This is a genomic window from Janthinobacterium sp. LPB2021202312-11-4 (assembly GCF_037049705.1).
GTDB lineage: Bacteria > Pseudomonadota > Gammaproteobacteria > Pseudomonadales > Pseudomonadaceae > Aquipseudomonas.
The window spans coordinates 1-57671 of record NZ_JBAGKV010000020.1; the positions used below are offsets into that span (position 1 = coordinate 1).

The window sequence follows — 57671 nt, forward strand, 5'->3', positions numbered from 1 at the left end:
AGTTAAAACATGATCCAACCTATATCCGTTACGCAAAATCTGAAAGAGTATGAGAGCGGGATCAACTGTCGAACGACTGCTTCTGGCCCAGAGTGTGTAAAACGTATTCGCGCTGAAACGGGCCATGAAAATCATCGGCAGCACAGTCTTGATTAAAGCGGTAACGGCGTAAAAACCAGTCTTTTTACCCCATTCAAAGGGCCTTAAGAAGTTGCTGAACGGTTTTAACTGTTCGTGAAGACATCACGAACTTGATCAGTCTGCGAAACGTAAGCACGGTCTCCTAGCGTTGATATAGAAAATCTAATCTGACGTTTTTACACACTCTCGGCCGAAAACCACCATTCCGCAGCGAACATTCAAGCTGGGCGCCCGCCATCCGAAAGGAAGACTGATTTACACCGCGCTTCTGCCGCAACTCGCCCTGCTCGGCGCTGTTCCTGACGCTGGAATGGGTCACCATCAGCGCCTACGCCTACATGGGTCTGCACATGCGCCGCTGGTTCGCCGAACCGCGAGGCAAGCAAATCTTCAACCGTTGCTGTGCGGGCCTGTTGTCGGCGGCGGCTTCGGTGTTGTTGATGGCGCGGCGTACGTAAAAATTCCCTGTCGATTTTCCGGTGGAGTCGTCGCCAATGCGGCCCTATGCTCAGCCCATGAACCTACAAAACGCTGTGCTGCCCCCCCACGCCGAGATGGTTCGCGCCATGCTCGAGCGCGACACCGCCTACGAAGGGGTGTTCTTTACGGCGGTGAAAACCACCGGGATCTTCTGCCGCCCCAGTTGCACGGCGCGCAAACCGAAACCGCAGAACGTCGAGTTCTTCGCCCATGCCGATGAGTGCCTGTCCGCCGGTTACCGCGCTTGTCTGCGTTGCAAACCGTTGGACGCGGCGGCGATTGCGCCGGATTGGGTGCAGCGGCTGCTCACATTGGTCGATGCCGAACCCGAGCAGCGCTGGACCGACATTCAACTGCAAACCGAGGGCATCGAGCCGCTCAAGTTGCGGCGCTGGTTCAAACAGCATTTCGGCATGACCTTTCACGCCTGGCTGCGCACCCGACGCTTGGGCATGGCCCTGGGCGGAATCAAGCAGGGCGAGTCCATCGACAACGTGGCGTTCGATTCTGGCTACGAATCCCTGAGCGGTTTTCGCGATGCCTTTCAAAAATCCTTTCACATCACGCCTGGCCGCGCGGTGAATAGCGAGCCGCTGCTGTTCACCCGGCTAACCACACCCCTGGGGCCGATGATTGCCATGGCAGAGCGGCGCGGGCTGGTGTTGCTGGAGTTCCTGGACCGGCCGGCGCTGACCCGGGAAGTCGAAGAATTGCAGAACCGTTATGGCTACGCCGTGGCACCGGGGCAGAACCCGCATTTGCAGCAGATCGAAGCGGAACTGACGCAATACTTCGCCGGCAAACGAACCGAATTCAGCGTGCCATTGCACCTGCCGGGCAGCGAATTCGCCAGGCAGGTCTGGGCCGAACTGGCGCAAATCCCCTACGGCCAGACCAGCACCTATGGCACCATCGCCGCGCTGCTGGGCAAACCCGGGGCCAGCCGCGCCGTGGGCCTGGCCAACGGGCATAACCGCTTGGCGATTGTGCTGCCGTGTCACCGGGTGATCGGTGCGGACGGCTCGCTGACCGGTTATGGTGGCGGGCAACCGCGCAAGGCGTTTCTCCTACGCCTGGAACAGGCTGCGGTGCAGATCACTCAACAATTGGCATTCTGAACATTTCATAGGGAAGGAAATTCGATGGACGCGTTTGACCAACAGTTCCACAGGCTGCATCAGGACGGCCTGCTGATCCTCACCAACGTCGCCGATGCCGCCGGAGCGCGACTGGTGCAACAACTGGGCAGCCAAGCCGTGGCCACCAGCAGCGCGGCGGTGGCCTGGGGGCATGGTTACCCGGACGGCAACGCCCTGCCCCTCGAACGTCTGGTGTCGACGGTCGAATCCATCGCCCGGGTGATCAACGTGCCGTTGACCGTGGACATCGAGGCCGGTTATTCCGATGACCTGGGGCGGGTGTCGGAAGTGATCGACGCGGTGATCGCCGCCGGAGCCGTCGGCATCAACATCGAGGACGGCGCGTCCCCGCCCGAGTTGCTGGTGCGCAAAATCGAAGTCGCCCGGCAAGTGGCCGAGCGTCGAGGTGTGAAGCTGTTCATCAATGCGCGCACCGACGTTTATCTCAAAAGCCTGGTGCCCGCCGAAGACCGTGTGGCCGAAACCCTCAAGCGCGCCGCGCTGTATCAGGCCGCCGGGGCCGATGGATTGTTCGCCGCGGGCGTGACGGCGGAGTATGAGATTGGCGCGATCTGTCGGGGCACGCCGCTGCCGGTGAACGTGCTGGGCCTGGCCGCCCTGCCGTCCCCCGACGAACTGAAAGCCCTCGGCGTGCGGCGGTTGAGCGCCGGATCGAGCATCGCCGAGTTCCTGTATGGCGCCATGGCCGGGCTGGCGAAAAGCTTTTCGGACACCGGCAAGCTCGACACGCACGACCTCAAGGCTTTCACCTATGGCGAGGTGAACGGCCTGCTGAAAAAATCCTGACCGGCATGCCCGATCTCTACCAGCCTGCCAGTACCTTTCTAGCGTCCATCGACGAGGACTGGCAGCGCCACATCGCCGCCATCGGCCCATGCCTGCATCAACCGCATCCAGCGCGTGATCCGTATGAATCGCTGGTGCGGGCGATTGCCTATCAGCAACTGCATGCCAAGGCCGGGGATGCGATTGTCGGGCGCCTACGGGCGTTGTTTCCCTTAAGCACCTTCCCCGGGCCCGAGCAGATTCTGGCGACTGACTTCGAGCACATGCGAAGCTGCGGGTTTTCCGCGAGCAAGATCGCGACCATTCAGGGGATCGCCCAAGCGACGCTGGACGGTGTGGTGCCGGATTACGCCACGGCGCTGGGCATGGATGATGAAGCATTGATCGAGCGCTTGATTACCCTGCGCGGCGTTGGACGCTGGACCGTGGAGATGCTGTTGATCTACAGCCTGGAGCGGCCGGATATTCTGCCGGCGGATGACTTCGGGGTACGCGAGGGGTATCGGCGGATGAAGGGGCTGGAGGTGCAGCCCACGCGTAAGCAGATGATTGAGATTGGGTTGGGGTGGAAGCCTTATCGGACGGTGGCTTCGTGGTATTTGTGGCGGGTGCCTGGCAGGTAGACCGCGTTATCGTTCTTCGCGAGCAAGCCCGCTCCCACAGGAGATCTCTGGTGGACACAAGATTTGTGGGCCCAGATAAACCCTGTGGGAGCGGGCTTGCTCGCGAAGGCGATTTCATATCCAACACATCACCTCACAGACAGGTCACAACCCCGACTTCAACCGACTGAACGCTCGAATCAAGGCGCGGTTAAAGTCTTTGCCGTTGTCATTTTTGCTGTACAGCGACGCCCTCACCGCCGCCGACGGGTACGTCCCCGGATCATTGCGAATCGCTGGATCGATTAAACCGTCCGCCGCCGTGATCGCATTGGCGTAGTGAATGGTGTCGGTGATGGGCGCAATCACCTGCGGCGTCATCAGGTAATCCATCAACGCCAGCCCGGCCTGCGGGTGCGGTGCATCCTTGGGGATGACCATGGCGTCGAACCAGATCAACGTGCCCTCCTTCGGAATCCGGTAACTCAGTTTGAACGGTTTGTTGGCGGCCTCGGCCTGGCCGGCCGCGATGGCCACATTGCCGTTCCACGACATCGCCACGCAGGTGTTGCCGTTGGCCAGGTCGCTGATGTTCAGGTCGTTGTCGAAGTAGCGGATGTAGGGCCGGATTTTCGCCAATTGCTGTTCGGCGAGTTTCAGGTCGTCGAGGCTCTGGCGGTTGATGTCCAGGCCCATGTACTTCATGACCGCCGCGAACACTTCGTTGGGATCGTTGAGCAGGCTGACCCCGCAATCGGCAAATTTCGAGACCACCGCCGGGTCGAACAACATCGCCCAGCTGTCCCGTGGCGCATCGGCCAGACGCTGCTTGACCGCCTCCTCCTGCGCCCCGACGCCCGTGGTGCCCCAGGCGTAGATCCCTGCGTATTTATTGCCCGGATCGAACACCGCCATGTGCTGGCGAAACTCCTCGCCGACGCCGGCAAAATGCGGCAGCCGCTGGTGGTCCAGCGGCTGGATCGCGCCGCTCTGGATCGCCCGGGACAAGTGCTGCCCCGCCGTCAGCACCAGATCATAGCCACTGCGGCCGGTGAGCAGTTTGGTCTCGACGGTTTCCAGGGAATCGAAGTGATCGGCGACCACGTGAATGCCGGTCTGCTTCTCGAAATTGCTCAGGGTGTCCGGGGCCAGGTACTCGCCCCAGATGTACAGGTTGACCACCGGCTTGGCGGTGTCGGCGGCCTGCACACACAGGGGTGCAAGCACCAGCAATAACGCTTGAGTCAGTTTGTGCAGGCCCATGATCACACTCCTTTTTGGACGCCGGCGTATTGCGGCATGGTGATGCACGCGACGTTGCCGCCGCCGAGGAGGATTTCCCGGGAGTTTTCGATGCCGAGAATCTTGTGCTGCGGGAACAGTTCGGCGAGGGTTGCCAACGCCACCTGATCCTGACGATCACCAAACAGCGGCACCACAATCGAGGTGTTGCCGGCATAGTAGTTGATGTACGACGCGCAGATTTTCGTCCCGGCTTGACGGGTGTGAGTGCTGTCTTGCTGGTCAAGACCTTCGGCTTCTTCGGCGGTCCATTCCAGCACGTCCGGTTGCGGCAGTTTGTGCACGATCAACTCACGACCACGGCTGTCCCGGGTGCTGCGCAGGATGTCGTAGGCCTCCTGGTAGATTTCCCACTGCGGATCATCGCGGTTGTCGGTCCATTGCAGCACCACTTCGCCGGGTCGGACGAAGCACGCGAGGTCATCGACATGGCCGTCGGTTTCGTCGAATTTGCAGCCCCGTGGCAGCCAGATGATTTGCTCGGCGCCGAGATAATCGGTCAGCCGCCGGGTGACTTCTTCCTTGCCCAAGTGCTGGTTGCGATTGCGGTTGAGCAGGCATTGCTCGGTGGTGAGGATGCTGCCCTGGCCGTCGCTCTGTATGCCGCCGAGTTCAGCGATCAGCGGCGCGCGGTAGCGGTCGAAGCGTTCGATTTCGAGGATCTTGCTGGCGATCTGATCGTCCTTGTCCCACGGGTAGTACAAGCCGCCGTCGAGGCCACCGTAGGCGTTGAACTCGAAATCCACGCCACGCACTTCGCCGCTGGCGTCGTTGACCACAAAACACGGGCCGCTGTCGCGAAACCAGGTGTCGTTGCAGGTCATTTCCACCACCCGCACTTGCGGCGGCAATTGCCGGCGCGCGGTGGCGAATTGTGCGGCGGAGGCACACACGGTGACCGGTTCGCTCTGGGAAATGGCGGTGACGATTTGCACCCAGACCTTCTGCGCAGGCTTGGCGCCGTTGCGCCACACGTCAGTGCGCTCCGGCCAGCCGAGCCAGCAGCCGGACTTGGTTTCGAACTCGCCAGGCAGGCGGAAGCCATCGAACTTGGGAGTGGAATCGAGCAAACGTGCCATGGACAAACCTCATCAGCGGGGATTGGAATGACCACAGGCTACGGTTGCCCGCGCCCTCCTCGCCAACGATGAATATTTCGGAACAGTTGAATTTAACTCATCAATCGACTAACTGATCGTTGAACCATTCCAGCATTTGCGCCACCGCCGGACGCTCCAGCCGCACCCGCTCGCACACCAGCGCGTACTGGCCCAGCGCGGTGATGTTGGCTGTGAAGGGACGCACCAATCGCCCGCTGAGCAGGTCTTCCTGGGCCGTGAGGTTATCGCCCATCGCCACGCCCTGCCCTTGGGCCGCCGCTTCCAGCGCCAGACCGGCGTGGGCGAAATACAGTTGCCGTTGCGGACGCTGATCGCCGGCGTGACTGGTGAGCCACGCGGTCCAGGTCTTGCCGTCCTGATCGTCGTGCAACAGGCAATGACGGGCCAGATCCTTCGGGTTTTTCAGCGTGCCCTGGTTGAACAGGCCGGGGCTGCACACCGGGAAAAACTGCAACGCCGGCAAGGGCCGGACAAAGTACGCGCTGCTGTCCACCGGCCCGGTGCCGTAGGTGATCGCCAGGTCGATGTCTTCCCCCGGCGCGGTGGCGTCGATCGGTTGTTCGTAGAGGTGCAACGTAATGTGCGGATAACGCGCGTAGAAATCCGTGAGGCGACTCATCAACCATTTCTGCGCCAACTCGGCGGTGACCGCCAGGCGCAATACCGCGAGCGATGCGGGATCGCGCAGTTCATCGCAGGCCTCACCGATCAGTTCGAAGGCCTGCTGCAAACTCTGCATCAAGCGCCCGGCGGCCATGGTCGGGCGAATCTGCCGACCCTCGCGGATAAACAGCGATACGCCCAGTTGTTCTTCGAGCTGACGAATCTGATGGCTGACGGCGCTGTCGGTGACGCACAACTCCGCAGCGGCCCGGCCGAAGTGGGCATGGCGGGCGGCGCATTCGAAGGTTTTCAGTGCGGCCAGGGAAGGTAGTCGTCGCATCGATCAAGCCTCTGTTTCGAGGCGGTCATGCTGCCCCGGCAACCGACACACGTCCACCCCCGTAGGAGCTGCCGAAGGCTGCGATCTTTTGATCTTGACCTTAGGTGGCCTACCCAGAAAAAGATCAAAAGATCAAAAGATCGCAGCCTTCGGCAGCTCCTACAGATTGGCAGTGATCCATTCACCGTAACTCCACCCGCCCATCACCCGCCTTTATCCACCATGACTTCCCCGTAAACCCGGCGCATGTTGCACCTTCAACCGGAGGGATTCGCCATGCTCAATGCACTCAAACAGATCAATTCAACCTCGGCGTTCAACCGCTGGGCCGGCTTCGAAGTCATTCGCGCCGAGAGCGGCGAGGCCGACGTGTCCATGGCTTTTCGCGAAGCCGACATGGCGCAGTACGCCGGTTTCCTGCATGCCGGGCTGATCGGTGCGTTGCTCGACACAGCGTGCGGGTTTGCCGCCGGGACGGTGGCCGGCAACGTGTTGGCTTCGCACTTTTCGGTCAATTGCCTGGCGCCCGCCGTCGGTGAGGTGTTTATCGCCAAGGGCCGGGTGGTGAAGGCCGGCAAGAAGCAGGTGTTCGCCCGTGCCGAGCTGTTCGCGCAAACCGGCGGCCAACTGAAACTGGTGGCGACCGGCGACGCGATCCTGGTGCCGGTCGAAGGCCGCTGAGGGTCTAGGCTGTCTTGAGTCCATTCAAGAACAGTCGGAGGTCGTCATGCAGCTCGAAGGTTCCTGCCACTGCGGCGCGGTGTCGTTCAGTCTGACCAGCGCCCACCCCTACCCTTATCAGCGTTGCTACTGCTCGATCTGCCGCAAGACCCAGGGCGGTGGCGGTTATGCGATCAATCTCGGCGGCGATGCCGGCAGCCTCAAGGTTCGCGGGCGCAAAAACATCGCGATCTACCATGCGCGGCTCAAGGATGAAGGCGACAAACGCGCCCATAGCAGCACGGCCGAGCGGCATTTCTGTGCGGTATGCGGCAGCGGTTTATGGTTGTTCAGCCCCGAGTGGCCGGAGTTGATCCACCCGTTCGCCTCGGCCATCGACACCCCGCTGCCGGTGCCGCCGGAGCATACGCATTTGATGCTCGGTTCGAAGGCGCCGTGGGTGGAGGTTGAGGTGAAGCCTGGGGATCAGCAATTCGAGGTTTATCCCAAAGAGTCGATTGCCGATTGGCATGAGCGGTTAGGTTTGAGCCAGTGAAGCTAAATCAAGAATAAACACCATAACTGTGGCGAGGGAGCAGGCTCCCTCGCCACAGAGTTTTGTGCCTGCATCAAATTATTTTTCACCCCGCAGTTCCCCTTTGCGTTTTTCGTTCGGTTAACCCTCAGAAGCATTCCATTACCGATCGATTCGATTCAAAGGGACCGCCATGTCGCACCACCTCGCCGCGCGTTTTCGTTTTGCCCTGTGCCCCTTGGCACTGGCCGTTCCGGCCGCCCTGCTGAGCCTTGCCCCCGCCGCCCATGCCGCTGAAACCGGCGCAGCCAAAGGCTCCGCGCTGCAACTGGACGCCACCAACATTTCCGGCCAGGCCCTGGGCGAAACCACCGAAGACACCCACGCCTACACCACCGGCTCGACGTCCTCGGCCACCGGCCTGCCGTTGTCGCTACGGGAAACCCCGCAGTCGGTGACCGTGATCACCCGCCAGCAAATGGACGATCGCGGCGTGCAGAGTGTCGGCGATGCGCTGCGTAACACTCCGGGCATCTCCACGCAAAAGTACGACAGTGACCGCACCGAGTTTTCCGCCCGGGGCTTTGCCATCACCAACTTCCAGTACGACGGGGTCAACCAGCCCTACGACGGCGTGTATGGCGAAAACCCCAACAACAGCGACGACTCGGCCAGCCTGGACCGCATCGAAGTGATCAAGGGCGCCACCGGCCTGATGACCGGCTCGGGCGACCCTTCGGCCACCGTCAACCTGATCCGCAAGAAACCGACCAAGGACTTCAAGGCCTCGGTCAGCGGCACCGTCGGCTCGTGGGATGCCTATCGCAGCACCGGCGACATTTCCGGTTCGCTGAATGATTCCGGCACCGTACGCGGACGCTTCGTCGGTTCGTACTCAGACAAGAATTCCTACCAGGATCACTACAGCCAGAAGAAAGACCTGTATTACGGCATCCTCGAAGCCGACCTGACCCCGGATACCCTGCTGACCTTCGGCATCGACAAATCCAGCGCCACCCCGCGCGGCAGTTCCTGGACCGGCAACCCGACGTATTTCGCCGATGGAGGCCGCACGGATTTCCCGCGTCACTTCAACCCGGGCGCCGACTGGAGCCGTCGCGACTTCGACGAAACCACGTACTTCACATCGCTGGAACAAGCCCTGGCCAATGACTGGAAACTCAAGGTCAGCATCGACCAGAAAACCACCGATCACGACACCCAACTGGCCTCGGCCAGCGGTGGTAACCCGGACCGCGCCACCGGCGAAGGCATGTTTTTGTACTGGGGGCGTTGGGAAGGTCATCGGGTGCAAAACACCGCTGACGTGAACGTCTCCGGGCCGTTCACCCTGGGCGGCCGCGAACATGAATTGGTGGCGGGCGTCATGACGTCCAATTCGCGTCAGACCGGTTCGACCTACGACACCAGCGCATTCGAAATGGTCCCGGGGAGCATTTATGACTGGGACGGTCACCTGCCGAAACAGGAATTTCCGAAGAACGGCAAGTACGAGCGCACCCAGAGCCAGAACGGCGTTTACCTGGCCACACGCCTGCGCCCGACCGACGACTTGTCGGTGATCCTCGGCAGCCGCCTGAGCACCTTCAAATACAACGAAGACTACCGCTACAACCCCGGCGCCGGACTGGACGACACCCACGCCAGCTACAAGGAACACGGGGTGGTCACGCCTTACGCCGGTGTGGTTTATGACCTGAACGATGTGTACTCGGTGTACGCCAGCTACACCTCGATCTACCAGCCGCAAACCTACAAGGACAGTAACGGCACGACCCTGGCACCGGTGGAAGGCGACAGCTATGAAACCGGTCTGAAAGCGGCGTACTTCGATGGCAAGCTGAACGCCAGCCTGGCGTTGTTCCGCATCGAGCAGGACGGCGTGGCCGAGTCGATCGGCACCAACCCGGTCACCAACGAAGGCATCTACAAAGCCATCGACGGCACCAAGACCCAAGGCGTGGAGCTGGAACTGGCCGGCGAACTGGCCGACGGCTGGAACCTCTCGGCCGGCTACACCTACGCCCGCACTCGGGATGCCGATGAGCAGCGGATCTTCGGTTTCCCGCTGTCCACCAGCAAACCGGAACACGTGGTCCGCACCTTCACCACCTATCGCCTGCCGGGCGCCCTGGACAAAGTTACCGTGGGTGGCGGCATCAGTTGGCAGAGCGCGTTTTACGGCAAAATCTACAGCCCGACCGTCAGCGATTACACCCAGATCAAACAGGGTGGCTACACCCTCGTGGACCTGATGACCCGCTATCAGTACAACGAGCACCTGAGTTTCACCGCCAACGCCAACAACGTGTTCGACAAGCGCTACCTGACGGGGTTGGGCAACTTCGACACCACGTTCTACGGCGAGCCGCGCAACCTGATGCTGACCACCAAGTGGGATTTCTAAGCCCACTCTGACAGCACGGGTGCTGCTGATGGCCTCTTCGCGGGCAAGCCTTGCTCCTACAGGTGATAGGCGATCACGCCCATGGGGTATGACGCAACACTGTAGGGGCGAGGCTTGCCTGCGAAAGCGTCCTCAAGAATGACACTAATCCAAATGCGCCCAGGTCATCCGAAACGACGCCCCGCCCCACGGCGAATCCGCCACTTCCACCTGCCCGCCATGGGACTGCGACACCCGCCGCACCAACGCCAATCCCAATCCGAAACCGCCGGTACGCCGATCACGGCTGGCATCGAGCCGCGAGAACGGTTCGAAGATCTTCTCCCGCCCGTCCACCGGCACGCCCGGCCCGTCATCGTTGACCCGCACTTCGTAATGATCGCCACTGCGCACCAATGACACTTCCACCCGGCCGTCGGCGTAGCGAATGGCATTGCGCAGCAGGTTGATCACCGCCCGGGCCATAAAGCGCGGCTCGATGCGCACCTGCTCGATCTGGCACTCGACAATCAGCAACTGCACCCCCGCCGCTTCCGCTTCCAGCGCCACACTGCCGACCACGCTGTCGAGCCAACTGCCGGCCTGAATGTTCTCCCGATTAATCACCGTGGCGCCGCGCTCGAGGCTGGCGTAAGTCAGCAACTCAGAGACCATTTCTTCCAGTTCGCCCAGGTCGGCGTACATGTCGGCGATCAGTTCGCGATTCTGCGCCGGGTCAGGTTGTTGCTTGAGCTGATCCAGTTCAAACGACAGCCGCGCAATCGGCGTGCGCAACTCATGGGACACCGCGTTGGTCAGCTCCCGTTGATTGGCGATCAGCCCTTCGATGCGCGCGGCCATGAGGTTGAAGTGTTCGGACAGGTCGCGGATGTTCGAGCGTTTGGACAGCTGAATCCGCGACGACAAATCGTTATCGCCGAAGCGCTCGGCGGCCAGGCGCAGTTTTTCCAGATCCCGCCAGTGCGGTCGCACCCAGATGAACAGCACGATGCCAATCAACACCGCCAGCATCAGGTAGGCCGCCGTGATGTAGAACGGCATCAGGCTCGGCTCGGCCGGCAGCTTGATGCTTAGCAATTGCGGGCCACCATCGATCGAAGAAATAAACTGCGTGTACTTTTCCCGAATCACCAGTAGGCCTTCGGCCAACAGCTTTTTCTCCTGATCGTCCAGGGCCAGTTGGTCGGCATTGACCAACGCCAGCCCCAGACCGTAATGCGGGCGCAAGGCGTCCAGTTGCTGTTCGCGGCCCGGACCTTCCAGGCCGCGCAACTGCTCCACCAACGAATACGCCTGACCGCGCACAGCCTCGCGGTTGTAGGCCTGCATCTGATTGTCGAGCAGCGCGTTGAAGGTGTGTTCGACGGTCTGCAACGCCAGCACCAGCCCCACCGCCAGCACCAGGTACAAGCCTAGAAATAACCGCAGCATTTAAAGCTCCCACGCGAACGGATTGAACAGGTAACCCTTGCCCCAGACGGTTTTGATACACGCCGGCTCGCGGGGATTGTCCCTGAGCTTGGCGCGCAGCTTGCTGATGTAGACGTCGACGCTGCGATTGAGGCCGTCGAAAGCGATGCCGCGCATGCGGTTGAGGATGTCATCCCGGGACAAAATCTTGCCGGCGGCGCTGGCCAGCAGCCACAGCAGCTCGAATTCCATGGTGGTCAACTCAATGCCCTCGCCCGCCAGCCGAACCTCGCGGCAACTGCGGTCGATGCTCAAATGGCCGAACGCCAGGGCGCTGCACACACTGGTGTCCGGCGCCTGACGCCGTTGCAAGGCGCGCAAACGGGCCAGCAACACCGGTGGCTTGATCGGTTTGATCACATAGTCGTCGGCGCCGGACTCCAGGCCGAGGATATGGTCGAGGTCATCCTCCTTGGCGGTGAGGATGACGATGGGCGTGTCGGACACGCTGCGGATCTCGCGGCACACGTGCAGGCCGCTCTGGCCCGGCAACATCAGGTCGAGTACCACGACTTTTGGTTTGAATTCGAGAAACGCGGCCAACGCCAGATCGCCACGATACACCGCCCGGACTTCGTAGCCGTGTTGGGACAGGAAATGCGCAATCAGCCCGGCGAGTTTTTCGTCGTCTTCCACCAGCAATACTTTGCCAAAACCCAGGTTATCCATAACGACCGTCTGCCAACCCTTGTTTGAAGTGGGCGGCATTATGGCGTCAATCGGTGGCAGGACGGTGACGGCAGGCAGCAAAAACCGGCCATGGGGGCCGGTTTTGGGTGATGTTTCATACTCTTAAAAGTTTTTAATAATATTGCATCAAAACATCACAGCCTGCGGACGCTGGGTTATGCCAAACGCCGTTCGGCGTAGGAGCTGCCGAAGGCTGCGATCTTTTGATCTTGACCTTATAAAAACAAGATCAAAAGATCGCAGCCTGCGGCAGCTCCTACGGGGTCAGGCGGCGGTGGGGATGCCGCTGTGGAAGCGGAATTCCACGTCTGGGGACTCGATCAATTCCTGCTCGGCGGCGCGAACCCGGTCGATGACCTGGGCGATGTCCTTGGCGTCACCGTACTGGTAGGCCAGTTTCAGGTAACCCTGGAAATGCCGGGCTTCGCTTTTCAACAGGCCGAAGTAGAACTTGCCCAGTTCCTCGTCCAGATGCGGCACCAGCGCCTCGAAACGCTCGCAACTGCGGGCCTCGATAAAGGCGCCGACCACCAGGGTATCCACCAGTTTGACCGGCTCGTGGCTGCGCACCACTTTGCGCAGGCCCGAGGCGTAACGCCCGGCGGATAGCTGTCGCAGCTCGATCTTGCGCTTTTTCATCAGGCGCATGACTTGTTCGTGGTGCACCAGCTCTTCCCGGGCCAGACGCGACATCAGGTTGATCAGATCGACGTGGGAGTGATACTTGGCGATCAGGCTCAACGCGGTGCTGGCCGCTTTGAATTCGCAGTTCTTGTGGTCGATCAGTAAGGTTTCCTGATCGGCCAGCGCGGCCTGGACCCAGCCGTCAGGGGTGCGGCAGCCGAGGAACTCGTGAATTTCGGGAAGGATCATGGGGCTCACGGATAAAAGGTTCAAAACGAAGGGCGCCGATTATACCGGCCTGCCGGCAGACCACCAGTCGCGGCCATTGATATGCATCAAGTCCCGAGTTGCCGGGCAGCAACTATAGTTGTCCAACGCAGTGTTTTTTACTTTTCAGGAGATCCCGATCATGCAAGCCATTCGCAGCATTCTGGTGGTCATCGAACCCGAACACTCGGAAAGTCTGGCGCTCAAGCGCGCCAAGCTGATTGCGGGCGTTACCCAGGCGCACCTGCATTTGCTGGTCTGCGATAAAAAGCATGATCACAGCGGCATGTTGGCCGTGCTCAAGGCCTCGCTGCTGGAGGACGGCTACAGCGTCACCACCGAGCAAGCCTGGAACGAAACCCTGCACGAAACCATCGTCGACGTGCAGCAGGCCGAAGGCTGCGGGCTGGTGATCAAACAGCATTACCCCGACAGCCCGCTGAAAAAGGCCCTGCTGACCCCGGCCGACTGGAAACTGCTGCGCTACTGCCCAACCCCGGTGCTGCTGGTGAAAACCTCGAAGCCATGGACCGGCGGGGTCATTCTGGCGGCCATCGACGTCGGCAACACCGATGGCGAACACCGCACGCTGCATGCGTGCATTGTCGATCACGGTTACGACATCGCCAGCCTGGCCAAGGCCCAGTTGCATGTGATCAGCGCGCATCCGTCGCCGATGCTGTCGTCGGCCGACCCGGTGTTTCAGCTACGGGAGACCATCGAGGCCAAGTATCGCGAGCAGTGCAAAGCGTTCCAGGCCGAATTCGACATCGACGACGAACACCTGCACATCGAGGAAGGCCCGGCGGATGTACTGATTCCGCACATGGTGCACAAGTTGGGGGTGGCGGTGACGGTGATCGGCACCGTGGCGCGGACCGGGTTGTCCGGGGCGTTGATCGGCAACACGGCGGAAGTGGTGCTGGATGCGGTGGAGAGCGATGTGCTGGTGCTCAAGCCGGATGAGATCATTGATCATCTGGAAGAGGTTGTGACGCGGCATTAAAGCAAGATCAAAAGATCGCAGCCTTCGGCAGCTCCTACGTGGGATTGCGTTCAATCTGTAGGAGCTGGCGAAGCCTGCGATCTTTTGACTTTAATAATCAGCCACCAAAGGCGTCCTTAAGGAACCCCGGCGCGATATAGCGCTGGTAATGCGCTTCCGACAGCAAAAAGAATTCCCGATCAATGGCATCGCGCAATTCCGGCAGGTTCCAGTCGCGAAACTCCGGCATCAACACCATCCCATACGCCTCCAGATTGTTGATGACCCGCGCCCCGCGAGCGATCAACTGGTAGGCCCAGCAATATTCCGACTGATGCGGCACAAAGCGGATCTTGCGCTGTTCAAGCTGCAAACGCAGGCGCTGCGGGTCGAAAATTTCCAGTTTGCTGGCCATCACCTGGGACAGCAGTTGCTCAAGACGCAACCACACCGCCCGCTTTTCTTCCTCGTTGTAACCGTTCCAGTTGATCACTTCGTGGTGGAAACGCTTGCAGCCACGGCACACCAGGTCACCGTAAACGGTGGAGCAGAGGCCGACGCAGGGGGTCTTGATGGTCTGATTGGGCATAGGTAGGCAAAACACGGGAAAGCAGAACAGGTCGGCATGTTAGCCCTTTGTCTAACATTGATCACCCCTCAATCTTGAGGGGCTAACTTACCTTTAATTTTTTTTTGCCGTAGAATCAGCCAGCCTTTTAAGGCGCCAATGTCCGTTAGAAGCTGTTTTCAAAGCGTCACGAGCACAGTCGTTCCTACAGAGCGGTGTTGGCGAAGGGTTTTTCCAGCGGGGAAAAGCTCGACGCCAACCCTCATCAGCTCCCCGTTCTGCAGGCGTAAAACTTTGAAAGCAGCTTCTGTAAGGAATTGCCGGTAATTCTGGCTAAGTGGCCCACAACGCCACGCAGCGCATGAGTACGGCAATTTCGGGATGAGCGTCCCGGACACCCATTTGGGACCACTGATGAGGGTAATAACTGTGCTTGAAGCCTACCGCAAACATATCGAAGAGCGTGCAGCACTGGGTATCGTTCCCCAGCCGCTTAACGCCGAACAAACTGCAGGCCTGGTCGAGCTGCTGAAGAATCCCCCGGCTGGCGAAGAAGCTTTCCTCGTTGACCTGATCACCAATCGCATTCCACCTGGCGTGGACGAAGCAGCCTATGTAAAGGCCGGTTTCCTGTCTGCCCTGGCCAAAGGCGAAGCGACCTCCCCTCTGATCGACAAGAAACGCGCGGTTGAACTGCTCGGCACCATGCAGGGCGGCTACAACATCGTGACCCTGGTTGACCTGCTCGACAGCGCCGAACTGGCCCCAGTCGCCGCCGCTCAACTCAAGCACACCCTGCTGATGTTCGATGCGTTCCACGACGTCGCGGAAAAAGCCCGCAACGGCAACGAACACGCCAAAGGCGTGATCCAGTCCTGGGCTGACGGCGAGTGGTTCCGCAACCGTCCGACCCTGGCCGACAAGATCAGCCTGCGCGTGTTCAAGGTCACCGGCGAAACCAACACCGACGACCTGTCCCCTGCCCCGGATGCCTGGTCCCGCCCGGACATCCCGCTGCACGCCCTGGCCATGCTGAAAATGGCCCGTGAAGGCATCGTGCCTGACGTCCAAGGCGTGACCGGCCCGATGAAGCAGATCGAAGAAATGCGCGGTCAAGGCTTCCCGATCGCCTACGTCGGTGACGTGGTCGGTACCGGTTCGTCGCGTAAATCGGCAACCAACTCGGTGCTGTGGTTCTTCGGTGACGACGTTCCTCACGTTCCGAACAAGCGTGCCGGCGGTTTCTGCTTCGGCAGCAAAATCGCTCCAATCTTCTACAACACCATGGAAGATGCCGGCGCACTGCCAATCGAGTTCGACGTTTCCAACATGCACATGGGCGACGTGATCGACCTGTACCCGCATGCTGGCAAAGTCTGCAAACACGGCACCGACGAAGTCCTGACCACCTTCGAAATGAAGACCCCGGTGCTGTTGGACGAAGTTCGTGCTGGCGGCCGTATCCCGCTGATCATCGGTCGCGGCCTGACCGACAAGGCTCGCGCCGAGCTGGGCCTGGGCCCAACCGACCTGTTCAAACTGCCTGAAGCACCTGTCGACACTGGCAAGGGTTTCACCCTGGCACAGAAAATGGTTGGCAAGGCGTGCGGTCTGCCGGAAGGCAAAGGCGTTCGTCCTGGCACCTACTGCGAACCGAAGATGACCACCGTCGGTTCCCAGGACACCACCGGTCCTATGACCCGTGACGAACTCAAAGACCTGGCGTGCCTGGGCTTCTCGACCGATCTGGTAATGCAGTCCTTCTGCCACACCGCGGCTTACCCTAAGCCGATCGACGTGACCACCCACCACACCCTGCCAGATTTCATCATGACCCGCGGCGGCGTTTCCCTGCGTCCGGGCGACGGCATCATCCACTCGTGGTTGAACCGCATGCTGCTGCCGGACACCGTCGGTACCGGTGGTGACTCCCACACCCGTTTCCCGATGGGCATTTCGTTCCCGGCCGGTTCCGGTCTGGTCGCGTTCGCCGCAGCCACTGGCGTTATGCCGCTGGACATGCCGGAATCGATCCTGGTGCGCTTCAAAGGCAAGATGCAACCGGGCGTTACCCTGCGTGACCTGGTTCACGCCATTCCTTACTTCGCGATTCAGGCTGGCCTGCTGACCGTCGAGAAGAAAGGCAAGAAGAACGCCTTCTCCGGCCGCATCCTGGAAATCGAAGGCCTGGACAACCTGAGCATCGAGCAAGCTTTCGAGCTGTCCGACGCCTCGGCGGAACGTTCGGCTGCCGGTTGCACCATCAAGCTGTCGAAAGAGTCGATCACCGAGTACCTGAACTCCAACATCACCCTGCTGCGCTGGATGATCGGCGAAGGCTACGGCGATGCGCGTACCCTGGAACGTCGTGCCCAAGCGATGGAAGCCTGGGTTGCCAACCCTGAGCTGATGGTTGCCGATGCTGACGCCGAATACGCCGAAGTCATCGAAATCGACCTGGCCGACATCAAAGAGCCTGTGCTCTGCGCGCCAAACGACCCGGACGATGCCCGTCTGCTGTCCAGCGTTGCTGGCGAGAAGATCGACGAAGTGTTCATCGGTTCGTGCATGACCAACATCGGTCACTTCCGCGCGGCCGGCAAGTTGCTGGATCAGGTCAAAGGTCAGCTGCCAACCCGTCTGTGGCTGTCGCCGCCGACCAAAATGGACGCTCACCAACTGACCGAAGAAGGCTACTACGGCATCTACGGCAAGGCTGGCGCTCGCATGGAAATGCCGGGTTGCTCGCTGTGCATGGGTAACCAGGCACGTGTAGAGCCGAACTCGACAGTTGTGTCGACATCGACCCGTAACTTCCCGAACCGTCTGGGTGACGGCGCGAACGTTTACCTGGCTTCGGCTGAGTTGGCGTCCGTTGCGTCCATCCTGGGTCGCCTGCCGACCGTCGAGGAGTACATGGAATACGCTGGCAAGATCGACAGCATGGCGGCCGATGTTTACCGCTACCTGTCCTTCGACCAGATTGCCGAGTTCCGTGAAGCTGCTGCGAACGCCAACATTCCGGTCGTTCAAGCCTAACGCTGCAACGCAATAGAAAACGCCGCCCATCGCGAGATGGGCGGCGTTTTTTTATGCCTGTATGAAGATCAAATGTGGGTTATGGGTTTGGCCTGAGGGCTTGTTGTACCGCGCCATCGACGCTCAAACCGCTGAGAATCACCTGCTCCAGCTCCTGAGTCGGCAACATCGAGAGCACCGCTTTGGCCTCATGCTTGAGCCGCGCCAGGATCAGCAACTTGTCCAGCGCCCGCACCTGCAAAAAGAACCCTTCCAGGGCTTCGATGCTGGTGCCGTCCAGATCGGGCGACTCTTCGAGACTGAGAATAATCGTATGCACCGGCGGCTGTGCATGCCGGGCCAGGCGCAGTGCGCCGCCCAGAATGCGTTCCACGTTGGCGAAAAACAGCGCCTCGCTGGGCCGCACGATCAGCACACCCGGGATGGCCTGCGCATCCGGGTGGCGTTGCAGATCGACGTAATCGTGACCGCCATCCATTTGTCCCAACACCTGGATATCCGCCGAAGACATCTGCTTGAGCATCAACACCACGCTGATCGCCACGGCCACCAGCAAGCCGTCCAGCACGCCCAATACCAGCACCGCCGCCACCGCGCAGATCACCAGCACCCGGTCCCGGCGCCAGATGAAATAGCGGCCCAGCGGTTGCAAGCTCAAGCCCCGCGCCAACGCATGAATGACGATCGCGGCCAATACCGGTTCGGGGGTCAGGGCGATGTAGGGCAAAACAGTCAGGACAATCAGCAACACCACGAGCGCCGCGACCACCCCGGCCAAACGTGAATTCGCCCCCGCCGCTTCATTGGCCGACGTCGCGGAATAACCGGCGCCCGCCGGCATGCCATGGAACAGGCCGGACAGCAGATTCGCCGCACCGAGGGCCAGCAGGTCGCGGTTCGACGACACCCGGTCGCCATGTTTAAGCGCAAAGGAGCTGATCGAGCCGTAGGACTCGGCATACAGGATCATCACCATGGCAAACGCCAGTTCCCCCAGCCGCAACCAGTCGGCAAACGGCAACACCGGCAGCCGTGGCACTTCGAGGCTCAGGTCGATCACGCCGATCAGCTTCACGCCGTAAGCGGGCAGGTCCAGCCATTGGCTGGCGGCGATGCCGAGCGCCACCACCAGCAAGCCGCCAGGCACCCGCCGAAACCGCGCACACAGGCACAACACCAGCAGCGCCACCGCCGCGACCAGTAAACCGACGCGATTCCACTGCGGCCACTGCTCCAGCAATTGCGGGACGAAACGGATCAGGTTGCCGTTGCTCAGGTGCACGTCGACGGCACTCGCCACCTGCTTGAGGATGATCGTCACCGCCAGGCCAAACGCAAAGCCGCGCAGCACCGGTTTGGCGATAAACGAGGTGACGCTGCCAAGTTTCAGCAGCCCGGCCAGCAGGAAAAACCCGCCGGTAACCAGCACCAGGCCGATGGCCAGGGTCATGCGCAGGGTCGGATCACCACTGGCCAGGGCGCCCGTGGCGGCGGCCAGTACCGCCGCTGAGGACGAGGTCGCCGAGACGATGGCAAAGCGGCTGGTGCCCAACAACGCGTAGCACAGCAACCCGGCAAACAGCGCAATGACCCCGGCCTGGGGCGGCACTGCGGCGATGCTCGAATAGGCCACCGCCTCGGGTAACAACAAACCGGCAATCGACAACCCGGCCAGCAAGTCTTGCCACTGGTTAGGCGTATCGGCTTGGGGTTGCGCACGCGCCATGAAACGTCTCCAGAGAAAGATCAACAGGCCGTCTACGACGCGTCAATGAAGGCTCTAGGTTAGCCGTTTATCCGGTTGGATGTGTGCTCTGGGTCAGATGACGGGCGCAGGCAATAAAAAACGCCGCTCCCTTTGCAAGGAGCGGCGCTTTTTGTGCCTTGAGAATCAAAAGATCACAGCCTGCGGCAGCTCCTGCAGGGATGATGGGCAGCCAGTGTAGGAGCTGCCCCAGGCTGCGATCTTTTGACCTTAAGCTGTGAGCGAATAAATCAACGCCGAAATCGCCACCAGCCCCACCGCCGTCACAAAGACGTTGGACGCCTGACCGCGATAACGCGCCATCGCGGGCACCTTGCGGATCGCGTACATCGGCATCAGGAACAGGATCGCTGCGATGACCGGGCCACCGAGGGTGGTGATCATGTCGAGGATGCTCGGGTTCAGGGTCGCGACGATCCAGCACACCACCAGCATGAACGCTGCGGTGATGCGGTCCAGGGCTTTAGGCGACGGGCGTTTGCCGCTCTTGATGATCAGCCCTTTCAAGCCTTCGCTGGCGCCGATGTAGTGGCCCAGGAACGACTTGGAAATCGCCACGAACGCAATCAACGGCGCCGCGAACGCGATGGTCGGGTTGCTGAAATGGTTGGCCAGGTACGACAGGATCGACAGGTTCTGTGCCTTGGCCTCGGCCAGTTGCGCCGGGGACAGGGTCAACACGCAACTGAACACGAAGAACAGCACCATCACCACCATCAAGGCGTGGGCGCGGGACAGGATCTGCGAGCTGCGCTCTTCGGCGTGTTCACCGTAGCGACGCTTCTGGTCCACGGCGAACGCCGAAATGATCGGCGAATGGTTAAACGAGAACACCATCACCGGAATCGCCAGCCACAAGGTGTGCAGCAGTGCCGACGGCTCAGGCAGGGTCGATGCGGTGCTGAGGATGCCGCCATTCCAGTGCGGAATCAGGTACACCGCCAGAAACAGCAACGCGACGATGAACGGGTACACCATCAGGCTCATGGCTTTGACGATCACCTGCTCGCCGCAGCGCACCAACGCCAACAGGCCGACGATCAGCAGCAACGACAGAATCGCCCGAGGTGGCGGCAGGATGTGCAGTTGATTTTCCAGGAAACTGCCCACGGTGTTGGTCAGCGCCACGCTATAGATCAGCAGGATCGGGAAGATCGCGAAGAAGTACAGCAAGGTGATCAGCGCACCGGCCTTGATGCCGAAGTGTTCTTCCACCACTTCGGTGATGTCCGCGCCTTCGCGTCCGGACAATACGAAGCGAGTCAGGCCACGGTGGGCGTAGAACGTCATGGGGAATGCCAGCACCGCCAGGATCATCAACGGCCAGAAACCGCCCAGGCCCGCGTTGATCGGCAAAAACAACGTCCCCGCCCCGATCGCCGTGCCAAACAGGCCCAGCATCCAGGTGGTGTCATGGCGATTCCAGCTCTCAAGAGTCGCTGGTGCCGCCGCTACATAGCGTTCGTCGACGCTATTGGCCTGATCATTCATCCGGTGGGATCTCCGCATTCCGGTCAGTTGCTACCCGACCAGGACGAGTCGGAAAAACCCGACAGGCAGCGCCCTGGCCGAAACAGGGGCGCGATTGTCCGGGATTAATGAACAGAAGCAAAGACTTAGCTGAGGAGTGGTTATGCGGATCAGATGGCAAAAGCGCCACATCCCCCTGTGGGAGCGGGCTTGCTCGCGACGGCGGCGTGTCAGTCAACATCAATATCGAATGACGCAGAGTGACCCCTTCGAGCAATCTCCCACAGGGGATCATCTTAGCCTCGAGATCATGCTGTTCGTCTGCCAGGCAAAATTAGAAGCTTGATAAAGGTTAATCATCATGTATTTTAGATGCACCCCTATTTTGCCTGGAGTCATCCCATGCCACTGGTTCGCGTTGACATCAAAAAACATCAGGACCCGACGTTCGCCAAACGCGTCGGTCAGTTGATCTACGCAGCCATGCGCAGTGCCATTGGCGTACCGGAACACGATAATTTCCAGATTCTGGCGGAGCACGATGAGCAGCATTTCATTTTCGACGCCGAATACCTCGGTATCCAGCGCACCGACCATCTGGTGGTGATCCAGATAACACTCAATGAAGGCCGCACCCTGGAGCAGAAAAAACTGCTCTACAAAACCATCGCCGAAAGCCTGAACAGTGAACTGGCCGTGCGCCTGGAAGACGTTTTCATTAATCTGGTGGAAGTGAAAAAAGAGAACTGGTCGTTCGGCAACGGGATTGCCCAGTACGCCAGCTAACCCCTTCCTTTATACCTGTGAGCCGCTGATGCCCCGAGTCTCCCGCAAGCAAGCCGACCTCAACCGCGAAATCATCGTCGAGGCGGCTACGCGGCTGTTTCGCGAGCGCGGCCTGCATGGGATCAGCGTCGTCGATGTAATGGGCGCCGCCGGTCTGACCCATGGTGGCTTCTACGGCCACTTCGAGTCCAAGGAAGCCTTGGCCCGAGAGGCCGGTGGACGGGCATTCGAGCAGTCGGCAGAACGCTGGAAAAGCAGGATCGCCGAGCACGACGACCCGGACGCGGCCCGTCATTCCCTGATCGAGCCGTATCTGTCTGCCGCCAGCCGTGACAATCCCGGCGATAGCTGCCCAGTGGTCGCTTTTGCCGGGGACATGTGCCACGAAGCAGCCGATAGCGGCTTGCGCCAGACCTTCATGGACGGTCTGAACAAGCTTCTGAAGTCTTACGGATCGTTGGTCAGTACAGGTGATGCCGAGCGTGACCGGCGGCAGGCACTGGTTGAATACTCGCTGATGGTCGGCGCCCTGACCCTGGCCCGCGCCACTCGGGGGGATGCCTTGTCCGATGAAATCCTCGACGCGGCACGAGCCTTTCTGACGGCGGACAGCGGCGTTGACAAGCCCGAGGCACCCACCGCATGATCGGCCCCATGAACATTTCTGCGCTGAACCTCACCCGCACCACCACGACCGCTTCCGGCGGGTCGTGGGGTGGCTGGCTGATATAAACCCAGCGCAGTAAACCCAAGGCCCCGCCAGCAATGGACGGGGCCTTGTTGTTTCTCCCGTCCGTTCGGCACTTCACGGAGAAACACCTATGTCATCGGCACTTTTGATCATCGATATGCAGGTTGGCCTGTTTAACGGCCCGGACGCGCCCCATGACGGCGAGCGAATAGTGGCGAATATCCAGCAGCTCATTGGCCGTGCCCGAGGGCGCAAAGTGCCGATCTATGCGGTTCGCCACACCGGCCCTCAAGGTTCGCCCATAGAGGCCGGGAGTGCTTTTTGGCAGTTGCTGCCCGCCCTGGAACTGAACGCCAGCGCCGACATCCTGTTCGACAAACGCAAACCCAATGCCTTTTACGGCACGACGCTGGCGGAGCAACTGCGGGCCAACGGGATCAACGAACTGTTTATCGTCGGCATGAAAACCCAATACTGCATCGACGCCACCTGCCGGGCCGCCGCCGACCTGGGGTTCAACCCCGTGCTGATCGCCGATGCCCATACCTGCATGGACACCCCTGCGCTGCCGGCCCGGGCAATCATCGCGCACCATAACGCGACGTTGAACGGGGCGTTCGCCAGGGTCGTGAATACCGCCGACGCCACCTTCTGAATGACAAACAAGCTCCCGTAGGAGCTGCCGAAGGCTGCGATCTTTCAGCGTCATTGAAGGCGCCCGAAGATCAAGATCAACAGATCGCAGCCTGCGGCAGCTCCTACGGTGTGCGGCCTATGGCCTATGATCTTTGGTGATTGCCAAACAGCTCTGGAATCAGCAATCTGAAACGACTTTCGCGCCCCGACATTCCAATGCCCACAGGAGCCCAGCATGACCGCAACCGTTCTGGTATTGGTTGAAACCATCAATGACTACCTGCCGATTCTTGAACACCAGGGCTTTCACCTGATCCTGGCCCCGACCCCTGCCGAACGCGCCCAAGCCATCGCCACTCACGGCGGGCGCATCGACGCCGTGCTGACACGCGGCCCGCTGGGTTTGTATGCCGAAGAAATCGCCGCCCTGCCCGCGCTGAAAATCATCTGCGTGATCGGCGCCGGTTACGAACACGTTGATCTGCAAGCCGCCAGCGACCGTGGCATCAGTGTGACCAACGGCGCCGGGGTCAACGCCTCTTCGGTGGCCGACCACGCCATGGCGCTGCTGCTGTCGCTGGTGCGCGACATTCCCCGGGCCGATGCGGCGGTGCGGCGCGGTGAATGGCCGAAAATCATGCGCCCGTCCCTGGCCGGCAAACGCCTGGGCATTCTCGGGCTCGGGGCGGTCGGCATGGCCATCGCCAAACGCGCGGCCAACGGTTTTGACATGAGCGTGAGTTACCACAACCGCCAACACCGCAGCGACGTGCCCTACAGCTACTGCTCGACCCCGACGGAACTGGCCCGGGCGTCAGACTTTCTGATCGTCGCCACCCCCGGCGGACTCGGCACCCAACACCTGATCACCCGGCAAGTGTTGGACGCGCTGGGCCCCAAAGGCTTCCTGGTCAACATCGCCCGGGCCAGCGTGGTGGTGACTGCTGACCTGATCAATGCGCTGGAACAACGCCGGATCGGCGGCGCCGCCCTCGACGTGTACGACCACGAGCCCAAGGTGCCCGATGCCCTCAAGACGTTGACTAACGTGGTCCTGACCCCCCATGTCGCCGGGCTGTCCCCGGAGGCGACCCAGGGCACCGTCGAACTGGTGGGCAAAAACCTGGTGGCCTTCTTTGCCGGCAGGCCCGTATTGACGCCGATTGCCCTGCCGCCGCCCGTGGGCAAAGCGGTTTAATGACGGTCATTCAAACAGGTGTATCAAAAGCAATGATTGCCCGGCAACACGCTCACCTATAAGGGCCGCTGGTGGTTGTGGGTGTCGGGTGCGCGCATTAGATTAGCCAATAGTCTCAGGCCTCCAGAATAAGCAGAAGGGATAAGCATGGCGCTTACTGACCAGTCCACCCGTATCCGCTCCGGCGAAGAACTCGATGCCAGCCTGATCGATCCCTACCTCAAGGCCCACATTCCGGGCCTCAGCGGCTTGCCGCAGATCAGCCAGTTTCCGGGCGGTGCGTCAAACCTCACTTACTTGCTGGAATACCCCGAGCAGGAATTCGTCCTGCGTCGCCCGCCGTTTGGCCACAAGGCCAAGTCCGCTCACGACATGGGCCGCGAATTCCGCATTCTCAATCAGCTCAAGGACGGCTTCCCGTACTGCCCCAAAGCCTACGTGCACTGCACCGACGAATCGGTGATCGGCGCCGAGTTCTATGTGATGGAGCGGGTCAACGGCATCATCCTGCGCGCGGAACTGCCGCCGGAGCTGGGCCTGGATTCGGCCAAGACCGAAGCGCTGTGCAAAAGCTTCATCGACAAGTTCGTCGAACTGCACCAAGTCGACTACAAGGCCTGTGGCCTGGCCGACCTCGGTAAACCCGAAGGTTATGTGGCACGCCAGATCAAAGGCTGGAGCGAACGCTACGAGAAGGCCCTGACCCCCGATGCGCCGCAGTGGGAAGCGGTCAAGGCCTGGCTCAACGACAAGATGCCGGCCGACCACCCGACGTCGAGCATCGTCCACAACGACTACCGTTTCGACAACGTGATCCTCGACCCGAACAACCCGATGCAGATCATCGGCGTGCTCGACTGGGAACTGACCACCCTCGGCGATCCGCTGATGGATTTGGGCAACACCCTGGCCTACTGGATCGAGGCCGGCGACCCGGCGCCTGTGCAACTGATGCGCCGTCAACCGAGCCACGCGCCGGGTATGCTGACCCGCCGCGAATTCGTCGATTACTACGCCGAGCGCGCCGGCATCCAGATCGACAATTTCGACTTCTACTACACCTACGGCCTGTTCCGCCTGGCCGGCATCGTCCAGCAGATCTACTACCGTTTCTTCCATGGTCAGACCCAGGACAAACGCTTCGCGCAGTTCATTCACATGAACAAGTTGCTGGAGCAGATGAGCTTGCAGGTCATTTCGAAATCCAGCCTCTGATCAGGCCTTCTAATAAGACTTTCCATAAGAGAATCCCATGTCCAAGACTCAGTTGTTCGACCTCGACGGCAAGATCGCTTTCGTCTCCGGCGCCAGCCGTGGCATCGGTGAAGCCATCGCCAAACTGCTGGCCCAGCAAGGCGCCCATGTGATCGTTTCGAGCCGCAAACTCGATGGCTGCCAACACGTGGCCGACGCGATCATCGCCGCCGGCGGCAAAGCCACCGCCATCGCCTGCCACATCGGCGAAATGGAACAGATCACCCAAGTCTTCGCCGCCATCCGCGAACAGTTCGGACGCCTGGACATCCTGGTCAACAACGCCGCGACCAACCCGCAGTTCTGCAACGTACTGGACACCGACCTCAGCGCGTTCCAGAAAACCGTCGACGTGAACATCCGTGGCTACTTCTTCATGTCGGTGGAAGCCGGCAAGCTGATGCGCGACAACGGCGGCGGCAGCATCATCAACGTGGCCTCGATCAACGGCATCTCGCCGGGGATCTTCCAGGGCATCTACTCGGTGACCAAAGCGGCGGTCATCAACATGACCAAAGTCTTCGCCAAGGAATGCGCGCAGTTCGGCATCCGCTGCAACGCCCTGCTGCCGGGCCTGACCGACACCAAGTTTGCCTCGGCGCTGGTGAAGAACGATGCGATTCTGAAGACTGCGTTGCAGCAGATTCCGCTGAAGCGGGTAGCGGACCCGAGTGAAATGGCGGGGGCGGTGCTTTATCTCGCCAGTGATGCATCCAGCTACACGACTGGGGTTTCGTTGAATGTGGATGGGGGGTTCCTGTCCTGAGTTGATTCGCTCGATGTGCAAAAGGCAGCCCCAGGGCTGCCTTTTTGCTTTCCCCACGTAGGAGCTGCCGAAGGCTGCGATCTGTTGATCTTGATCTTTTGATCTTGATTTTTTGTCGATTTCGGAGACGCCAAAGGCAAAAGATCGCAGCCTTCGGCAGCTCCTACGAAGGGTATCCGCGCTTTGTGAATATTTATTCCATGGATTGCTATTTGGGAATATTTATTCCATAAATAGCCCTCCTGAAAACAAAAATCCAAAAGGACCCCGGCTATGCGCGAACTCGGTATCGGACTCATCGGCACAGGTTTCATGGGCCGTGCCCATGCCTTGGCGTTTCGTAATGTCAGCGCGGTTTTTGAGTTGCCCCTGAAACTCAAGCTTGCTGCACTGGCCGACGCCGATCCGCAGCGCGCCCGGCAGTGTGCCGAGGCTTGGGGTTTCGACAGCGCCCACACGGACTGGCAGCAACTGATCGACGACCCGAAGGTCAACCTGATCGCCATTACCACGCCCAATCACCTGCACTACCCCATGGCCATGGCCGCCCTCGCCGCCGGCAAACCGGTGTATTGCGAAAAGCCCTTGGCGGTGAGCCTGGAGCAGGCGAATGCCATGCGTCTGGCGGCCAAAGCGGCGGGTGTGGTGACGCGGGTCGGTTACAACTATCAGCACAACCCGATGATTGGCCTGGCCCGCGAGCTGATCCAGAACGGTGAACTGGGCGAGCTCATCAGCTTCCAGGGTGAGTTCAGCGAAGACTTCATGGCCGACCCCACGTCGCCGTGGTCGTGGCGTTGCGAGGCCGAGCATGCCGGCGGCGCGTTGGCGGACCTGGGCAGTCACCTGCTGGCGATGGCTCGCTATCTGGTGGGGGATGTCCAAGCGGTGTGCGCCGACACCCAAACCGTTCACCCGCAGCGCCCCGCCACCGCTGGCAGCCACGAGCAACGCCGCATCGCCGTGGACGATCAGGTTCATGCGCTGCTGCGGTTTGCCAATGGCGCCCGGGGCACGTTCAGCAGCAGTTGGCTCAAGCACGGCTACAAAAATCACCTGAGTTTCGAGATCAGCGGCACAAAAGGCACCCTCGCCTTCGATCAGGAACGCTTGAATGAGTTGCGCCTGTTTCGTGTCGGGCAGGAGGGTTTCCAGCGCTTGCTGGCGGGGCCGAACTTGCCGGGGTATGCGGCGTTCAGTCCGGCGGCCGGGCACCAACTGGGTTACAACGAACTCAAGACCCTGGAGGTGCATGACCTGGTGCTGGCGTTGGCCGGGCTCAGTCAGGGCGGGACGGATTTCGAACAGGCCTGGGAAGTCGAACGGCTGGCGACGGCCATTCGGTTGGCGGCCAACGAATCACGCTGGGTCAGGCTTGAGGAGGTCTAACTTCAACCGCCCATGACTTTCGGCAACTGCCAGCCGTAATTTACTGACAGCAAACGCAACATCAGGCACGCCGCGCCGGCTAACAGCGCGGCGGCCACGGGCGGTACGCCGCAACGCCGCCCGATGATCAGCACCGCCGCGCCGACAAACGCCGAACTGGCGTACAAGTCTTCCTGCAACACCACCGGCACCCGCGCCAACACGATATCGCGCAGCACCCCGCCACCGACTCCGGTGATGGTGCCCATCAGGGTCGCGACAAACGACGAGATCCCGAAATTCAATGCCTTCTGCGCCCCGGCCACGGCGAACAGCGCCAGCCCCGCCGCATCCAGCACAATCAACGTCGAACCGGACCAGCCCAACACCTGCTCATGAAAGACAAACGCGACCCCGCCCATGGCAAACGCCAGGGCCGGGTAGCGCCAGTCGGCCACGGCATTGGGTGGCGTCGCGCCGATCAATAGGTCCCGAGTCACGCCACCACCGAGGGCGACGATGAAGGCAATCACCATCACCCCGAGCAGGTCGAGGTTGCTGCGCATGGCACTGATCGCGCCTTCAACGGCGAACACGGCGGTGCCGACCAGATCGGCCACCAGCACAATTTTCTCGACACGGGGCTTCAACGACGGCGTCGCTCGCGTTACTGAGTGACGCAACGGGTGGTGGTCGTGACCCGAGTCACCTGACCGTCGGCACGCATGTCGCCCATCACATCGGTTTTATCCAGGCTTTGGCAGGTACGTTCAGGTGGAGGCGGCGGGGTAATGGGTGGCGGAGGTGGAGGACTGGCGCAACCACTTAATATCAGCGCGCAAAATGCGAGCGACAGTGGCATAGAAAGGCGTTTCCCAAGACTGTTCATAAGCTGGCCTGCGGTGGCTGATCGACGTGTTTCCGCGACTCGAAAACATCACCGCGCAGCCGCGGACCCGGTCACAGAAAATGAGTACCACGCATTCTTTATAGCCCAGCTACCCGAAAATGACAGTTAAGAGCACTGTAGGAGCACGGCTTGCCGGCGATGGCGTCTTCAATATCGCTATCGCCGGCAAGCCGTGCTCCTACAAATGATCGGCTTGGGATCAGCTGCGAGCATCCGTTTCACGCTGATGCAGACTGTTGCTCTCAAGCTCGTAACGCAGTTCCTCGATCAACGCCGCGACCGACTCCGGGGTTCTGAGGTTTGCCACATTCAACCCGCTGACCACCAGATCCACCTGCCCCGACACCGGGTGATAGAGCTTGATCGTCAAGGAGTTGTCGCCGGTAACCGCGCAATCACAGGCCAGAGGCGAAAAACTCTGTTCCAGCTGAGTACGCAATTTCGTCAGATAAATCATCCCGACTCACCCGACCGACAATGCAAAATCGGACGCATTGATGAACTGTTCGTAACCCATGTGGCTGTTCCTTTAGCTGTATCGAAGAGGACGCGATAGCGACCCGAAGACCGCTACCGCACCCTCACAGATTAAGAACTGCCACACCCGGCCAGAACCTCCATTTGCACCCTCACGCCTAGTGCATTTGCACCTTAACGCTGGCCCTTCGGTCGCCATTCACTGGAGAACAAACCACGCTCTCGCGCCCACACAATCGCCTCGCTGCGACTGTGCACATCAAGCTTGGAATACACCGTCGACACATGATTTCGCACCGTGTTCAGCGCCAGTTTCAGGCGCGCGGCGATCTCCTTGTCAGCCAGACCTTCGCAGATCAGCCCGAGCACATCGCGCTCCCGGGCCGTCAGGTCGGTAAAGGACACACTGGGCAATTTCGGCGAGTTGACGCTTTTCACGTTGGCGAGTTTTTCGATCAGGGTGCGACTGAACCAGGAGGCGTCTTTCATCACCTCTTCAATCGCCGACACCAGTTCCAGTTCGGTACGTTTGCGCTCGGTGATGTCCATGAACACCAGCAGATAGCACGGGCTGTCCTGAATGTTCACGGTGTCGGCCGAGACGGTGCACTCAATCATCTCGGCGCCCTTCTTGCGCAACCGGACATCGACGCGATCCAGTCGACCGACCTTCTCCAGCGCCGCAAACAGCCGCGAGCGCGTGCCCTTGTCATCGATAAAGTCGATCTCCGTCACGGTTTTGCCGAGCACCTCTTCGCTGGGGTACGCGAGGGTTTCCAGGAAGGCCTCGTTGACGTCGATCACCACTTGGCTCTCGGCGCTGCACACCAGCGTCGGCACCGGCGTCAGGCGAAAGGCCTTGGCGAAACGCTCCTCGCTCTGGCGCAGCGCCAGCTCGACCTTGTGCCGGGGCTCCATATCGACGAAGGAAAACAGCATGCAATCTTCTTCGTTGAGCTCCAGGGGTTGCCCGGCGACGATCACTTGTTTACTGCCGCCCCCGGCCAGTTTCAGTTCGGCCTGCATTTGCGGAATCGTCGCGTGTTCACGCAGGCGCTCGATCGCCAGATCTTTCTTCTCTGCGCCTTCGAGAATATCCAGCTCATAGGTCGACACGCCGATGACCTGGTCACGGGTGTAACCGGTCATTTCCAGAAAGCCCGGATTGACCTTGATGTAACGCAAATCGCTGAGCCGACAGATCACCGCCGGCGCCGGGTTGGCATTGAAGGTTTTCTCGAAACGCTGCTCGGCGCTGGCCCATTCGGTGACGTCATTCATGATCAGCACCAGGGATTCCGGCGCGCCGGCGCTGTCGGCCAATTGCATGCTGCGCACGCTGTGAACCCACATACGCTCTTCGTCGTCGGCCGGGGTCACTTCCACCAACACATCGCTGAAGACTTCCCCCCGGGCGATACGGTTGATCGGGTAATTGTCCGCCGGCACCGCGTGATTGTTGCGGTAGCGCAAGGCAAACCGCTTGGCGTACTCCTGGGCATTGGCGCCCAACTCGCCGATCCGGCTGACACCGTGCATCGCCAGCGCGGCGTCATTGGCCCAGAGAATGGTCTGGTCGAGCTCCAGCAGAATCACCCCGTCGGACAACCCGGCGATGATCTGCTGCAACTGGCGACGATTGGTTTCGGTGGTCAGGACGTCCTGGCTCATTGGGTCTCCACAAAAATACGACGGTGCTCTTTCAGCACCCTGTGAAGAGTACGACCGCAGGGGATTACGAACGTGCGAATACAGTCCCTGTGGCGAGGGGACTTGCCACAGGTGCAGCGCTTGACTGAAGTCTTTGTCAGTCCACAAAAAAACGGCCAGCAGGCCGCCGCTTATGGTGGGTCGAGATTGTCCAGCGCCCGGTTCACCGCCAACTCGCCGAGCATGATGACTTGTGCGATGCCGAGCAGGGCGTTGCGGTGAGGGTATGCCAGAAAACCTGCCAGATCGCTGGCCATGACGCTGGCTGAGGCGAGTGATTCGCAAGCGTGGGCCAGCGCGGTTTCGGTCTTGATGTCAGGCGCCATGAAGAAGAATGGGCTGGGGTTGCGGGGGGGGATTGGGTGAGTCTTTGAACATGGTGGAGCTCCTTCTAAGTGGAGCCACCGTAGCTTGTCGCTAACAAGTCAAGGTGGCGGCTGTACGCAGGTTAGCGAACCGGTAGAAGGCACCCGGTAGACCCGAAGGTCTCCCGCGCACAGCCGCCATAACGCAAATTGCACATAAAAAGTATGCAATCAGGTTTGGAGCTTTGCGCGCTTTCTAGTCGGGTCGCTAAACCCGATCGCTGAACATTCAGCGACCCGGAAATGATAAAGACCCGGTACAAGGCGCAAAAGCCGGCGGATTCTGGCGTAGGTGTAGGTAAAGGCGCAAGGCGATGTAGCCTCGGACTTACCGTGTAGGAAAGGTCATTCACCACAAGGTTTTTCGAGAGGCTGAAGATCAAAAGATCGCAGCCTTCGGCAGCTCCTACGGTGACCGCATGCAACCTTGAAATTTGCTCAAACCCTGTAGGAGCTGCCGAAGGCTGCGATCTTTTGATCTTACGGTTCAAACCCAAATCGCATCCCACAATGGATAATCCCCAACCCGCTCCACCAACCCCGCACGCAACGGATTCATGACGATGTACCGCGCAGCACCCTTGATATCGTCCTCCCGACGCAACGCCCGGTCGTAATAACCTCGTTGCCACAGTCGGCCCTGGTCGCCACGCAAAAGATTGATTGATCGACTGCTCCTGGATTTGATGCGGCACATCAACTCGGCCAACGTGCCGCGATGCAGCTCCACCAACCAATGCAAGTGATCCGGCATCACGACCCAGGCCATTGAGGTGACCGTCGCCGCTTCATTGGCCTGGCGCAGTTGATCGACCAAAAGCCGTCCCAGTCGCCAATCTGTGAACACCGGTTGACGTTGTTCAGTGACGGCGGTCAGCAGGTAGATACGCCCGGATTCAGAGATACGCGCCTTGCGCAGGCGACATCCATTTGCAGCGACAGGCATTCCTTTGCCCTCCTTGAAATGTGTTGGCAGACGAACGTTAGTCGATACCGGTTTCGTCGTCGGTCGAAGCTTTTTCGTGATGTTTCGGGTACGCGAAAAAGATCGCAGCCTTCGGCAGCTCCTACGCGCCTGTGGGCGTTGGCGTTGGCGTTGGCGAAGGCTGCGATCTTTTCGGCGCCCCAACGCTCCCACTCTGTACTAAAGTTGATGGACACCCCCGCCCGACTTCAAGCAGTGTCCGGCCCTGACTTTGTATGGAAACCCAGGCAGGTAAAGGAGACAGTCGATGATTCTGGTCGCTCGCCCGCTGATCAGCGCCCCCACGAGAAAAGGCACCGTGCAGCTCTGGGTGGGTGTGTTCGGCATCGACAACCCCGCGCTGCCGACGTTTTTCCTGGGCACGACGCCGGCATTACAGGCCTCAGCCCAACCCGCGCCTGACGAAAAACTCTATCCACTTGACGACGGAGTCAAAAACGCCGCCGACAAACCGCTTAACCACCAAGGCGTGTTCACCTTTGCCCGGCTCGGCGCCGGCATCAATCACTGTTTCCGTATCGTCGCCAACGGCGTGGAATACAGCTTGGCCTTTGTTTCCCAACCCGATGCAGTGCCTGCCGACGGCGCGCCGCTGAATATTCTGCTGACCTCCTGCTATTACCAACCCAACGGCGATGACAAAGCCCTGGAAAACGCCGTCGCGCAACTGCCTTCAGGCTTCAAGCCACACCTGAGCCTGATGGTCGGCGATCAGGTTTACCTGGACGTGCCGGTGATCCCGTCCTGGCGCTTCACCCTGGATGGCGTGCAGAAGCTGATCGGCCAGAAGTATTACAAGAACTGGTGCTCCGACACCTTGGGCACCGGTGGTTTGCAATCGGTGCTGCGAACCGCGCCGACTGCCTGCATTCCCGATGACCATGAATTCTGGAACAACTACCCGCTGGACCAGTTTCAACTGCCGCCGCTGGCCTTCGTCGACAAGGACGACTGGTCCAACACCGCCATGGACCTGTACGCCGGGTTCCAGTTGGGCGGCCCAGCGAAAACGCCGCAGGATATTCCCGGGTTCCAGCGCATTGAAGTCGATCCGCTGATCATTCTGATGCTCGACACCCGCACCCGGCGCGACGACAGTTTCAACCGGCTGATGCCCGACGACGCGGCGATGGCCCTGCAACACTGGGCCGATGACCTGATCCTGGCCAAGCAGAACAACGCGCCAAAAATCGGCGTGTTGTCAGCCGGCCAACCGATGTTTACCAAGCCGCCCGGGGATTTCAGCAAGAAGTATGTCGATGCCGACCTGGCCAACTATCAGCAATTCGAACTGATCGAAGTGCAGCTCGAACGACTGGCCAGCCAGGGTATTCCGGTGGTGTTCCTGACCGGCGATGTGCACTGGAGCCGCGTCTGTGCGGCGCGCCACGGTTCGCAACCGACGCCGATGCTGTACGAGGTGATTTGCTCGCCGTCGACCATGATTCCGCGCTCATCCCTGATCGATATTGGCCTGGACAAACTGCACGGCAAGGACTGGCCCGGCTACCCCGCCGCCCCGGAAGAAAAGGACCTGACCAGCAAATTCGGCAGCCACAATAGCTTCACCGTGTCGCGCACCACCCAGGACAACTATTTCCAGTGCAACGGCAATCAGATTGCCGTGTTGCAGTTCACCCGCTCAGGGTTTGGCCTGGACATGAAAGTGACCTTTTTCGGTGTCAGCCTCGACAGCCGACTCAAGCAGCCCAAGTCCACCGCTAATTACCTTTTACGTTTTTATTGAATCGATCCGACAGGAGATCTGCCATGGCGCACGCGCGCAACTCTTCGGCAAAGGACAAAAACCCGGCTTTCACATCGTTGAAACGCACCAAGCAGGAAAGCAATGACGCGTGGATTTTGCGGGCGATTCAAAAGCTCGACCTGGACCCGAAAGCCTGGTCGTTCATCGCGTTGTTCGGCGCCATCGACATCCTCGCGTTTCGTCTGCGGGTGGCCCAGTCGCACTTGCGTAACGACCTGCTGCCCTCGTATTGGTCGGAAGCGGCGTTTATCAACGTGGCGCCGAGGTCGGCAGCGAAAACCACGGCGATTCACGTGCCGCTGTTCCAGCCGGAACAGGCCGAATTCGCGACCAAACGCAACGGCGTGGTAGAGCAGCCCCTGAGCCATTTTGCCGATGCCGCGCACTGGCAAAACGTCTGCGTCATTGCGCTGCCGGTGGCGCAACAGACCATTCGTGAGTCCATTGAACGCTTCAAGCATTCACGTTCCCCGGTCGACAGCCTGGAACACATCCTGCGCTGGCTGGCTTTTGCCTGGGGCGCCGACCGCACGCCCAACCCGATTCATGACGGCATCGGCATGCCCTCGGCGAGCATGCTCGAAGCGGTGTTCAACACCGCGCAGTTTGACGTGACGCCGGGGTTGGAATCCCGGGCGGCGTGCCCGGAATACCTGTGGATCATGGCCAAATATTGGTATCCGTATTACCAGCAGTTGGGCACCCAGCAGGCACCGCGCGGGTTCTTCAATATTCAGCACACCTACGAGATCAAGGAAAACCGCTGAGCGGTCGATTGTTCACGGACCTTCGCGGCGTGAACAATCGACAGGTTTTACTCAAGCCGCCAATTGACCATTGGCAATCGCCGCCGACGCCGCCAGCATCGCCCGCAACAACACCGCACACCCGGCCGCCAGATCATCCGGCGCAGCGTTTTCGATTTCGTTGTGGCTGATCCCGCCTTCGCAAGGCACGAAAATCATCCCGGCCGGTCCGAGTTCGGCGAGGAAGATCGCGTCATGCCCTGCCCCGCTGACGATGTCCATGTGCGACAAGCCCAACCCTTGAGCGGCGCCGCGTACCGCTTCGACGCAGCCCTTGTCGAAGTACAGCGGCGGGAAGTCGGCGGTGGGGGTCAGTTCGAAGGTCAGGCCATGTTCCTCGCAGGTGGTTTCGATGACTTCGCGCACTTCAGCGATCATCGAATCCAGGCGTGCCGGCTCCAGGTGCCGGAAGTCGAGGGTCATGCGCACTTCGCCGGGGATGACGTTGCGCGAGCCCGGGTAGGCTTGCAGGCAACCGACGGTGGCGCAGGCGTGGGGTTGATGGCCGAGGGCGGCGCGGTTGACGGCACCGACGATGACCGCCGCGCCGACCAGCGCATCTTTGCGCAGGTGCATTGGGGTCGGGCCGGCGTGGGCTTCGACGCCGCGCAGTTTCAGGTCGAACCATTTCTGGCCAAGGGCGCCCATGACGATGCCGATGGTTTTGTGTTCGTCTTCGAGGATCGGGCCTTGCTCGATGTGCGCCTCGAAATAGGCGCCGACCGCGTGGCCGGTGACGTTGCGTGGCCCGGCGTAACCGATGGCGTTCAGCGCTTCACCGACGGTCAAGCCCTCGGCATCGACCTTGGCCAGGGTTTCTTCGAGGGTGAATTTTTCCGCGAACACCCCGGAGCCCATCATGCATGGAGGAAAGCGCGAGCCTTCTTCGTTGGTCCAGACCACCACTTCCAGTGGCGCTTCGGTTTCCACACCCAGATCATTCAGCGTACGCAGCACTTCGACCCCGGCGAGCACGCCAAAGCAGCCGTCGAATTTGCCGCCGGTGGGTTGGGTGTCGATGTGGCTGCCGGTCATCACGGGCGGCAGGTTTGGATTGCGACCGGGGCGACGGGCGAAGATGTTGCCGATGCCGTCGACGGTCACGGTGCAGCCCGCCTCTTCGCACCAATTGACGAAAATGTCCCGGGCCTGGCGGTCGAGGTCGGTCAGGGCCAGACGACAGACGCCACCCTTGACCGTGGCGCCGAGCTTGGCCAGTTCCATGAGCGACTGCCACAAGCGGTCGCGGTTGATGTGCTGATGGGTGGATTGCAGAACGTCTACGGCCGCGTTCATGGGGATCTCCTCAGGCTGTTCTTATGAGTTTCTTCAGGCATTTCTTTGGTGTTTATGCGGCGGTCTTCGCGGGCAAGCCTCGCTCCTACAGGTTCGCGCTGCCCCATGTAGGAGCGAGGCTTGCCCGCGAAGAGGCCCTCCCTCACACCGCTCAGGCTGTTCTTATCAGTGTTATCAGGTGTTTCATCGGCGTTTTTGAGGCCGCCTTCGCGAGCAAGCTTTGCTCCTACAGGTTTGCGCCGCTCCTCTGTAGGAGCAAAGCTTGCTCGCGAAGAGGCCGGCACTCACACCGAAGACTTCACAACGGATGGGCTCGGGCGCATCGAGCACAACCCGTAATAAATCACCCCACCCAGCGCCGAGCCGGTAAACCAGCCGTAGCTGTAGAACCAGCTAAACGCATCGCTACCCAGCGACAGCAAGGTCAGCACCACCGGCACGCCAAATGCGATAAACCCGAACCAGTTCCACGCCGGGTAAACGTCATCGCGGTAGAGCCCGGCCAGATCCAGTTGCTGTTTCTTGATCAGGAAATAGTCCACCACCATGATCCCGGCGATCGGCCCGAGCAGGCTGGAATACCCCAGCAGCCAGTTGGAGTAGACGGTTTCCAGGCTCAGGTCAGAGACGATCAGCCCGAGTTTTTTCAGCAGTTCATGGGCCATCAGCAGCAACCCGACCACACCGGTCAGCAACACCGCTTTGGTCCGGTTGATGTGCTTGGGAGCAATGTTCTGGAAGTCATTGGTCGGTGAAACGATGTTCGCCGCCGTGTTGGTGGACAGCGTGGCGATGATGATCAGCGCCATCGCCACCGCGACCCAGACCGGGCTCTGAATATGCCCGATCAGCGTGACCGGATCGGAGACGGTCACGCCCACCAGTTTCACCGACGCGGCGGTCATCACCACGCCGAGGGAGGCGAACAGGAACATGGTCAGCGGCAGGCCGATGATCTGCCCGACGATCTGATCCTTCTGGCTTTTGGCGTAGCGGCTGAAGTCCGGAATGTTCAGGGACAACGTGGCCCAGAACCCGACCATCGCGGTCAGCCCGGCGGCGAAGTAACTGACCACACTCGCCCCTTCCGGACGTTTGGCCGGGATCGCCAGCAACTCGGTCATCGACACATTGGGCATCGCCCACACCAACAACCCGACACCCACCGCCACCAATAGCGGCGCGGACAGGGTTTCCAGCCATTTGATCGACTCGGCCCCCCGGATCACCACCCACAGGTTCAACGCCCAGAACACCATGAAGCCAATGACTTCACCGGTTCCGCCGAGGGCTTTCCAGCCGTCGAACACCGAGCCCAGAAACAGGTGAATCGCCAGCCCGCCGAACATCGTCTGAATGCCGAACCAGCCACACGCCACCAGCGCCCGGATCAGGCACGGCACGTTCGAACCAAGGATGCCGAAGGACGAACGCAGCAACACCGGGAACGGAATGCCGTACTTGGTGCCGGCGAAGGCGTTCAAGGTCAGCGGGATCAGCACGATGATGTTGGCAAACAGAATCGCCAGCAGCGCTTCGCCGACCGTCAGGCCGAAGTACGCGGTGAGCACGCCGCCGAGGGTGTAGGTGGGCACGCAGATCGACATGCCGATCCACAGCGCGGTGATGTGCCATTTGTTCCAGGTTCGTTCGTGCACCTTGGTCGGTGCCATGTCGTGGTTGTAACGGGGACTGTCGAGGACGTCGGTGCCGGCTTCGAGCTCAAACAAGCCGTCGCGCTCCGTCACTTGCGATCTGATCTGTTGCATGGCCGCTCCACTGTTCTTTGAATTATTTTTGCTCATCAGGGGCTGGCGCCAAGGAGCGCGAGCCGACGATGGCCGGAGGAACTGACAACGTTTACGGACCGGCCAAGGTGTCAGCGGCGGCATCAATAAACGTGCCGGGGTTCCCGCCGGCCCATCGAGCCGTGCCATAAAACCTTTATAACCAACTGATGTTTATCAGTTTTATTTATTCAACTATCAAGTCCCTGGTTACTTGCCGGGGCACTCAGGCCGAATGCGCAGCAAGTTGTCCAAACAGTCAGGACTCAATCTGGTGCATCCATATTTTTTTCAATGTGGCGCATCAACCATAGACCATCCTCAAACAGCTGATTTCACATAGGAAATCTCGTCTATTTTGAGATCCTGTCAAGTGCGTCAAAATGGTGAGAGGACGCTACATTTTGGTGATTTATATATTTAATCGATATTTATCAATCACTTAATACAGATATAAGCTTATAAAAAATATTCTTGCTCATTCCAATAACACCAGCTAGTTTCTATTCCTGACAGCCATGACAGGAATACACCTGTTGGCGTCTGCTTCATATAAAACATTTAGAACCGGCATCAGTCGGTCATGCCTGCGAGGAACTCGGAATGTCTCTGTTGATCCGTGGCGCCACCGTTATTACCCATGATGAAAGTTATCGCGCCGACGTCTATTGCGCCGACGGTGTGATTAAAGCCATCGGCGACAATCTGGATGTTCCGGCGGGTGCCGAAGTGCTCGACGGCAGCGGCCAATACCTGATGCCCGGCGGCATCGACCCCCACACCCACATGCAACTGCCCTTCATGGGCACGGTGGCCAGTGAAGACTTCTTCAGTGGCACCGCCGCAGGCCTGGCCGGCGGCACCACGTCGATTATCGATTTTGTGATTCCCAACCCGCAGCAGTCGTTGATGGAAGCGTTTCATCAGTGGCGCGGCTGGGCCGAAAAATCAGCCTCGGACTACGGCTTCCACGTCGCGATAACCTGGTGGAGCGAGCAGGTCCGCGAGGAAATGGCCGAGCTGGTCAGCCATCACGGGATCAACAGCTTCAAGCATTTCATGGCCTACAAAAACGCGATCATGGCGGCCGACGACACCCTGGTGGCGAGTTTCGAACGTTGCCTGGAACTCGGCGCGGTGCCCACCGTGCATGCCGAAAACGGCGAACTGGTCTATCACCTGCAACGCAAGCTGATGGCTCAGGGCATTACCGGCCCGGAAGCTCATCCGCTGTCGCGCCCCTCGCAAGTGGAAGGTGAAGCGGCGAGTCGGGCGATCCGCATTGCCGAGACCATTGGCACGCCGCTGTACCTGGTGCACGTCTCGACCAAGGAAGCCCTCGACGAAATCACCTATGCCCGCAGCAAGGGTCAACCGGTGTACGGCGAAGTCCTCGCCGGGCATCTGCTGCTGGACGACAGCGTCTACCAACACCCGGACTGGCAGACCGCCGCCGGTTACGTGATGAGCCCGCCCTTCCGCCCTCGCGGCCACCAGGAAGCGCTTTGGCATGGTCTGCAATCGGGCAACCTGCACACCACCGCCACGGACCATTGCTGCTTCTGCGCCGAGCAAAAAGCGGCCGGGCGGGACGACTTCAGCAAAATCCCGAACGGCACCGCCGGTATCGAAGACCGCATGGCCGTGCTCTGGGATGAAGGGGTCAATACGGGGCGCTTTTCGATGCAGCAATTTGTCGCGCTGACCTCCACCAACACCGCGAAGATCTTCAATCTGTACCCGCGCAAAGGCGCAATCCGCGTCGGCGCCGATGCCGACCTGGTGCTATGGGACCCGCAAGGCCCGCGCACTATCTCCGCCAAAACCCACCATCAGCAGGTGGACTTCAACATCTTCGAAGGCAAAACCGTGCGCGGCGTGCCCAGCCATACCATCAGCCAGGGCCGCGTGGTCTGGGCCGATGGCGACTTGCGCGCCGAGCGTGGTGCCGGTCGGTATATCGAACGGCCGGCGTATCCGGCGGTGTTTGATTTGCTGAACAAGCGGGCCGAGTTGAATAAGCCAGTTGCCGTGAAACGCTGAGATCGAGGCCTTCGGCCTTCGCGGGCAAGCCTCGCTCCTACAGTTTGAAATGCATTCCCCGTAGGAGCTGCCGAAGGCTGCGATCTTTTGACTTTTGTTTTTAAGATCAAGATCAAAAGATCGCAGCCTTCGGCAGCTCCTACACGGGATTGCGCAGCACGCAACCAATGCCCATCAGAGGCAGTACCTCAATAACCGTGAGGCCAACACCGTGATCAAGACCCTGAACCACCTCCCGCATCCTTACGAGAATGCGGCCGCCCTCGCCGGCCATTTCACCGATCTGGCGCCGCCGCTCAACGACCGTCAGGCCCATCTGGAAGCCTCGCGCTGCCTGTATTGCTACGACGCGCCGTGCGTGAATGCCTGTCCGAGCGAGATCGATATTCCGTCGTTCATCCGCAATATCCATCAAGAAAACGTCCAGGGCGCGGCGCAGAAAATCCTCTCGGCCAACATCCTCGGCGGCAGTTGCGCCCGGGTTTGCCCGACGGAAATCCTCTGTCAGCAGGCGTGTGTGCGTAACAACGATCACGAGTGCGCGCCGGTGCTGATCGGCCTGCTGCAACGCTATGCCGTGGACAACGCGCACTTCAGCGAACACCCGTTCCAGCGTGCAGCCGCCACTGGCAAACGTATCGCCGTGGTCGGTGCCGGGCCGGCAGGTTTGTCCTGCGCCCATCGCAGCGCGATGCACGGCCACGATGTGGTGATTTTCGAAGCCAGGGAAAAGGCTGGCGGCCTCAACGAATATGGAATCGCCAAGTACAAACTGGTGGATGACTACGCGCAAAAGGAACTGGATTTCCTCCTGCAAATCGGCGGCATCGAAATCCGTCACGGGCAGAAACTCGGCGAGAACCTGACCCTGAGCGAACTGCATCAACAATTCGACGCGGTGTTCCTCGGCCTCGGCCTGGCCGCCAGCAAACAGCTCGGTTTAAGCCACGAAGACGCGCCGGGTCTGGTCGCCGCCACCGATTACATCCGCGAATTGCGCCAGGCCGATGACCTGACGCAACTGCCCCTGGCCGACCGTTGCATCGTCCTCGGCGCCGGTAACACCGCCATCGACATGGCCGTGCAAATGGCCCGCCTCGGGGCGCATGACGTCAATCTGGTGTATCGCCGCGGCGTCGAGGACATGGGCGCCACCGGCCACGAACAAGACATCGCCAAGGCCAATCAGGTGCGTTTGCTGACCTGGGCGCAGCCGGAAGAGGTGCTGCTCGACGCCCAAGGCAATGTGCGCGGCATGCGCTTCGCTCGCACGGCCATGGTCGAAGGTCGCCTGCAAACCACCGGGCAAACCTTCGAACTGGCCGCCGATGCGATCTTCAAAGCCATCGGCCAGGCCTTCGACAGCAGCGCCCTCGCCGATCCATTGGCCCGGGAACTCAAGCGCCAGGGCGAGCGCATTCAGGTGGATGAAAACCTGCGCACCAACATCCCCGGCGTGTATGCCGGCGGCGACTGCACCAGTCTCGATCAGGACTTGACCGTGCAAGCGGTGCAACACGGCAAACGCGCGGCAGAAGCGATCAACGCTCAACTCATGCTTAACGTGGAGGCTGCGTAAATGGCCGATCTCTCGATTGTCTTCGCCGGCATCAAAGCCCCCAATCCGTTCTGGCTGGCCTCCGCGCCGCCCACCGACAAAGCCTACAACGTGGTCCGCGCCTTTGAGGCGGGCTGGGGCGGTGTGGTCTGGAAAACCCTGGGCGAAGACCCGGCGGCGGTGAACGTGTCCTCGCGCTACTCGGCGCACTTTGGCGCCAATCGCGAAGTGATGGGCATCAACAACATCGAGTTGATCACCGACCGTTCCCTGGAGATCAACCTGCGGGAAATCACCCAGGTCAAAAAGGACTGGCCGGACCGCGCATTGATCGTCTCGCTGATGGTGCCGTGTGTTGAAGAGTCCTGGAAATTCATCCTGCCGCTGGTGGAAGCCACCGGCGCCGACGGCATCGAATTGAACTTCGGCTGCCCCCACGGTATGCCGGAACGGGGCATGGGCGCGGCGGTCGGGCAGGTGCCGGAGTATGTCGAACAGGTCACCCGTTGGTGCAAGACCTATTGCTCGTTGCCGGTGATCGTCAAGCTCACGCCGAACATCACCGACATCCGCGTCGCCGCCCGCGCCGCCCACCGTGGCGGGGCCGATGCGGTGTCGCTGATCAACACGATCAACTCGATCACCAGCGTCAACCTGGAGCAAATGGTCGCCATCCCCACCGTCGGCCACCAGAGCACCCACGGCGGTTATTGCGGCTCAGCGGTGAAGCCGATTGCGCTGAACATGGTCGCCGAAATCGCCCGCGACCCGCAGACCCAAGGCCTGCCGATCTGCGGCATCGGCGGCATCGGCAGTTGGCGCGATGCGGCGGAATTCATCGCGTTGGGCAGCGGCGCGGTGCAAGTGTGCACGGCGGCGATGCTGCATGGCTTCCGGATTGTCGATGAGATGAAGGACGGTTTATCGCGCTGGATGGACAGTCAGGGCTACGCAAGTATTTCGCAGTTTTCCGGGCGCGCGGTGGGCAATACCACGGACTGGAAGTACCTGGACATCAACTATCAGGTGATCGCGAAGATTGATCAGGAGGCGTGTATCGGTTGCGGGCGGTGCCACATTGCTTGCGAGGATACGTCGCACCAGGCGATTGCCAGCCTGAAGCTGGCGGATGGCACGCATAAATATGAAGTGATCGATGATGAGTGCGTCGGGTGCAATTTGTGCCAGATCACCTGCCCGGTTGAGGACTGTATCGAGATGGTGCCGATGGACACGGGCAAGCCGTTTCTGGATTGGAATCATGATCCGCGCAATCCCTATCACGTCGCGGTTTGATCGTTGAAGATCAAGGGATCGCAGCCTCGTTTTACTCGACAGCTCCTACAGAGAAATGCGCTCTCCCTGTAGGAGCTGTCGAGTAAAACGAGGCTGCGATCTTTTGACTCAAGGCTCCAACCCAATCCCGCGCAATATCACGCTCGTCACCGTCTGCACCGCCCGCTCAAACTGCATGTCCGACAACGGCTGATGATCGTTGAGGATATTCACCTGATGATCAAAGTCCGCGTAGTGCTGGGTCGAAGCCCAGATCATGTACAGCAGCGCCGACGGCTCCACCGGCAGGATGCGTTTGTCCTCGACCCACTGGCGAATCTTCGCTTCTTTCATCTTCGCCCAGTCATACAGGCTGACGTCCAGCGCCTCACCCAAGGTCGGCGCACCGTGGATGATCTCGTTGGCCCAGACTTTCGACCCATAGGGCCGGCTGCGGGAATGGTTCATCTTGGCGCGGATGTAGCTGCTGAGCACCACGCGCGGGTCGTCGAACATTTCGAAGCACAAGGCGTCCTGCTTCCAGACTTCCAACAAGTCGAACAATACCGCGCTGTACAGCTCGTTCTTGGTGCTGAAGTAGTAATGCAGATTGGAGCGCGGCAGTTGCACTTCGGCGGCGATGTCGGCCATGGCGGTGCTGCCGAAACCTTTTTCGGCGAAGACCTTCTCGGCCCCCAGCAGAATTTTCTCGACGTTACTGCGACGAATCTCGATCTTGTGATTGCCCATGAGGGCTCCCTGACAACAGCGTTGCCCAAGACTAGCATCCGCTCTGGATCGCGGCGACAGGCCTTTTTCACTTCCCCGGGGAAAACCGATTGGGTAGCATCCGCGGCACTTTCCACCGCGCAATGGATCACCCACGTGAACATTCGACCCCGCGTCGCCACCGACGATGCCACCCTCGCCGCCCTGTGGGAACGCTCGGTGCGCGCCACCCACGACTTTCTCAGCGAAGAGGACATCCGGTTCTTCTTCCCGCTGGTGCGCGACAGCTACCTGCCAGCGCTGAAGGTATGGGTCGGTGAACAGGTGGACGGCACGCCCGCAGGATTCATCGCCACCGGCGGCGACACCGTGGAAATGCTCTTTATAGAACCGGACCGGCGAGGCCAAGGGGTCGGGCGCCAATTGCTCGATCACGTCAACGCCCTGCACGACACCTTGCGCGTGGACGTCAACGAACAGAATCCCCAGGCCCATGGCTTCTATTTGCACTATGGTTTTGAACAGACCGGCCGCTCGGAAACCGATGGCGAAGGCCGGCCGTTTCCTATCATTCACCTGGCGCTGAAACCGGCGTAAACATTTCCCGGCGCGCACCGTTCATGCTTAAGTAACGCCCATTCCACTGCCCAGAAGGTAACTGACCATGCTGCTGAAAAAAGCCCTGACCGCCGCCGCCCTGCTCGGCTCGCTGCTCGCCGCTTCCTCGGTGTTCGCCCACGCCCATTTGAAAAGTGAAACCCCGGCCGCCGACAGCACCGTGACCGCGCCGACTGATCTGCGCCTGGTATTTTCCGAAGGCGTGGAAGCGACCTTCACCAAAGTCAGCCTCAGCAAGGACGGCGCCGACGTACCGGTGAAAAGCCTGGCCACCGAAGGCGCCGACAAGAAAACCCTGATCGTCACCCCGGCCGCACCACTGACGGCCGGTGCGTATAAGGTCGAATGGCATGCGGTGTCGGTCGACACTCACAAAAGCGAAGGCGCCTACAGCTTCAAGGTTGGCCAGTAATTCATGACCGACGCGCTGGTGCTGTGCCGCTTCCTGCATTTTGTGGTGGTGCTGATGCTGTTCGGGGCCTGGGTGTTCCGGCCGCTGTTGCTGAACGGTGAAGCCGCTCCGCTGGATCGGCAACTGGCGCGAATCACCCGCTGGCTGACCGCCGTGGCGTTGGTCAGCGGCGTGAGCTGGTTGCTGTTGATCACCGCCAGCATGGCCGGGGCGTGGGACGCTGCGTTCGATCCCTCGACCCTGCGTCTGGTGCTGCGCAATACCTTTTTCGGCCAGGTCTGGACCTGGCACCTGCTGCTCAACGCCGTGCTGATGGGGTTATTGCTGACGCCGTTGCGCGCGAATGTGCCACTGAGACTGGTCGTGACTGGCCTGCTGCTCGCGACCCTGGCACCGGTGGGGCATGGCGCGATGCTCGACGGACTTAGCGGGCAATTGCTGATCCTCAACCAAATCATTCACCTGACCTGCGTCGGCGCCTGGCTGGGTGGGTTGCTGCTGTTGGTGATGATTCTGCGGCAACCGTGCGGCCACTCGTTGAGCGCGATCCTGAGGCGGTTTAGCGGGGTCGGTTACGGCTTGGTGACAGGCTTGGTGGTGACCGGATTGATCAACGTGCGGGTGTTGACCGGTGCCTTCTGGCCGACACCGTTGCTGTCCGGGTTTGCCTTGATTCTGCTGATCAAGGTGGGATTGGTCGCGGTGATGCTGGGGCTGGCGTTGTTCAATCGGCTGCGGATCAAGGACTGTGAGCAGCGGGTTGGCATGCTCAAGACCAGCGTGATGGTGGAATGGTTGCTGGGGATGGGCGCGGTGGCGGCGGTTTCGCTGCTGGGCACCATGCCGCCGATGATTGCCAGCTAAAAAGCAAAAGATCGCAGCCTTCGGCAGCTCCTACAGAGGAACACGTTGCCCCTGTAGGAGCTGCCGAAGGCTGCGATCTCTTGATCTTATGGCTCTGCCTTTCCTTGCGAAGCGGTATCAATACTCACCACCACCGACATCCCCGGCCTTAGCCGCTCGCTCTGTTCCTGATCCGCATCCACGGTAATCCGCACCGGCACCCGCTGGGCAATCTTGACGAAGTTGCCGGTGGCGTTGTCCGCCTGCAACAGGCTGAACTCGGAGCCGGTGGCCGGGGAAATCCGCTGCACCTTGCCATGGAATTTACGATGGTTGAGCGCATCAACGGTGAAGCTCACCGGCTGGCCGACCCGCACGTCGTCCATCTGGGTTTCCTTCATGTTGGCGATCACCCACAACTGATTCGGCACCAGCGCCATCAACTGCGCGCCGGAGTTGACGTAGGCGCCCAACCGCACGCCAATCTGCCCGAGCTGGCCATCACGGGGCGCCGTGACTCGGGTGTTCGACAGGTCGATCCGCGCCAGTTGCACCGCCGCTTCCGCGCTGGCCACCGCCGCTTCCAGCGAGCCACGATTGACGATCACCGTTTGCAGATCCTGCCGGGCGATTTCCAGGTTGGCCTGGGCCTGCGCCACTGCCGCAATGGTTTGGGCATTGGCGGCCAGGGTCACGTCCAGCTCACGCTTGGACACCGAGCCATCGTTGATCAGTGCTTTGTTGCGCCGCAGATCGGCCTCGCTCTTGCGTGACTGGGCCTGGGCGTCGGCAACCGCGGCCTGACGCAACTTGATGGTCGCTTCGGCGCTGTTACGTTGCTGCACCACGTTGGCCAGCGCGGCTTTTTGCACCGCCAGTTGCGCCAGGGATTGATCGAGATGTTGCTTATAAATGCGGTCGTCGAGCCGCACCAGCAGGTCGCCGGCCTTCACAAACTGGAAGTCTGTCACCGGCACTTCGTACACATAACCGCTGAGCTGCGGGCCAATGATCGTCACCTGGCCGCGCACCAAGGCGTTCTCGGTGGTTTCCACCGCGCTGCTGAACGGCGGCAATTGCCAGGCGTACAACACGATCAACACGCCGACGATGGCAATCGCCGAGAAGCCCATGGATGAAATGATCCGCACCCGCAGCGAGCGCGGTTCGGTGGCCGGCGAAGACGGCGGCGCCACGCCTTCGGGGGTGGCGGCAATGGCGTTGGTGGTCGTGGTCGTCGGTTCAGTCATGAAGAAGTGGCACCGCTGGGTTGAACGGAAGAAGTGGCTGGCGCCGGGGCGACGGCTTGGGTGGTGCTCATCAGCCACAGGGCGCGAATGGAGATCCAGATCATGGTCAGCACCGCAATCACGGCGATCAGCATGAACACATCGTTGTAAGCCAGCACATTGGCCTCGCGCGTGGCGGCGGTCGCCAGGCTGCGAATGCCTTGAATATTGCGCAGGCTCGGGTCGGCGATCATCGAGCCCACCGCATTACCGCCACTCTGGACCCGAGCCGCGACACGCGGATCAAGCATCGTCAGGTGTTCGACGATATGGCTGGAATGGAATTTCTCCCGAACGATCTGGAAGGTGCCGAGCAGCGCCGCGCCGATGAGGCCACCGAGGTTCTGGCAGATCCCGAACAGTACGGAAAAACTCACCAGATTGCGCGGGTTGGTCAGCACATTACGGGTGCCGAGGACCATGGTCGGACCAAGGAAAAACGTGCCGCCAAAGGCCAGCAAAAACTGGCTGAAGTACATGTTTTCCGGACGGGTCAGGTTGTTCGAATAGCTGTCCATCACCGACCCCACTGCCATCAGCGCCAGGGACACGATCAGTGGCATGAACAGGTGTTTGGGGTCGATGGTCAGGGCACTGGTGGCCAGACCGGCGATGCTGCCGAGCAACATCACCACGTACAGGCTATGCAACTGCTGGCTGCTCATGTTCAGCGCCTGCATGAAGCCGACGGCACCGGTGGACTGCTCGGACAACACCATGCGAATCAGGATCACTGCCAACGCCAGACGGATCATCACGCCACTGCCGAGCCAACGGGTCATCAGCATCGGGTTACTGCGGTTATGTTCGATGGCCAGGCCGGCGAGGATCAGCACAATCGAGGCCGCCGACGCCACGCCGATCCACGGTGCTTCCAGCCACCAGTCGATGCGTCCCAGGGACAGCACGGCGCAGAGTAACGCCACGCCACTGGCGAGGATGGCGAAGGTCAGGAAGTCGAGTTTTTCGAAGGTTTTGAAGCGGTCGCCCGGTGGCAGCTTGAGCAAAAAAACGCACCCCAGTGTCAGCAGCGCCATGCCCAGTTCGAACAGGTACAAGCCGCGCCATTCGGCGATCTGCATCAGGTCTTCGGAGAACAGTCGCGCCAGCGGCAGCGCCAGTTGCGAGGTGCCGAGGCCCAGCACCAGCGCCTTCATCCGCCACTTCGCCGGGAACGCCTGGATCATGTAATACAGGCCCAGGGAACTCAGCGCCGCACCGACCATGCCGTGGGCGGCCCGCACGGCAATTGCTGAATTGAGGTCGTTAACGAACAAGTGGCCGAAAGTCACCAGGGCGTAGAGCACCAGGAACACTTCGGTGAACGCGCGCAAACCGAACTGCTGGCGAAACTTCACCAACAGCAGGTTCATCGAAACGTTGGTCATTACATAGGCTGCCGGCAGCCAGGCCATCTCGGCGGTGGTCGCCCCCAGTGCGCCTTGCAGGTAAGGCAGGTTGGCGATCACCAGCGAATTGCCGAGGCCACCGGTCAACGCCACCAGCAAACCCACCAACGCATACGCCAGGCGCTTGGGCGTGGAGTGCAAGGGCGTCGAGGGGGAACCGGGCAAACTGGGCCGTTCGTGGGGCTGCCAGTTGCGCGGGGCGTATTGATCCATTCATGAGCCTTGTGCTGGAAGTGCCGCCAGTTTGCCGGAAAACGACGGGTAAAACACAAAACCTGTAAGAGCAAGGTTTGCCCGTGAAGGCGGACTATCAGCCAACATTGATGTTGCATGTTAGATCGCTTTCGCGGGCAAGCCTCGCTCCTACGGGGTTGCGTTCGGCTCTTTAGGTCATCGTACAACTTGTGATTGACATTCCCCCAAACCCTCGCAAATAATCGCCGTCATGTTGTACGACGACGTATGACAACAATAAAAACAACAAGAAACATGGGAGCGTCACTGTGAGCAAGCTCGTCCGTCATTCCTCCGTCTGCACCCCTCGCCCCTCCTCTACACGCCGTCACACCCTGAGCCTGATCGGTTGCAGCAGCCTGGCCCTCGCCTTGCCCATGACCAGCCACGCCGCAGGTTTTGTCGATGACGCTAGCGCGACGCTGAACCTGCGCAACGCCTACTTCAATCGCAACTTCACGAACCCGGCCTACCCCCAGGGCAAGGCTGAAGAATGGACGCAAAACTTCATCCTCGACGCCAAGTCCGGCTTCACTCAGGGCACCGTCGGGTTCGGCGTGGATGTGTTGGGGTTGTACTCGCTGAAACTCGATGGCGGCAAAGGCACGGGCGGCACGCAACTGCTGCCGCTGGACCACGACGGTCGCCCGGCAGATAGCTTCGGTCGCACGAACGTAGCGCTCAAGGCCAAGTTCTCGAAGACTGAATTGAAGGTCGGCGAATGGATGCCGGTGCTGCCCGTCCTGCGCTCGGACGACGGTCGTTCCCTGCCGCAAACCTTTCGCGGCGGTCAGGTCACGTCCAGCGAAATCGATGGCCTGAAGCTCTACGGCGGCCAGTTCCGCGCCAACAGCCCGCGCAACGATTCGAGCATGAGCGACATGTCGATGAACGGCAAAGCCGCGTTCACCTCGGACCGCTTCAACTTTGGCGGCGGTGAATACACCTTCAATGACAAGCGCACCCTGGTCGGCGTCTGGTACTCGCAACTCAGCGATATTTATCAGCAGGAGTATTTCAACCTGAGCCACAGCCAACCCGTCGGCGACTGGACTTTGGGCGCCAACCTCGGGTTTTTCACCGGCAAGGAAGACGGCAGCGCCCTGGCCGGCGACCTGGACAACAAAACCACCTTCGCCCTGCTCTCGGCAAAGTACGGCGGCAGTACTTTCTATGTCGGCCTGCAAAAACTCACCGGCGACAGTGCCTGGATGCGGGTCAACGGCACCAGCGGCGGCACCCTGGCCAACGACAGTTACAACAACAGTTACGACAACGCTCAGGAGCGTTCCTGGCAAGTGCGCCACGACTACAACTTCGTGGCCCTCGGCGTTCCCGGCCTGACCCTGATGAACCGCTACATCAGCGGCGATAACGTGCACACCGGGGTGATCACCGACGGCAAGGAGTGGGGCCGCGAATCGGAACTGGCCTATACCGTGCAGAGCGGCGCGTTGAAGAACCTCAACGTTAAGTGGCGCAACTCGAGTATTCGCAAAGACTTCAGCACCAATGAATTCGACGAGAACCGGCTCTTCATCAGCTATCCGATTTCGTTGTTGTAAACCCGGTGGCGAGGGTGACTGCGCCCTCGCCGCTGACCCTCCGTCAATTTCAGCCGATGGTTCGTTGACAACCACCAGAAAGCCTAACGATACTCAGACCAAGTCATACGACAACCTACAACGATTTCAATAACAATAACCGCGCGCTCAGGTCCCCCCCATGACATCCACTCCTCCAGCCCCTTTCAATCGCCTGCTGCTGACCGGCGCCGCCGGTGGCCTCGGTAAAGTCTTGCGCGAAAGCCTGCGGCCCTACGCCAATGTGATTCGCCTCTCGGACATCGCCGACATCGCCCCGGCCATCGATGATCGCGAAGAAGTCGTGCCTTGCGACCTCGCCGACAAGCACGCCGTGCATCAACTGGTCGAGGGCGTGGACGCGATCCTGCATTTTGGCGGCGTCTCCACCGAGCGCTCGTTCGAAGAGATCCTCGGCGCCAACATCTGCGGCGTGTTCCACATCTACGAAGCGGCGCGTCGCCACGGCGTGAAACGGGTGGTTTTCGCCAGTTCCAACCATGTGATCGGCTTCTATAAGCAGGACGAAGTGATCGACGCCCACTCCCCTCGCCGCCCGGACAGCTACTACGGTTTGTCCAAGTCCTACGGCGAAGACATGGCCAGTTTCTACTTCGATCGCTACGGCATCGAGACCGTCAGTATCCGCATCGGCTCCTCGTTCCCGGAACCGCAAAACCGCCGCATGCTCAGCACCTGGCTGAGTTTCGGCGACCTGACCCACTTGATCGAACGCGCCTTGTACGCGCCGAACGTCGGCCACACCGTGGTCTACGGCGCGTCCGACAACCAGCACCTGTGGTGGGACAACCGTTTCGCCACATGCCTGGGTTATGCGCCGCAGGACAGTGCCGAAGCCTTCCGCGAGCAGATCGAAGCCTTGCCGCTGCCGGCGGACGACGACCCGATCCGGGTGTACCAGGGCGGCGCATTTGCCGTGGCCGGCCCGTTCGGCGACTGAGCCGAACTCCAGGAGAACAGAGTCGTCATGCAAGCCGAATTGATTGTCGATGCCCGTAACGCGGTCGGTGAAAGTCCGGTCTGGGTACCTGAGGAAAACGCCCTGTACTGGGTCGATATTCCCGCCGGGGGCCTGCAACGCTGGAGCGCCGAAACCGGCCACGTTCACGCCTGGACAGCACCGCAAATGCTCGCCTGCATCGTTCGCCACAGCGCGGGCGGCTGGGTTGCGGGGATGGAAAGCGGGTTCTTTCGTTTACAGCCCCACAGCGACGGCAGCCTCGACAGCGAACGGTTGGCCCACGTCGATCACGCCCGCCAGGACATGCGCCTGAACGACGGGCGTTGCGACCGTCAGGGCCGTTTCTGGGCCGGCAGCATGGTGCTGAACATGGGCGCCAACGCGGCGGACGGCACGCTGTATCGCTACAGCCATGGCCAGCGCGGACCATTGAAATCGAGGCTGGCCGGCCTCATCGTTCCCAACGGCCTGGCGTTCAGCCCCGACGGAAGAACGATGTACCTGTCTGATTCCCACCCTTTGGTCCAGCAAATCTGGGCCTTCGACTACGACATCGACAGCGGCACGCCGAGCAATCGCCGACTGTTCGTCGACATGAATCACTACTGTGGTCGCCCCGACGGCGCGGCGGTGGATGCCGAGGGCTGTTACTGGATCTGCGCCAACGACGCCGGGCTGGTTCATCGCTTTACGCCGGACGGCCGACTCGACCGCTCCCTCGCCGTACCGGTGAAAAAGCCGAGCATGTGCGCCTTTGGTGGCAGCCGACTGGACACTTTGTTCGTGACCTCGATCCGACCGGGTGATGATCATGATGAACAGTCGTTGGCGGGTGGAGTTTTTTCCCTGAGTCCGGGGGTGAAGGGTTTGCCTGAGCCGCTATTTCAAGATGGTTGAACAGCCTGAAAGCTCGCAGCCTGCGGTGGGATCGGTACATCCGGGCAAATCCCATCCCGTAGGAGCTGCCGCAGGCTGCGATCTTTTCAACCATTCAACACAGAACGACAACTGATGAAACTGCTCGAACTCGAAGACGACCTCACCCACCTCACCCTCGCCCCCGAACTCGGCGCGAGCATCGTCAACTGGACGGTCCGCAGCACCGGCCAGCCGCTGCTGCGCCACAGCGACGCCCAAGCCCTGAACACCGGCCTGCCCGGCAAACTCGCCTGCTACCCATTGGCCCCATGGTCGAACCGAATTTCCGAGGGTGGCTTCGACTGCCCCGACGGCTGGCTCGCGCTGACACCCAACAGCCTCACCGATCCCTTGCCGATCCACGGCAGTGCCTGGCAACAACCGTGGCAGGTGGTTTCGCAGTCGCTGAATGAAGTGGTCCTGCAACTCGACAGCACAACACCGTTCGCCTATCGCGCCCGGCAACGGTTCCATCTGCATCAGGGCAAGCTGAGCATCGAATTGGCCATCACTCACCTGGCCGAAGGCGCGGCGTGGCACGGTCTCGGTTTACACCCGTACTTCCCACGCACTGCCAGTACCCGGTTGCAAGCCCAGGCCGGGCAAGTCTGGCTGTGCGACAGCGCAAAACTGCCGACATCGCTGATTCCGATGCCCGCCGAATGGGATTTCCAGCAGCCCAAACCTTTACCCGACACTTTGGTGGACAACGGTTTCTGCGAATGGGACGGCCACTGCCTGATCCAGCAACCCGAGCGAGGTTATGCACTGGAATGCCAGGCCACCGGCAGCGATTACTACCTGCTCTACTGCCCGGTGGGCCTGGATTTTTTCTGCATCGAACCCGTGAGCCACCCGGTAAATGCCCACCACTTGCCCGGTCGCCCGGGGTTGGTGTTGTTGGAGCAAGGCCAAGCCACCGAGCTGGGTTTCAGCCTGCAATACCGCGCGCTCGGCTAACCCAGCAACTGACTCAGTACCGCGCGCAACTTGCCGGGTTTGACCGGCTTGTTCAGCAGCGGCGCGTCGAGGCGCTGCAACGAACGGCGACACTGGTCGGTGCGGTCGGCGGTGATGATCACCGCTGGAATCACTTGATCGAAATATTCGCGCAAGTGCCGCACCACATCGCACCCCACAACGCCGTGATCGAGGTGATAGTCCGCCAGAATCAGCTCCGGCGCCCGCCCCTCAAGGGCCGCCAACGCGGAGAACTCATCCGTGGCAATGACCACTTCACAACCCCACTGGCCAAGCAGCGCACTCATGCTTTCCAGGATGCTGACTTCGTTGTCCAGCACCAGCAAGCGGCGGCCCGGCAATGGATTGCCCGTACTCGGCTGCGGCGCGGCCAGGCTGATCGGCAGCGGCACTTCACGGGAAATCGGCACGTCGATGCTGAACACCGACCCGCGCCCCGGCCATGAACGCACCTCGATCCGATAACCGAGAATCTTGGCGATGCGCTCGACAATCGCCAGCCCTAAACCCACGCCTTTGCGGTCAGCGGCGCGGCCGACGTCCAGTTGGTTGAACTCCAGAAAAATCGAATGGAGCCGGTCTGCCGCAATTCCGCGCCCGGTGTCCCAGACTTCCAGGCGCAGCGTTTCACCGCGACGACGGGCGCCGAGCAGGATGCTGCCTTCGTCGGTGTAGCGGCAGGCGTTGCTGAGGAAGTTGCGCAGGATTCGCGTCATCAAGCGCAGGTCGGTGCTGATGGCGAAGTCGCCCATGTGCACCCGCAGGTTCAACCCTGCCGCCTCGGCCACGGACTGGAACTCCGAGACCAGCGGCGCGAGCAATTCGTCGAGGCGGTACAGCGCGACATCCGGTTTCACCGCCGCTTGATCGAGCCTCGAGATATCCAGCAAATCAGTGAGCAAATCCTCGGCGCCTTCCAGGGCCTGGTGCGTGCGCTCCACCAGCACGTGTTCGACGTCGGGCAATTGGCGTTCACGCAAGGTCGAGATCAGCAACCGCGCGGCGTTGAGCGGTTGCAGCAGGTCGTGGCTGGCGGCGGCGAGGTATTTGTCCTTGCTGCGATTGGCGGCCTCGGCGGCGTCCCGGGCATCGCGCAGGGCCTGGGCGATCTGTTTACGCTGGGTAATCTGCTGTTGCAGGTTGCGGTTGGCTTCCAGCAATTCATCGGTGCGCGCGGTGACCCGCTGTTCCAGTTCATCGTTGAGTTGTTGCAGGCGCTGCTGGGCGAGTTTGCGCTCGGTGATGTCGGCGACAAAACCTTCCACCAGCCCTTCCTGATCGGGCTTGAGCAACAGGTTCATCAGCACGTCGAGGCTGCTGCCGTCCTTGCGTCGCAATTGGGTTTCATAGCCGTGCAGGCTGCGTTCGGTCTTGAGGATTTCGCCGATGTTGGCCAGCTCTTTGGCGCCGCCGACAAACAGGTTGCTCGCCAGATCCGCCAGGGAGAACAGCACCTCCTGGGGGCTTTCGTAACCGAGCATCCGGGCGAGTGCCGGGTTGGCCGCGCGCATCCCTTCCAGCAGGCTGGCCTGGAAGATCCCGTGGACGGCGTTTTCGAACAGCCATTTGTAGCGATTGCGCTCGGCTTCGAGTTCGTCGAGGCGCGCGTTGAGCTCCGGGTAATGGCTCTTGCGCGCCGAGTGGCTGCCTAGTCCCAGTAACCCGGTCAGCGCCCGTTGCTGGTCTTCAGAGGGCTTCGCCATAGACGACCTCGACATCACGCTGACTGGACTCGCGCGGGTTGGTCAGGATGCACGGGTCGTGCATGGCGTGCTGCGACAGGAACGGAATGTCCGCCATGCTGACCCCATGCAGGCCCAGGGTTTCGTGGAAGCCGATCGCATGTTTCAGGGCAATCAGGTGTTCGACCAGGCGCCCGCAAATCTGCCGGTGATTCAGGCCCCGGCAATCGATGCCGAAGGTCTCGGCGATCACCTTGAAACGGTCCGGCGCCGAGTTGTAGTTGAACGCCACCACGTGTTCCACCAGCACCGCGTTGCACAAGCCGTGGGGCAAATCGAGAAAACCGCCGAGGCTGTGGGACATCGCGTGTACGGCGCCGAGGATCGCGTTGGAGAAAGCCAACCCGGCCTGCATGCTGCCGAGCATGATTTTTTCGCGCAGGGCAATGTCCGTCGGGTTGGCGATCATTTGCACCAGGTTACCGTTGATCAGGCGCATCGCTTCGAGGGCGTGAGGGTCGGTCAGCGGGCCGTGGCCGGTGGAAACGAATGCTTCGATGGCATGCACCAACGCGTCGATGCCGGTACAGGCCGCGAGGAACGGGTCCATGCTCAGGGTGGTTTCCGGGTCGATCAGCGACACGTCCGGGACCACGGCTTTGCTGACGATGGAGAACTTCATGCGTTCTTGCTGGTTGGAAATGATCACGAATTGCGAAACATCCGCCGAGGTGCCAGCGGTGGTCGGAATCAGGATCAGCGGCGGGCTGGGCACGCGGATGGTGTCCACGCCCTCGAACTCAAGGATGCTGCGCCCGTGGGCGACAACGATGCCGATGCCTTTGCCGCAATCCATCGGGCTGCCACCACCGATCGCGACGATCACATCGCAGTGGTTTTCCTTGTACAGCTCGGCGCCGAGCATGACTTCTTCGACCCGTGGGTTGGGCGAGACGCCGCTATATAGAAAGTAATCGATGCCCTGGGCTTGCAGGCTGGCCTCGACATCCGCGACCCAACCGGCGGCAATCACCCCGGGGTCACTGACCACCAGCACCTTGCGGGCGCCGAAGGTCTTGGCGTAGTTACCGACGTTGTGCCGGCAACCGGCACCGAAGATGATTTCAGGCGAAACGAATTTACGCAGCTGGCTGAGACTCTGGCTCATTGGAAAGCCTGTTTTTATTGTTTTGGAAGATGAGAGCCACACTAACCCATCCGGCTGCGATTGCAATCAGACCAATGGGTAGCACGATCTTGCATCCACTGCCCACCCACAGGGATGTGTGGTGTCTGGTTTATCCGCGATAGATCAGCCTGGACGCCTTCTCGTTACGCAACGTCAGGTGTTCCATGCCCTGCCCCGGCGCGTTGGCTTCTTCCCGGGCCTTGAGGATGACCCCGTGGTGCGGCGACTTGCTGCACACCGGGTCGGCATTTTCCGCATCGCCGGTAAGCATGAACGCCTGGCAGCGACAGCCGCCCAAGTCCTTGTGTTTTTCATCGCAGGAGCGGCATGGCTCCTTCATCCAGTCGTCGCCACGAAACCGGTTGAAGCCGAAGGAATCGGTCCAGATGTGTTCGATGCTGTGCTCACGTACGTTGGGAAACTGCACCGGCAACTGCCGGGCGCTGTGGCACGGTAGCGCGGTGCCGTCCGGGGTGATGTCGAGAAACAGGTTGGCCCAGCCGTTCATGCAGGTTTTCGGGCGTTCTTCGTAGTAGTCCGGGGTGACGAAAATCAGTTTGCACGGGTGGCCCTGAGCCTCAAGCCGCTCACGGTATTCGTTGGTGATGCGCTCGGCGCGTTGCAATTGCTCGCGGGTCGGCAACAGACCGACGCGGTTGAGTTCGGCCCAACCGTAGAACTGACAGGTGGCCAACTCGACGAAATCCGCTTCCAGTTCCAGGCACAACTCGATGATCCGGTCGATCCGGTCAATGTTATGTCGGTGGGTGACGAAGTTCAGCACCATGGGGTAGCCCTGGGCCTTCACCGCCCGGGCCATCGCCAGTTTCTGGGCGAAGGCCTTGCGCGAGCCGGCGAGCATGTTGTTCACCGCTTCGTCGGCCGCCTGGAAGCTGATCTGGATATGGTCGAGGCCGGCGACCTTGAAATCGAGCACCTTCTGCTCGGTCAGGCCGATGCCGGAGGTGATCAGGTTGGTGTAATAACCCATGTCCCGGGCGGCTTTGATCAGCTCGGCGAGGTCCTGACGCACCAACGGCTCGCCGCCGGAAAACCCCAGTTGCGCGGCCCCCATGTCCCGGGCCTCGCGAAATACGCGAATCCATTCTTCGGTGCTCAGTTCCTCGCCGGATTGGGCGAAGTCCAGCGGGTTGGAGCAATACGGGCATTGCAGCGGGCAGCGGTAAGTCAGCTCCGCCAACAGCCACAGCGGCGGGCCCGGCGGCGAACTATTCGATCCAGAATTGAGCATGGGCCACCTCCAGAAACGTCAGCACATCCTCGTCAATACCCGGCACGCCGGGGAACGTTGTCGACAGCTGCTCGATGATCGCCGCGACGCTGCGCTGGCCGTCGACCAGATCGAGAATCTGCCCGGCACTGGTGTTGAGTTTGATCATGCCTTCGGGGTACAGCAGCACGTGGCAATCCTGCCGGGGTTCCCATTGCAGGCGAAAACCCGGTCTTAAGGACAGTGACATCTCGCGGCTAATCAAACTCACAGGGCGATCCCTCGGTGCCAGACGTTCTCGCGGGTGACGCTGTGATACGGCGGGCGCTCCAGCTCATAAGCCATGCTCATCGCATCGAGCATGCTCCACAACACATCGAGCTTGAACTGGAGAATTTCCAGCATGCGCTGCTGGCCTTCGAGCGTGACGTAATGCGCCAGAGTAATGCGCAAACCGTGCTCGACATCGCGACGTGCCTGGCTCAGGCGAGTGCGGAAATAGTCGTAGCCGCTGACGTCGATCCATGGATAGTGGGCGGGCCAGGCGTCGAGGCGCGATTGGTGGATTTGCGGGGCGAACAGCTCGGTGAGGGAGCTGCTGGCCGCTTCCTGCCAACAGGCGCGCCGGGCGAAATTGACGTAGGCGTCCACGGCAAAGCGCACGCCGGGCAGGACCAATTCCTGCGATAGGATTTGCTCGCGATCCAGCCCCACCGCTTCGCCGAGGCGCAACCAGGCTTCAATCCCGCCCTCGCTGCCGGGGGCGCCGTCGTGGTCGAGAATCCGTTGCAGCCATTCCCGGCGCACATCGCGATCGGGGCAGTTGGCGAGGATCGCGGCGTCTTTGAGCGGGATA

51 protein-coding genes (1 of these 51 running past the window's edge) are annotated in these 57671 nt (G+C 60.7%); 27 read left to right on the forward strand and 24 right to left on the reverse strand.

The genetic code is table 11. The features are described from left to right. Positions 1 to 656 precede the first annotated feature (656 nt). The 3 genes from V5E99_RS20475 to V5E99_RS20485 are packed head-to-tail and all read left to right on the forward strand — an operon-like array spanning position 657 to position 3190. On the forward strand, positions 657 to 1739 hold the full coding sequence (locus tag V5E99_RS20475; RefSeq protein ID WP_499804074.1) for a bifunctional transcriptional activator/DNA repair enzyme AdaA: 1083 nt from the start codon (positions 657 to 659) through the stop codon (positions 1737 to 1739). A gap of 24 nt (positions 1740 to 1763) precedes the next feature. Continuing rightward, complete coding sequence (locus V5E99_RS20480; RefSeq protein ID WP_499804075.1) at positions 1764 to 2567, forward strand: isocitrate lyase/PEP mutase family protein; 804 nt, start codon at positions 1764 to 1766, stop codon at positions 2565 to 2567. A gap of 5 nt (positions 2568 to 2572) precedes the next feature. Next, positions 2573 to 3190: a DNA-3-methyladenine glycosylase family protein gene (locus tag V5E99_RS20485; RefSeq protein ID WP_499804076.1), complete on the forward strand. Its 618-nt coding sequence runs from the start codon at positions 2573 to 2575 to the stop codon at positions 3188 to 3190. Positions 3191 to 3334: 144 nt separating this feature from the next. Here V5E99_RS20485 and V5E99_RS20490 read toward each other — a convergent pair whose 3' ends face one another. The 3 genes from V5E99_RS20490 to V5E99_RS20500 form a co-directional block, all read right to left on the reverse strand. After that, positions 3335 to 4432 (reverse strand): extracellular solute-binding protein, encoded by a 1098-nt coding sequence (locus tag V5E99_RS20490; protein WP_499804077.1) that lies wholly within the window; start codon positions 4430 to 4432, stop codon positions 3335 to 3337. Between the two features lie 2 nt (positions 4433 to 4434). Further along, a complete protein-coding gene (gene aguA / locus V5E99_RS20495; RefSeq protein WP_499804078.1) occupies positions 4435 to 5550 on the reverse strand; it encodes an agmatine deiminase in 1116 nt (371 codons plus the stop codon). A 100-nt stretch (positions 5551 to 5650) separates the two neighbouring features. After that, positions 5651 to 6535, reverse strand: a complete 885-nt coding sequence (locus V5E99_RS20500) for a LysR substrate-binding domain-containing protein (RefSeq protein ID WP_499804079.1) — start codon at positions 6533 to 6535, stop codon at positions 5651 to 5653. Between the two features lie 276 nt (positions 6536 to 6811). On the opposite strand from V5E99_RS20500, the gene V5E99_RS20505 reads away from it, so the two are divergent. From V5E99_RS20505 to V5E99_RS20515, 3 genes are all read left to right on the forward strand, one after another. After that, positions 6812 to 7216, forward strand: a complete 405-nt coding sequence (locus tag V5E99_RS20505) for a PaaI family thioesterase (RefSeq protein ID WP_499804080.1) — start codon at positions 6812 to 6814, stop codon at positions 7214 to 7216. 46 nt (positions 7217 to 7262) lie between these two features. Further along, on the forward strand, positions 7263 to 7751 hold the full coding sequence (locus tag V5E99_RS20510) for a GFA family protein (protein ID WP_499804081.1): 489 nt from the start codon (positions 7263 to 7265) through the stop codon (positions 7749 to 7751). Between the two features lie 172 nt (positions 7752 to 7923). Next, positions 7924 to 10158 carry a TonB-dependent siderophore receptor gene (locus tag V5E99_RS20515; protein WP_499804082.1) on the forward strand — a complete coding sequence of 745 codons (2235 nt, stop codon included), beginning with the start codon at positions 7924 to 7926 and terminating at the stop codon, positions 10156 to 10158. Between the two features lie 144 nt (positions 10159 to 10302). Here the strand turns inward: V5E99_RS20515 and V5E99_RS20520 are convergent, their stop codons facing one another. From V5E99_RS20520 to V5E99_RS20530, 3 genes are all read right to left on the reverse strand, one after another. Further along, positions 10303 to 11589, reverse strand: a complete 1287-nt coding sequence (locus V5E99_RS20520) for an ATP-binding protein (protein ID WP_499804083.1) — start codon at positions 11587 to 11589, stop codon at positions 10303 to 10305. Continuing rightward, positions 11590 to 12336: a winged helix-turn-helix domain-containing protein gene (locus V5E99_RS20525; protein WP_499804084.1), complete on the reverse strand. Its 747-nt coding sequence runs from the start codon at positions 12334 to 12336 to the stop codon at positions 11590 to 11592. Positions 12337 to 12582: 246 nt separating this feature from the next. After that, complete coding sequence (locus V5E99_RS20530; RefSeq protein ID WP_054047466.1) at positions 12583 to 13191, reverse strand: MiaE family protein; 609 nt, start codon at positions 13189 to 13191, stop codon at positions 12583 to 12585. A 160-nt stretch (positions 13192 to 13351) separates the two neighbouring features. Here V5E99_RS20530 and uspL point away from each other — a divergent pair, with 160 nt between their 5' ends. Next, positions 13352 to 14215, forward strand: coding sequence for a universal stress protein UspL (gene uspL / locus V5E99_RS20535; RefSeq protein ID WP_499804085.1), 864 nt, complete (start codon positions 13352 to 13354; stop codon positions 14213 to 14215). Between the two features lie 97 nt (positions 14216 to 14312). Here uspL and V5E99_RS20540 read toward each other — a convergent pair whose 3' ends face one another. Further along, on the reverse strand, positions 14313 to 14783 hold the full coding sequence (locus V5E99_RS20540; protein ID WP_010459705.1) for a DUF1289 domain-containing protein: 471 nt from the start codon (positions 14781 to 14783) through the stop codon (positions 14313 to 14315). 408 nt (positions 14784 to 15191) lie between these two features. Here V5E99_RS20540 and acnB point away from each other — a divergent pair, with 408 nt between their 5' ends. Then, positions 15192 to 17801, forward strand: coding sequence for a bifunctional aconitate hydratase 2/2-methylisocitrate dehydratase (acnB, locus tag V5E99_RS20545; protein ID WP_499804183.1), 2610 nt, complete (start codon positions 15192 to 15194; stop codon positions 17799 to 17801). A 79-nt stretch (positions 17802 to 17880) separates the two neighbouring features. Here acnB and V5E99_RS20550 read toward each other — a convergent pair whose 3' ends face one another. Next, positions 17881 to 19527 (reverse strand): SulP family inorganic anion transporter, encoded by a 1647-nt coding sequence (locus V5E99_RS20550; RefSeq protein ID WP_499804086.1) that lies wholly within the window; start codon positions 19525 to 19527, stop codon positions 17881 to 17883. Positions 19528 to 19776: 249 nt separating this feature from the next. Next, entirely contained in the window at positions 19777 to 21057 is a 1281-nt protein-coding gene (locus V5E99_RS20555) for a serine/threonine transporter (RefSeq protein ID WP_499804087.1), read from the reverse strand. 381 nt (positions 21058 to 21438) lie between these two features. On the opposite strand from V5E99_RS20555, the gene V5E99_RS20560 reads away from it, so the two are divergent. From V5E99_RS20560 to V5E99_RS20590, 7 genes are all read left to right on the forward strand, one after another. Beyond that, complete coding sequence (locus tag V5E99_RS20560) at positions 21439 to 21822, forward strand: tautomerase family protein (RefSeq protein WP_499804088.1); 384 nt, start codon at positions 21439 to 21441, stop codon at positions 21820 to 21822. 28 nt (positions 21823 to 21850) lie between these two features. Next, the gene (locus V5E99_RS20565; RefSeq protein ID WP_499804089.1) at positions 21851 to 22468 is read left to right on the forward strand and encodes a TetR/AcrR family transcriptional regulator; all 618 of its coding nucleotides are present in this window, start codon (positions 21851 to 21853) and stop codon (positions 22466 to 22468) included. 175 nt (positions 22469 to 22643) lie between these two features. Then, the gene (locus V5E99_RS20570; RefSeq protein ID WP_499804090.1) at positions 22644 to 23168 is read left to right on the forward strand and encodes a cysteine hydrolase family protein; all 525 of its coding nucleotides are present in this window, start codon (positions 22644 to 22646) and stop codon (positions 23166 to 23168) included. A 216-nt stretch (positions 23169 to 23384) separates the two neighbouring features. Then, positions 23385 to 24347 carry a 2-hydroxyacid dehydrogenase gene (locus tag V5E99_RS20575; protein WP_499804091.1) on the forward strand — a complete coding sequence of 321 codons (963 nt, stop codon included), beginning with the start codon at positions 23385 to 23387 and terminating at the stop codon, positions 24345 to 24347. Positions 24348 to 24494: 147 nt separating this feature from the next. Next, on the forward strand, positions 24495 to 25562 hold the full coding sequence (locus tag V5E99_RS20580) for a phosphotransferase family protein (protein ID WP_499804092.1): 1068 nt from the start codon (positions 24495 to 24497) through the stop codon (positions 25560 to 25562). A 37-nt stretch (positions 25563 to 25599) separates the two neighbouring features. Next, positions 25600 to 26367, forward strand: coding sequence for an SDR family oxidoreductase (locus V5E99_RS20585; protein WP_054047414.1), 768 nt, complete (start codon positions 25600 to 25602; stop codon positions 26365 to 26367). 273 nt (positions 26368 to 26640) lie between these two features. Next, positions 26641 to 27756: a Gfo/Idh/MocA family protein gene (locus tag V5E99_RS20590; protein WP_499804093.1), complete on the forward strand. Its 1116-nt coding sequence runs from the start codon at positions 26641 to 26643 to the stop codon at positions 27754 to 27756. Between the two features lie 2 nt (positions 27757 to 27758). Here the strand turns inward: V5E99_RS20590 and V5E99_RS20595 are convergent, their stop codons facing one another. The 5 genes from V5E99_RS20595 to V5E99_RS20615 form a co-directional block, all read right to left on the reverse strand. Continuing rightward, positions 27759 to 28385: a trimeric intracellular cation channel family protein gene (locus tag V5E99_RS20595; RefSeq protein WP_499804094.1), complete on the reverse strand. Its 627-nt coding sequence runs from the start codon at positions 28383 to 28385 to the stop codon at positions 27759 to 27761. 459 nt (positions 28386 to 28844) lie between these two features. Then, complete coding sequence (locus tag V5E99_RS20600; RefSeq protein WP_499804095.1) at positions 28845 to 29102, reverse strand: DUF1652 domain-containing protein; 258 nt, start codon at positions 29100 to 29102, stop codon at positions 28845 to 28847. Between the two features lie 194 nt (positions 29103 to 29296). Further along, a complete protein-coding gene (locus V5E99_RS20605; protein ID WP_499804096.1) occupies positions 29297 to 30793 on the reverse strand; it encodes a helix-turn-helix transcriptional regulator in 1497 nt (498 codons plus the stop codon). A 170-nt stretch (positions 30794 to 30963) separates the two neighbouring features. Next, complete coding sequence (locus tag V5E99_RS20610) at positions 30964 to 31158, reverse strand: DUF6124 family protein (RefSeq protein WP_499804097.1); 195 nt, start codon at positions 31156 to 31158, stop codon at positions 30964 to 30966. Between the two features lie 526 nt (positions 31159 to 31684). Continuing rightward, positions 31685 to 32143, reverse strand: a complete 459-nt coding sequence (locus V5E99_RS20615; RefSeq protein WP_499804098.1) for an REP-associated tyrosine transposase — start codon at positions 32141 to 32143, stop codon at positions 31685 to 31687. Positions 32144 to 32429: 286 nt separating this feature from the next. On the opposite strand from V5E99_RS20615, the gene V5E99_RS20620 reads away from it, so the two are divergent. Together V5E99_RS20620 and V5E99_RS20625 are read left to right on the forward strand one after the other, a co-directional pair. Next, positions 32430 to 33929, forward strand: a complete 1500-nt coding sequence (locus V5E99_RS20620) for a metallophosphoesterase family protein (RefSeq protein WP_499804099.1) — start codon at positions 32430 to 32432, stop codon at positions 33927 to 33929. 23 nt (positions 33930 to 33952) lie between these two features. Beyond that, the gene (locus V5E99_RS20625) at positions 33953 to 34717 is read left to right on the forward strand and encodes a hypothetical protein (RefSeq protein ID WP_499804100.1); all 765 of its coding nucleotides are present in this window, start codon (positions 33953 to 33955) and stop codon (positions 34715 to 34717) included. Positions 34718 to 34768: 51 nt separating this feature from the next. Here V5E99_RS20625 and V5E99_RS20630 read toward each other — a convergent pair whose 3' ends face one another. Beyond that, a complete protein-coding gene (locus V5E99_RS20630) occupies positions 34769 to 36052 on the reverse strand; it encodes a Zn-dependent hydrolase (protein ID WP_499804101.1) in 1284 nt (427 codons plus the stop codon). A 284-nt stretch (positions 36053 to 36336) separates the two neighbouring features. Then, positions 36337 to 37821, reverse strand: a complete 1485-nt coding sequence (locus V5E99_RS20635; protein WP_499804102.1) for an NCS1 family nucleobase:cation symporter-1 — start codon at positions 37819 to 37821, stop codon at positions 36337 to 36339. A 621-nt stretch (positions 37822 to 38442) separates the two neighbouring features. Between V5E99_RS20635 and hydA the strand changes: the two genes are divergently transcribed. The 3 genes from hydA (at position 38443) to preA (ending at position 42736) form a co-directional block, all read left to right on the forward strand. Further along, positions 38443 to 39882: a dihydropyrimidinase gene (gene hydA, locus V5E99_RS20640; protein ID WP_499804103.1), complete on the forward strand. Its 1440-nt coding sequence runs from the start codon at positions 38443 to 38445 to the stop codon at positions 39880 to 39882. Between the two features lie 211 nt (positions 39883 to 40093). Then, positions 40094 to 41461 carry an NAD(P)-dependent oxidoreductase gene (locus V5E99_RS20645; protein ID WP_499804104.1) on the forward strand — a complete coding sequence of 456 codons (1368 nt, stop codon included), beginning with the start codon at positions 40094 to 40096 and terminating at the stop codon, positions 41459 to 41461. Continuing rightward, the gene (gene preA / locus V5E99_RS20650) at positions 41462 to 42736 is read left to right on the forward strand and encodes an NAD-dependent dihydropyrimidine dehydrogenase subunit PreA (RefSeq protein WP_499804105.1); all 1275 of its coding nucleotides are present in this window, start codon (positions 41462 to 41464) and stop codon (positions 42734 to 42736) included. A gap of 108 nt (positions 42737 to 42844) precedes the next feature. Here the strand turns inward: preA and V5E99_RS20655 are convergent, their stop codons facing one another. Then, positions 42845 to 43465, reverse strand: a complete 621-nt coding sequence (locus V5E99_RS20655; RefSeq protein ID WP_499804106.1) for a TetR/AcrR family transcriptional regulator — start codon at positions 43463 to 43465, stop codon at positions 42845 to 42847. A 135-nt stretch (positions 43466 to 43600) separates the two neighbouring features. Between V5E99_RS20655 and V5E99_RS20660 the strand changes: the two genes are divergently transcribed. The 3 genes from V5E99_RS20660 to copD all read left to right on the forward strand — a co-directional run bounded on the left by V5E99_RS20660 (position 43601) and on the right by copD (position 45338). Then, a complete protein-coding gene (locus V5E99_RS20660; protein ID WP_499804107.1) occupies positions 43601 to 44041 on the forward strand; it encodes an acetyltransferase in 441 nt (146 codons plus the stop codon). Positions 44042 to 44108: 67 nt separating this feature from the next. Continuing rightward, complete coding sequence (gene copC / locus V5E99_RS20665; protein ID WP_499804108.1) at positions 44109 to 44474, forward strand: copper homeostasis periplasmic binding protein CopC; 366 nt, start codon at positions 44109 to 44111, stop codon at positions 44472 to 44474. Positions 44475 to 44477: 3 nt separating this feature from the next. Next, a complete protein-coding gene (copD, locus tag V5E99_RS20670; protein WP_499804109.1) occupies positions 44478 to 45338 on the forward strand; it encodes a copper homeostasis membrane protein CopD in 861 nt (286 codons plus the stop codon). Between the two features lie 86 nt (positions 45339 to 45424). Here the strand turns inward: copD and V5E99_RS20675 are convergent, their stop codons facing one another. Together V5E99_RS20675 and V5E99_RS20680 are read right to left on the reverse strand one after the other, a co-directional pair. Then, a complete protein-coding gene (locus V5E99_RS20675; RefSeq protein WP_499804110.1) occupies positions 45425 to 46567 on the reverse strand; it encodes an HlyD family secretion protein in 1143 nt (380 codons plus the stop codon). Continuing rightward, positions 46564 to 48228, reverse strand: a complete 1665-nt coding sequence (locus V5E99_RS20680) for an MFS transporter (protein ID WP_499804111.1) — start codon at positions 48226 to 48228, stop codon at positions 46564 to 46566. The genes V5E99_RS20675 and V5E99_RS20680 overlap by 4 nt, the downstream gene beginning before the upstream one ends. A gap of 290 nt (positions 48229 to 48518) precedes the next feature. Here V5E99_RS20680 and V5E99_RS20685 point away from each other — a divergent pair, with 290 nt between their 5' ends. From V5E99_RS20685 to V5E99_RS20700, 4 genes are all read left to right on the forward strand, one after another. Continuing rightward, positions 48519 to 49814, forward strand: coding sequence for an OprD family porin (locus tag V5E99_RS20685; protein WP_499804112.1), 1296 nt, complete (start codon positions 48519 to 48521; stop codon positions 49812 to 49814). A gap of 160 nt (positions 49815 to 49974) precedes the next feature. Further along, the gene (locus V5E99_RS20690) at positions 49975 to 50793 is read left to right on the forward strand and encodes an NAD-dependent epimerase/dehydratase family protein (protein WP_499804113.1); all 819 of its coding nucleotides are present in this window, start codon (positions 49975 to 49977) and stop codon (positions 50791 to 50793) included. Between the two features lie 27 nt (positions 50794 to 50820). Continuing rightward, positions 50821 to 51711: an SMP-30/gluconolactonase/LRE family protein gene (locus tag V5E99_RS20695; RefSeq protein WP_499804114.1), complete on the forward strand. Its 891-nt coding sequence runs from the start codon at positions 50821 to 50823 to the stop codon at positions 51709 to 51711. A gap of 114 nt (positions 51712 to 51825) precedes the next feature. Continuing rightward, complete coding sequence (locus V5E99_RS20700; protein ID WP_499804115.1) at positions 51826 to 52692, forward strand: aldose 1-epimerase; 867 nt, start codon at positions 51826 to 51828, stop codon at positions 52690 to 52692. Here V5E99_RS20700 and V5E99_RS20705 read toward each other — a convergent pair. The 5 genes from V5E99_RS20705 to pqqC all read right to left on the reverse strand — a co-directional run. Then, complete coding sequence (locus tag V5E99_RS20705) at positions 52689 to 54416, reverse strand: PAS domain-containing hybrid sensor histidine kinase/response regulator (RefSeq protein WP_499804116.1); 1728 nt, start codon at positions 54414 to 54416, stop codon at positions 52689 to 52691. The genes V5E99_RS20700 and V5E99_RS20705 overlap by 4 nt on opposite strands. Beyond that, complete coding sequence (ercA, locus tag V5E99_RS20710; protein ID WP_499804117.1) at positions 54400 to 55563, reverse strand: alcohol dehydrogenase-like regulatory protein ErcA; 1164 nt, start codon at positions 55561 to 55563, stop codon at positions 54400 to 54402. Before ercA ends, V5E99_RS20705 begins: the two co-directional genes overlap by 17 nt. 130 nt (positions 55564 to 55693) lie before the next feature. Continuing rightward, positions 55694 to 56836 (reverse strand): pyrroloquinoline quinone biosynthesis protein PqqE, encoded by a 1143-nt coding sequence (pqqE, locus tag V5E99_RS20715; RefSeq protein WP_499804118.1) that lies wholly within the window; start codon positions 56834 to 56836, stop codon positions 55694 to 55696. Continuing rightward, positions 56814 to 57065 (reverse strand): pyrroloquinoline quinone biosynthesis peptide chaperone PqqD, encoded by a 252-nt coding sequence (gene pqqD / locus V5E99_RS20720; RefSeq protein WP_499804184.1) that lies wholly within the window; start codon positions 57063 to 57065, stop codon positions 56814 to 56816. Before pqqD ends, pqqE begins: the two co-directional genes overlap by 23 nt. A gap of 17 nt (positions 57066 to 57082) precedes the next feature. Then, positions 57083 to 57671 carry the 3' portion of a pyrroloquinoline-quinone synthase PqqC gene (gene pqqC, locus V5E99_RS20725; protein WP_499804119.1) on the reverse strand. It continues 164 nt past the right edge of the window, so only the last 589 of its 753 coding nucleotides appear in the window; the start codon falls outside the window, past its right edge; its stop codon occupies positions 57083 to 57085.

Excerpts from the sequence above, each read along its gene's own strand:
- V5E99_RS20475 (WP_499804074.1), top strand. The coding sequence starts at position 657 with ATGAACCTACAAAACGCTGTGCTGCCCCCCCACGCCGAGATGGTTCGC.
- V5E99_RS20575 (WP_499804091.1), top strand. The coding sequence starts at position 23,385 with ATGACCGCAACCGTTCTGGTATTGGTTGAAACCATCAATGACTACCTG.
- V5E99_RS20625 (WP_499804100.1), top strand. The coding sequence starts at position 33,953 with ATGGCGCACGCGCGCAACTCTTCGGCAAAGGACAAAAACCCGGCTTTC.
- uspL (WP_499804085.1), top strand. The coding sequence starts at position 13,352 with ATGCAAGCCATTCGCAGCATTCTGGTGGTCATCGAACCCGAACACTCG.
- V5E99_RS20635 (WP_499804102.1), bottom strand. The coding sequence starts at position 37,821 with ATGCAACAGATCAGATCGCAAGTGACGGAGCGCGACGGCTTGTTTGAG.
- V5E99_RS20580 (WP_499804092.1), top strand. The coding sequence starts at position 24,495 with ATGGCGCTTACTGACCAGTCCACCCGTATCCGCTCCGGCGAAGAACTC.
- V5E99_RS20510 (WP_499804081.1), top strand. The coding sequence starts at position 7,263 with ATGCAGCTCGAAGGTTCCTGCCACTGCGGCGCGGTGTCGTTCAGTCTG.
- V5E99_RS20530 (WP_054047466.1), bottom strand. The coding sequence starts at position 13,191 with ATGATCCTTCCCGAAATTCACGAGTTCCTCGGCTGCCGCACCCCTGAC.
- V5E99_RS20705 (WP_499804116.1), bottom strand. The coding sequence starts at position 54,416 with ATGGCGAAGCCCTCTGAAGACCAGCAACGGGCGCTGACCGGGTTACTG.
- hydA (WP_499804103.1), top strand. The coding sequence starts at position 38,443 with ATGTCTCTGTTGATCCGTGGCGCCACCGTTATTACCCATGATGAAAGT.
- V5E99_RS20630 (WP_499804101.1), bottom strand. The coding sequence starts at position 36,052 with ATGAACGCGGCCGTAGACGTTCTGCAATCCACCCATCAGCACATCAAC.
- V5E99_RS20605 (WP_499804096.1), bottom strand. The coding sequence starts at position 30,793 with ATGAGCCAGGACGTCCTGACCACCGAAACCAATCGTCGCCAGTTGCAG.
- V5E99_RS20480 (WP_499804075.1), top strand. The coding sequence starts at position 1,764 with ATGGACGCGTTTGACCAACAGTTCCACAGGCTGCATCAGGACGGCCTG.
- V5E99_RS20690 (WP_499804113.1), top strand. The coding sequence starts at position 49,975 with ATGACATCCACTCCTCCAGCCCCTTTCAATCGCCTGCTGCTGACCGGC.
- V5E99_RS20700 (WP_499804115.1), top strand. The coding sequence starts at position 51,826 with ATGAAACTGCTCGAACTCGAAGACGACCTCACCCACCTCACCCTCGCC.
- V5E99_RS20540 (WP_010459705.1), bottom strand. The coding sequence starts at position 14,783 with ATGCCCAATCAGACCATCAAGACCCCCTGCGTCGGCCTCTGCTCCACC.
- V5E99_RS20590 (WP_499804093.1), top strand. The coding sequence starts at position 26,641 with ATGCGCGAACTCGGTATCGGACTCATCGGCACAGGTTTCATGGGCCGT.
- V5E99_RS20520 (WP_499804083.1), bottom strand. The coding sequence starts at position 11,589 with ATGCTGCGGTTATTTCTAGGCTTGTACCTGGTGCTGGCGGTGGGGCTG.
- pqqD (WP_499804184.1), bottom strand. The coding sequence starts at position 57,065 with ATGTCACTGTCCTTAAGACCGGGTTTTCGCCTGCAATGGGAACCCCGG.
- V5E99_RS20490 (WP_499804077.1), bottom strand. The coding sequence starts at position 4,432 with ATGGGCCTGCACAAACTGACTCAAGCGTTATTGCTGGTGCTTGCACCC.
- V5E99_RS20560 (WP_499804088.1), top strand. The coding sequence starts at position 21,439 with ATGCCACTGGTTCGCGTTGACATCAAAAAACATCAGGACCCGACGTTC.
- V5E99_RS20550 (WP_499804086.1), bottom strand. The coding sequence starts at position 19,527 with ATGGCGCGTGCGCAACCCCAAGCCGATACGCCTAACCAGTGGCAAGAC.
- aguA (WP_499804078.1), bottom strand. The coding sequence starts at position 5,550 with ATGGCACGTTTGCTCGATTCCACTCCCAAGTTCGATGGCTTCCGCCTG.
- V5E99_RS20570 (WP_499804090.1), top strand. The coding sequence starts at position 22,644 with ATGTCATCGGCACTTTTGATCATCGATATGCAGGTTGGCCTGTTTAAC.
- V5E99_RS20695 (WP_499804114.1), top strand. The coding sequence starts at position 50,821 with ATGCAAGCCGAATTGATTGTCGATGCCCGTAACGCGGTCGGTGAAAGT.
- V5E99_RS20680 (WP_499804111.1), bottom strand. The coding sequence starts at position 48,228 with ATGGATCAATACGCCCCGCGCAACTGGCAGCCCCACGAACGGCCCAGT.
- V5E99_RS20675 (WP_499804110.1), bottom strand. The coding sequence starts at position 46,567 with ATGACTGAACCGACGACCACGACCACCAACGCCATTGCCGCCACCCCC.
- V5E99_RS20615 (WP_499804098.1), bottom strand. The coding sequence starts at position 32,143 with ATGCCTGTCGCTGCAAATGGATGTCGCCTGCGCAAGGCGCGTATCTCT.
- V5E99_RS20505 (WP_499804080.1), top strand. The coding sequence starts at position 6,812 with ATGCTCAATGCACTCAAACAGATCAATTCAACCTCGGCGTTCAACCGC.
- V5E99_RS20655 (WP_499804106.1), bottom strand. The coding sequence starts at position 43,465 with ATGGGCAATCACAAGATCGAGATTCGTCGCAGTAACGTCGAGAAAATT.
- pqqE (WP_499804118.1), bottom strand. The coding sequence starts at position 56,836 with ATGCTCAATTCTGGATCGAATAGTTCGCCGCCGGGCCCGCCGCTGTGG.
- copC (WP_499804108.1), top strand. The coding sequence starts at position 44,109 with ATGCTGCTGAAAAAAGCCCTGACCGCCGCCGCCCTGCTCGGCTCGCTG.
- ercA (WP_499804117.1), bottom strand. The coding sequence starts at position 55,563 with ATGAGCCAGAGTCTCAGCCAGCTGCGTAAATTCGTTTCGCCTGAAATC.
- copD (WP_499804109.1), top strand. The coding sequence starts at position 44,478 with ATGACCGACGCGCTGGTGCTGTGCCGCTTCCTGCATTTTGTGGTGGTG.
- preA (WP_499804105.1), top strand. The coding sequence starts at position 41,462 with ATGGCCGATCTCTCGATTGTCTTCGCCGGCATCAAAGCCCCCAATCCG.
- V5E99_RS20555 (WP_499804087.1), bottom strand. The coding sequence starts at position 21,057 with ATGAATGATCAGGCCAATAGCGTCGACGAACGCTATGTAGCGGCGGCA.
- V5E99_RS20565 (WP_499804089.1), top strand. The coding sequence starts at position 21,851 with ATGCCCCGAGTCTCCCGCAAGCAAGCCGACCTCAACCGCGAAATCATC.
- V5E99_RS20500 (WP_499804079.1), bottom strand. The coding sequence starts at position 6,535 with ATGCGACGACTACCTTCCCTGGCCGCACTGAAAACCTTCGAATGCGCC.
- V5E99_RS20610 (WP_499804097.1), bottom strand. The coding sequence starts at position 31,158 with ATGGCGCCTGACATCAAGACCGAAACCGCGCTGGCCCACGCTTGCGAA.
- V5E99_RS20585 (WP_054047414.1), top strand. The coding sequence starts at position 25,600 with ATGTCCAAGACTCAGTTGTTCGACCTCGACGGCAAGATCGCTTTCGTC.
- V5E99_RS20600 (WP_499804095.1), bottom strand. The coding sequence starts at position 29,102 with ATGATTTATCTGACGAAATTGCGTACTCAGCTGGAACAGAGTTTTTCG.
- V5E99_RS20620 (WP_499804099.1), top strand. The coding sequence starts at position 32,430 with ATGATTCTGGTCGCTCGCCCGCTGATCAGCGCCCCCACGAGAAAAGGC.
- V5E99_RS20485 (WP_499804076.1), top strand. The coding sequence starts at position 2,573 with ATGCCCGATCTCTACCAGCCTGCCAGTACCTTTCTAGCGTCCATCGAC.
- V5E99_RS20525 (WP_499804084.1), bottom strand. The coding sequence starts at position 12,336 with ATGCCGCCCACTTCAAACAAGGGTTGGCAGACGGTCGTTATGGATAAC.
- V5E99_RS20515 (WP_499804082.1), top strand. The coding sequence starts at position 7,924 with ATGTCGCACCACCTCGCCGCGCGTTTTCGTTTTGCCCTGTGCCCCTTG.